The organism is Dyella sp. OK004, from assembly GCF_900114495.1.
Classification (GTDB): Bacteria; Pseudomonadota; Gammaproteobacteria; order Xanthomonadales; family Rhodanobacteraceae; genus Dyella_D.
This window is the reverse complement of sequence record NZ_FOZI01000001.1, coordinates 143469-201139: the sequence shown is the minus strand read 5'-3', so window position 1 is coordinate 201139 and position 57671 is coordinate 143469. Positions and strand designations below refer to the sequence as shown.

Here is a 57671-nt window from a genome sequence, read left to right as displayed (position 1 = left end):
GTCTGCGGAATATGGCCTAGCACGGCCATCACCATGCCGGCGGCGGTGCGGTACTCGTGTTCCTGCTCGCCTGGCAAATGGTCGACATGCAGCAATTCGCGCAGGTCGTCGGTGGAGATCGAGCCATCCACCAGCCAGCCGCCGCCCTCGCGCGCCACGATGGGGGAGGTCTCTTCGCGGTTCTGGCCACGTTGCGTGGCGCCAACTACGGCGGCCAACAGATCGTTGATCGTCACCAGCCCTTCGATATCGCCGTATTCGTCCACCACCAGGGCCAGCTGGGATTCGGCATCGCGGAACTCTTCCATCAGATCCAGTGCGCGAGCCGTGGCGGGTACGAACAATGGTTTGGCCATGCGCCCGAACAGATCGGGTGAGCCATCCCGGTAATTGCGCAGCAGGTTCTTTACCTCGACCACGCCGACCACGTCGCTCTCGTCGCCGCGGTAGACCGGGTAGCGGGAGTAGGGCGTGGCGCGCAGGATGTCGTCGTTTTCCTCATGGGTCGCCGTGACATCCAGCCAGGCAATGCGCGTGCGGGGGGTCATCACACTGTCCACCGAACGGTCGCCCAGGCGCAGCACGCGGTTGACCATGTTGTGCTCGTCGGCGTCCAGCACGCCCTGCTCAGCACTTTCGGCCACCAGCAGGCGGATTTCCTCTTCAGTCACCGCTTCACTGCTGCGCTTGCCGACGCGCAGCAGGCGCAACAGCAGGCTGCTGGAAAAATTGAGCAGCCACACAAAGGGGGCGGTGATGCGCGAAAGCACCAGCATCGGCATGGCGACGTAGCCAGAGACGCGTTCCGGCGCCGACAGCGCCAGCCGCTTGGGCACCAGCTCCCCAATCACGATCTGCACGAAGGAGATCAGCGCGAAGCCCAACACCAGGCCCAGCACCTTGGCGTAGGGCTCCAGCCAGGCCGCGCGGCCGCCATGGATGGCTTCGGCAATGTGATCGCCCAGGGCGTCGCCGGCCAGCGAGCCGGTAATCAGGATGACCACGGTCATGCCCACCTGCACGGTGGACAGGAAGTGCTCGGGGGCCTCCGCGTGGCGCAACGCAACACGGGCGCGGCGGCTGGTCTTGGCCATCTGCTTGAGGCGGCTCTTGCGCGACGCCACCAGCGCCATTTCCGACAGCGCGAAGAAGCCGTTGAGTAGGGCGAGCACAAGAACAATCGCGATCTCAGTCAACATCTTGTCAAGGGGATCGGTGGGGGAAAGGCACCCAGTGTAAGGCCTGGGCGGGGCTTCCCGGCGGGAAGGGCGCTTGGTGCGGTGCGGCGGGGCAGTCTTGTAACATAGCCGTCATTTCGTCCATTCTCAGGCACCCTGCGCATGTTTTCACTGCAAACCATCTTCGGCAAAGGCGACAAGTTCTATGGCCTGCTCGAGCAAAGTGCGGAGGCAGCCAAGGAAAGCACGCGGGCGCTGCATGAGCTGGTGACCCATACCGACCATGCCCCGGTGATGGCGGCCTTCGCCGCGGCCCGCGCTCGCGAGAAGGCACTCGCCGCGCAGATCAGCGAGGAGCTGGTGAACACCTTTGTTACCGCGCTGGACCGCGAAGACATCGAGGCACTGAACTCGGCACTGTACAAAATTCCCAAGACCGTCGAGAAATTCGCCGAGCGTTACGAGATCGTGGCTTCTCGCGTTACCGATGTGGATTTCGCTCAGCGCGCGCTGATACTCGAGCGCGCCACCGCGGTGGTGTCGGAGATGATCGGCGAGCTGCGCCGCGGTCTGCGCATCGACCCGGTGAAGAAATTGCAGGACCGTCTGCAGGCGCTGGAATCCGAAGGCGACCGCATGCTGCTGTCGCCCTACCGCACGCTCTATGTCGAAGGCAACGACGCCATGCGCGCGATGCTGGCCAAGGACCTGTTCGAGCTGATCGAGAAAGCCATAGACAAGTGCCGCGACGTCGGCAACATCGTCTATTCCATCGTGCTGAAAAACTCCTAAGGCCGCCGCGATGAGCATGGTTATCGCGGTGGTGCTGGTCGCACTCGTCTTCACCTACATCAACGGCTTCCACGACACCGCCAACTCCATCGCCACGGTGGTGGCGACCAAGGTGCTGACGCCAGGCCAGGCGGTGCTGCTGGCAGCGGTGACCAACCTGATCGGCGCGTTGTGGGGTACCGCGGTGGCTAAGACGATTGCCGCTGGCCTGCTCGACACCAACGTAGTGGCGGCCGGCCCGCAGCTGCTGATCTGCGCGCTGGGCGCCGCCACGGTGTGGAACCTGATCACCTGGTGGCTGGGGTTGCCTTCGAGCTCCAGCCATGCGCTGGTCGGCGCACTGGTCGGCGCGGCGATCGCTGCATCGGGCGATAACTTTCATTCGATCATCTGGATGCAGGGCGGCGAGCATTGGTGGCAGGGCAAGGGCGTGGTGCCCAAGGTGATCGTGCCGATGGTGGTGTCACCGTTGCTCGGCTTCATCATGGGTTTCCTGCTGATGGGTGCGCTGTACGCGCTGCTCAGCTGGCTGGCCAGTCGCAAGGGGTTCCTGCGCCGCTTCGGACGCACACCGTTCGTCAACAGCTTCTTCGGCAAGGCGCAGATTGTCTCTGCAAGCGCGATGGGGCTGGCTCACGGCATGAACGACGCGCAGAAAAGCATGGGCATCATTGCGCTGGCCCTGGCCGGAGCTACCGCGGCAGGCCAGTTCGATCAGCTGCCGCATTGGCTGAGCTTCCTGCGCATCGCGGGCTCCAATGACGGGGGCTTCAATGTGCCGGCGTGGGTAGCTGTCGTATGCGCGCTGACCATGGCAGCCGGTACCGCCGGCGGCGGCTGGCGCATCATCAAGACGCTGGGCCACAAGATGGTGAAGTTGCACCCCATCAATGGCTTCGCCGCCGAAGGCAGTTCTGCCGCGGTGATTCTCACTGCCTCAGCGTTTGGCGTGCCGGTATCCACCACGCACAACGTGTCCGCCTCGATCATGGGTGTGGGCGCGGCCAAGCGCTGGAACGCCATCCGTTGGTCGGTGGTGGAGCGCATGGTGTGGGCGTGGATTCTGACCCTGCCGGTCACCGCCTTGCTGGCTTATGGTGCGGTGCGCTTCGCTACGTTGTTGTTCTAACGATATCCAGAACTACAGGTCGTCGCCTCCGTGGGCGACGACGCGCTCCAGCTGATCGCCCAGCGTGCCCAGCTCGTGGATCAACCGCTTCAGTTCCGAGATGCTGAGCAGTTCGTAGGGGCGGTTCTCGCACAGATGCAGGTAGGGCGAACCGTCCAGGTCGGCCACGGCCAGAAAGCCGGTGCGCTGCTCCCAATTGAAACGCAGGCAGCGGCGGGCATCCGAACCCGCCAGCGGACCGATGGGCGTGGAGATGCGCAGATAGCGGCTCCCTGACTCGTCTTCCAGTTCCGTCAGGTAGATGCCCTGGTGGCGTCCGTGTGGCAGCTGCATGTCGAAGCTGATCAGGTACGGGTCGTTGTGGCGTAGCTGGTGCAGGCTGCCGATGTGAGAACGCACGGCTTCGAAATGACGCATGATGCGGGTCCGCGTTGGGGCCAAGTCCCTCCACTACTCTGCCACGATTGTGTGTTAATGCCGCGACATGAACGACGCTCAAGAACGCATTTACGCCGCTATTGCCGCCATTCCGCCGGGTCGGGTCGCCAGTTACGGCGCGATTGCCGCCCGTGCCGGTTTGCCGGGGAGGGCACGGCTGGTGGGGCGTTTGCTGGGTGAGGTGCCGGAGGGTATGACTTTGCCCTGGTTTCGTGTGTTGCGCGCCAGTGGCGAGGTGGCTTTGCCGCGTGGGAGTAGGGGGTTTCGCGAGCAATGCCGGTTGCTTAAGGCGGAGGGCGTTGAGGTGAAGAATGGGCGGGTGCCGCTCTCGCGGTTTGGGTTGGATGCGGATGTGGATCGGGCGTTGTGGGGGATGCCTGGTTTTTGATCTCGCTTTTCTCCCGCTCCCCCTTCGGGGTGAGGGGGTGGGCGCTCGGTTCACGGCTTCCTACTTTGTCACCCCGGCGTAGGCCGGGGTCCAGTGCCTTGTCGCCCGGTTTTAGCGTCTGCGTGCCCTGGCTCGCCTGCCGCGGGCTTTCGAACCGCTGCCGCGGTCCGAGTCACTTTCTCTTTGCTGGCCCAAAGAGAAAGTAACCAAAGAGAAATGGCCTGAGAGCAGGCGGTGTGCTTTGTAGCTGCGCCTTTTCCAGAGTCAGGCGTCGGGTTGGAGCTTTTTCGAACTAGCTTGCCCCATCGTCGCAAGAGCATTTGCTCCCTCTCCCCTTCGGGGAGAGGGCTGGGGTGAGGGATGGGTGCTCGGAATGCCGTCACCTATGGAATCTCCTGTCCGACAACCATCTGCGACATGTCGTACCGCTTGAATGGCTGTTTGCCTGCCATTCTTGCCAGATGCATTTGCTAGCATTCCGCAGATGCCTTCGACTCCTCTCGACATTCTCAATAGCGTCTTCGGTTACACCAGTTTCCGCGGTCAGCAGCAGGCCATCGTTGAGCGGGTGGCGGAGGGGGGCGATGCGTTGGTGTTGATGCCGACGGGTGGGGGCAAGTCGCTGTGTTATCAGATTCCTGCCTTGCTGCGGCAGGGTACGGGCATTGTGGTATCGCCGCTGATTGCGTTGATGCAGGATCAGGTCGATGCGCTGCGCGAAGCGGGGGTGGCGGCGGCCTATCTGAACTCCAGCCTGGGCGCCGAGGCGCAGCGCAAGGTTGAGAGTCAGTTGCTGGCGGGTGAATTGAACCTGCTCTATGTCGCGCCGGAGCGTCTGCTGACTGGTCGGTTTCTGAGTCTGCTTGAGCAGACGGAAGTGGCGTTGTTCGCCATCGACGAAGCGCATTGCGTATCGCAATGGGGGCACGATTTCCGCCCGGAGTATCGCGAGCTGGCAGTGCTGCATCAGCGCTTTCCGCAGGTGCCGCGCGTCGCGCTTACCGCGACGGCGGATCAGCGTACGCGCGAGGAAATCGTCGAGCGGCTGGCGTTGCAGGATGCGCGGCAGTTCGTGTCGAGTTTCGACCGCCCTAATATCCGTTATCGCGTTGGGCTACGGCATAACGCGCGGCGGCAGTTGATGGATTTTCTCGAGGCGCATCGCGGCGATGCCGGCATCGTGTATTGCCTCAGCCGCAAGAAGGTGGACGACACGGCGGCCTGGCTGGCAGAAGCCGGTATCGGGGCGTTGCCTTATCACGCGGGACTGGATGCGGCGACGCGTGCGGCGAATCAGCAACGTTTTCTGCGCGAGGACGGCGTGGTGATGGTGGCCACGGTGGCGTTCGGTATGGGTATCGACAAGCCGGATGTGCGCTTCGTGGCGCATCTGGATCTGCCGCGCAGCATGGAAGGTTATTACCAGGAAACCGGTCGTGGCGGCCGCGATGGTTTGCCGGCCGAGGCGTGGATGATCTACGGCCTCTCCGACGTGGTGACGATGAGCCAGATGATTGCGCAGTCGGAATCGGCGGATGAGCGCAAGCGCGTGGAGCGGCAAAAGCTGGAAGCGCTGCTCGCCTACGCTGAAGCCACGCGCTGCCGGCGCGAGTTGTTGCTGGGTGCCTTCGGCGAGAGTTATCAGGGTCCTTGCGGTCTTTGCGACAACTGCGTGGAACCACCAAAGACCTGGGATGCCACGGTGCCAGCGCAGAAAGCCCTGTCGGCGGTGTATCGCAGCGGGCAGCGTTTCGGTTCGGGCCATGTGATCGATGTCTTGCGAGGGATTGACGGTAATCGCATGAGCGAACTCGGCCATGATCGCCTCAGCACGTTTGGCATCGGCGCCGACATGGATGAAAAGCAGTGGCGCTCGGTGTTCCGCCAGTTGCTAGCCGCAGGTTTGCTCGAAGCGGATGCAGAAGGCTTCGGCACTATGCGGTTGACCAAGGCCAGTCGCGATGTGCTCGTCGGCAATCAATCGGTACGCCTGCGCGAAGATGTGCGTCCGGAGCGCCGCTCGCGCCGCCGTCGCGACAGTCAGGTAGTGACCGGCAGCAGTCTCGGTATCGAAGCCTACGAGCAGCCGATGTGGGATGCCTTGCGCGCCTTGCGCGCGCAATTGGCCAAACAGCATGGTGTGCCGGCGTATGTCATCTTCCATGACGCCACCTTGCTGGGGATGCTGCGCGCGTTGCCTGCCAATGAAGAGGAGATGGCCTCGATCAGTGGCGTAGGCGAAGCCAAGCTGAAACGCTATGGGCACGATTTCCTCGCGGTGATCAACGCGCAGGAATAGCGGTCCGGCGGTGCTTGTGCTGGCCGCCGAATGCCCTTACAACTGATGTGGTGCAAAGCCCTGCCAGCGTCGGATGACGGTAGCCACGCTGCGCCACGCGCCTTTGTCGGCGCACGGTTTCACGCCCCCCGTTGCCTAAGGAACGCCGCCATGCATGACGCCCCGCTTATCGCCACGATTGTCGGAGGCATCGTGCTGGCCTTCCTGTTCGCTGCCATTGCCCACCGTTTGAAGCTGCCGGTGCTGGCTGGCTATATGCTTGCCGGTGTGGTGGCGGGTCCCTTCACGCCGGGCTTTGTCGCCGATGGTCCGCTGGCCCATCAGTTGGCGGAACTGGGTGTGGTGCTGCTGATGTTCGGCGTAGGCCTGCATTTCTCGTTGAAGGATCTGCTGTCGGTCAAAAACATCGCCATCCCCGGTGCGATCGGCCAGATGGCGGTAGCGACCGTGCTCGGCATGCTGCTGGGCTGGGCGCTGGGCTGGCCGATGGCGCAGAGTTTTGTGTTCGGTCTAGCGTTGTCGGTAGCGAGCACGGTGGTGCTGCTGCGCGCGCTGGAAGAGCGTCGCCTGATGGAAACCGAGCGTGGCCGCATCGCCGTCGGCTGGCTGATCGTCGAAGACCTGGCGATGGTGCTGGCGCTGGTGTTGCTGCCCGCATTGGGTGCTTCGCTGTCGAGCGATGGCGGAGTGGCGCCTTCGTTCGGCGAGATTGCGACCACGGTCGGTATCACCGTGGGCAAGGTCGTGGCCTTTGTCGCGGTGATGCTGATTGTCGGCAAGCGCGTGATCCCATGGCTGCTCAAAGTAGTAGCGCATACCGGTTCGCGTGAATTGTTCCGGCTGGCGGTGCTGGCGATCGCGCTGGGCGTGGCTTTTGGTGCGGCTGGCCTGTTCGGTGTGTCGTTCGAACTCGGCGCATTCTTCGCCGGCATGATGATGGGCGAGTCCAAGCTGGCGCATGATGCTGCGGAAGAAACCCTGCCGTTGCGCGATGCCTTTGCGGTGCTGTTCTTTGTTTCCATCGGCATGTTATTCAACTACCACATCGTGCTTACCGAGCCGCTGGTGGTGTTGGCGGCGCTGCTGATCATCGTGGTGGGCAAATCGCTGGCCGCGCTGGGTATCGTGCTGGCTTTCCGCAAGCCGCTGAGTACGGCGCTGACCATCGCGACCAGCCTGTCGCAGATCGGCGAGTTCTCTTTCATCCTGATCGGCGTCGGCGTCGCGCAGAACCTGGTGTCGAAGGAAGCTCAGGATGTCTTGCTGGCGGCGGCGATCGTCTCGATCCTGATCAACCCGTTGCTGTTCAAGTTGATGGATCGCGTGAAGGCGCGAATGGATGCACGCGAGGCCGTTGTTGTGGAAACCCATCCTGAGATGGCGCCGGCCGGCGATGTAGTGGCTCTGCCGCTGAGTACTTTGCGCGATCACGTGGTGGTCGCCGGCTATGGCCGTCTGGGGCAACTGCTGGGTGAGGCCGTGCATGCGCGCGGCGATGCCCTGCTGGTGCTGGAGGAAGAAAAGGACCTTACCGAGTCACTGCGCCAGAGTGGCATCGAAACCATCGTTGGTAACGCCTCCCGCGACGACGTGCTGGAAGCTGCCAATCTGCCGCAGGCGCGAGCCTTGCTGGTGACGGTGCCCCAAGCTTTCGAGAGCGGCGAAGTCGTGCGTGCCGCGCGCCTGTTGAATCCGGCCTTGCAGATCATTGCGCGCGCCGATTCGGACGAATGCCGTGAGCATCTATTGAAGCAGGGCGCGGATCTGGTGGTGCTCAGCGAGCGCGAACTGGCCCGCACAATGATTGACGGTCTGCGCCCGGCTGTCGCGTAAGATTTGCCGCGATTTACCCGGCGAGCCGCCAGCGGATCACCGGCTCGCTCGATACGCGCGAATGTGCCAGTGCGAGTTCCGGCAGGTAACGCCAGTCAGTGAGCCGCGCCGGCAGACGCGCGTGCGGCCAGTTGCCGCGCAGCGCTTCCAGCGCAGATTCGGCGGTGTCGTGCCGGTCGATTTCCTGCATTTCCAGCATGCTGCGCCAGCGGCGCCCATGACGAACGATGCGGAACAAGCCTGCCTTGGCTGAGTAAACGTATTGGGCCAGCATGATGCGGTCTTCGGGGAACGGTGCCGGCACAGTCTGCACGTGGCAAATGACTGAACCATGATTCGTTGAAGACGGCTTTGTGGCGGCTGTGGATCGGGCGTAAGGGCAGCGTTAAACGTGCCTATCAAGCGATCGAAAGAAAAGGTGGCACATCCTTGTGCCGAAGATGCCCCGCACGGAAACGGGGCACCTTAGGGGGAGCGTTTATGCCGGGCGGCGCAGTGGTGCGCCGTTTGCCATGTAGTAAGAAGTAGTGGCGCGCGGCAGCGGTGTGCGGCCACGGATCGCATCGGCGATCTTCTCGGCGATCATGATCGTCGGCGCATTGAGATTGCCCGTAGTTACCTGCGGCATGATCGAAGCGTCCACCACACGCAGGCCCTGCATACCGTGCACGCGGCCCTGGCCGTCGACGACGCACATGTCGTCGTTGCCCATCTGGTTCGAGCAGGATGGGTGGTAGGCCGTTTCGGCGTGGGTACGCACGAAAGCATCGAACTGCGCATCCGTCTTCAGGTCGGCGCTGGGCGAGATCTCCTTGCCGCGATAGGGATCCATCGCCTTCTGCTGCATGATCTCGCGAGTGATGCGGATCGCCGAGCGGAACTCGCGCCAGTCCTGCTCGTGCGACATGTAGTTGAACAGGATGCTGGGATCTTCACGCGGGTCGCGCGAGCGCACATGGATGCGGCCACGGCTCGGCGAGCGCATCGAACCGACGTGCGCCTGGAAGCTGTGCGTCTTGATCGGATTGGAGCCGTTGTAATTGATGGCCACCGGCAGGAAGTGATACTGCAGGTTCGGCCATTCGAATGCTTCGTCGCTGCGAATGAAGCCGCCGGCCTCGAACTGGTTGCTGGCACCAATGCCGGTACCGAAGAACAGCCATTCCGCGCCGATCTTCGGCTGGTTGTACCAGTCGAGCGCGGGCGCCAGCGACACTGGCTGCTTGCACTCCCACTGCATGTACATCTCGAGATGGTCCTGCAGGTTGGCGCCGACGCCGGGTAGGTGATGCACCAACGGGATATCCAGGCCGCGCAGCAGATCGGCCGGGCCCACGCCAGAGCGCTGCAGGATTTGTGGCGAGGCGATCGCGCCACCGCATAGCAGCACTTCGCGGCGCACGTGCGCCTCTTGTTTCTGATCGCCCTGCATCCACGCTACGCCAGTCGCCTGCTTGCCGGTGAACAGGATGCGATCGGTTAGCGCGTGTGTGACGATGGTGAGATTCGGCCGCGTGCGCGCCTGGTCGAGATAGCCGCGCGCCGTGCTGGCGCGGCGGCCCTGCGGCGTCACCGTGCGGTCCATCGGGCCGAAGCCTTCTTGCTGGTAGCCGTTGAGGTCGTCGGTGCGCGGGTAGCCGGCTTGCACGCCGGCTTCGACCATCGCATGGAACAGCACGTTATTGCCGTTCTTCGGCGTGGTGACGCTGACCGGGCCATCGCCGCCGTGGTAATCGTTGGGACCGATGTCGCGCGTCTCGGCCTTGCGGAAGTAGGGCAGGCAATCGAGATAGGTCCAGTCCTCCAGGCCCGGGCGCTTGGCCCAGTGGTCATAGTCCATGGCGTTGCCGCGGATGTAGCACATGCCGTTGATCAGCGAGGAGCCGCCGAGACCCTTGCCGCGGCCGCATTCCATGCGACGGTTATTCATATGCGGCTCGGGATCAGTCAGATAAGCCCAGTTGTAGCGGCGGCCCTGCAGCGGATAAGCCAGCGCGGCCGGCATCTGCGTGCGGAAATCGAAACGGTAGTCGGGACCGCCTGCCTCGAGCAGCAATACCGTGACGCTCGCATCCTCGGTCAGGCGCGTGGCCAGCACGTTACCTGCCGAGCCGGCGCCGATGATGATGTAGTCGTAGGTCTTGATGTCGCTCATGGGAACTCCTTGCTTGAATACAGGCAGCGCCATCGCGGCGGCCGCCCGGCGGATCGCGGGTCAGAACACCGAGGCAAACGGCCCCAGTTCCACCTGCACCGACTTGATTCGTGTGTAATGGGCCAGCGTGCTGATGCCGTTCTCGCGGCCGACGCCAGATTGCTTGTAACCACCCACCGGCATTTCCGCCGGCGACTCGCCCCAGGTGTTGATCCAGCAGATGCCGGCCTGCAGCTGATGGATCACGCGATGCGCCTGCGAAAGATCAGGCGTCATCACGCCGGCGGCGAGGCCGAAATAGGTGTCGTTGGCGCGCGCGATCACTTCCTGTTCGTCGCGCCACGCGAGGATGCTCATCACCGGTCCGAAGATTTCTTCGCGCACGATGGTCATGTCGTCGCGGCAATCGGAGAACACCGTGGGCTGCACATAAGCGCCCTTGTCGTACGGCGCCTGCAGCACGCGCGCGCCGCCGATGAGCAGGCGCGCGCCTTCGCGCTTGCCGCTTTCGATCAGCGACAGCACCTTCTCCATGTGCGGGAAGCTGGTGAGCGGACCGAAATTGGTGGACGGGTTGGTCGGCTCGCCGAGACGGATGCGCGTCACGCGCTCCAGCACGGCAGCTTCGAACGCCGCTTTGATCGACTCGTGCACGAACACGCGGGTGCCGTTGGTGCAGACCTGGCCGGAGCTAAAGAAATTCGCCATCACCGCGATGTCGGCGGCGCGGGCGATATCGGCGTCCGGGAACACGATCAGCGGCGACTTGCCGCCGAGCTCCATGGTCACTTCCTTCAGCGACGAGGAGGCGGCGCTGGCCATCACCTTCTTGCCGGTCTCGACACCGCCGGTGAAGGAGATCTTCTCGATGCGCGGATGTTCGGTGAGCCACTGGCCGACTTCACGGCCGGCGCCGTTCAACACGTTGAACACGCCAGCCGGTACGCCGGCTTCGGTATAGATCTGCGCCAGCTTGAGTGCGGTCAGCGGGGTGACCTCACTCGGCTTGAAGATCATCGCGTTGCCCGCCGCCAGGGCCGGGGCGGACTTCCACAGTGCGATCTGTACCGGATAGTTCCACGCGCCGATGCCGGCGACCACGCCCAGCGGCTCGCGGCGCGTATAAAAGAAGCTCGACTCACGCAGCGGCACCTGCTCGCCTTCGATAGCGCAGGCCAGGCCAGCGTAGTACTCCAGCACGTCCGCGCCGGTAACGATATCCACCGTCGAGGTTTCGGCGTACGCCTTGCCGGTGTTCTCGGTTTCGAGCAGAGCCAGTTCGTCGTTGCGTTCGCGCAGGATGTCCACCGCGCGGCGCAGAATGCGCGAGCGCTGCACGGCGGTCATCGCAGCCCATACGCGCTGGCCTTCTTCAGCGCTTTCCACCGCGCGCTCCACGTCAGCCTTGGAGGCGCGCTGCACTTTGGCGAGCACTTCGCCATTGGCGGGGTTCACCACATCGAACGTCTCGCCGCTGGTGGCATCGACCAGTGCACCGTGGATGTAAAGCTTCTGCAGTTCGTACTTGCTCATGTTCGGCTTCCGTTCGTTCGGCCGTGGCGCTTTAGTGCGCGCGTGTCGGCAGGAGGTGATCGAGATAGTCGTAGGCGAGGCGTCGGGCCTGGCTCACGTCGAACTCGTTTCCGGTAAGGCTGCCGCGCAGCCACAGGCCATCGATCAGCGCGGCGAGGCCGCGCGCCGCCTGGCGCGCCATCGGCAGGGGCAGCGCGCGGCGGAACTGATGGCACAGATTGGAATAGAGGCGGCGGTCGTTGGCGCGCTGCAGCCGGCGCAATGCGGGCTGATGCATGCTCGCGGCCCAGAAGGTGAGCCAGACCCGCATCGCGGTGCCGCTGACCTGGGTGTCGTCGAAGTTGCCGTCGACGATGGCCTGCAGCTGCTCGCGCGGATCCGCCCCGGCCTCGGCGCGGCAGTGGGCTACGGCGTCGCGCAGCTGGCGCAGGATGTGGCGCATGGCCGCGTTGAGCAGGCCGTCCTTGTCGCCGAAGTAATGGCTGACGATGCCCGTGGACAGCCCAGCGCTACGCGCCACCTGGGCCATGGTGGTGTCCGCGAGTCCGATCCGGTCGATCGTCTCGAAAGTGGCGCGGATCAGCTGTTCGCGCCGGATGGGATGCATGCCGAGCTTGGGCATAGTGGCCACCGTGGGACAGGGGGTTAGCGGGCGCCGTGTCGGGGAACGCGGCGGGGTCAACTCCGGGAGCCTACGTTAAATTGATTGATCGTTCAATTAAAAATGACTAGGCTTGCCCGGATGGGGCCGGCGCGGTGGTTGGCGCAGGTGGCTCCGGGGCAGGTCCGGCATCGCGATCAGGTGTCGTCGCAGGCCTTCAATCCGTCAGCCGGGCCTCGGCTGGCGACATCATTAGGGCGACCCCAAGCCGATGCGAAGCACCCCGGTGCCCGATCGTTGGGTATCCGGAGATGCACCGATGGATCCAAGCACCCATTCGACGCACGCACGCGCGCGTCTGAACCCGGTGGTGTTCTACAGCTCGGCGGCGGCGATCCTGCTGCTGGGCACGCTCACTGTGGTTTATCCCCAGGCTTCGCAGGCTTGGCTGGCAACGGCGCAGGCCGCTGTCTCAAGGATGTTCGGCTGGTACTACATGCTGGTGATGGTGGCCTGCATGGTATTCGTGCTGTGGCTGGCAGCGTCGCGCTACGGCAGCATCCGGCTGGGCAGGGATGATGAACGTCCGGCTTTCGGCTATGCCTCGTGGACATCGATGCTGTTTTCCTCTGGCATCGGCATTGCGCTGCTTTACTACGGCGCCTATGAGCCGCTCGACCATTTCCTGTCGCCCCCGGTCGGTGCTGGCGGAACGGCGCATGCCGCGCGCGAAGCGATGGCCATCACCTTCCTGCACTGGGGCCTGCACGGCTGGGCGCTGTATGCGCTGATCGCCACGGCACTCGGTTACTTCTCCTATCGCCGCGGTCTGCCGCTGGCGCTGCGCTCCGCGCTGTATCCGCTGTTCGGCGAGCGCATCCATGGCTGGATCGGGCATCTGGTCGACGGCTTCGGCATCCTGGTCACGCTGGTGTCGATGGTGACCAACCTTGGCATCGGCGCGCTGCTGCTCAACTCGGGCTTGCACTATTTGTTCGGCACACCGGCGACGCCGCAGGTGCTGGTGGGGCTGGTGATCGTGATGATGGTTGTGGCCACCATTGCGGCAGTCACCGGTGTGGAGAAGGGCATCGCCATCCTCTCCAACCTCAATATCCGCCTGCTCTGTTTGTTGCTGTTGTTCGTGCTGGTGTGCGGCCCGACCCTGCACCTGTTCGATGGCATGGTGCAGAACGTTGGCGACTATCTCACGTCGTTTATAGGCCAGAGTTTCAACCTCTATCTGTATGACTCGGCAAGCAAGTGGCTGGGTGATTGGACGCTGTTCTACTGGGCGTGGTGGATCGCCTGGGCGCCGTTCGTGGGCATGTTCATCGCGCGCATCTCGCGCGGCCGCACCATTCGCGAGCTGGTGATCGGCGTGTTGCTGATCCCGCTGGGCTTCACCCTGGCGTGGCTGTCCATCTTCGGCAATACCGCGATCGATCTGGTGCTCAACCATGGCGCCGTGGAGTTGGGTCAGGTGGCGCAGGCCGATCCGCCGATGGCGCTGTTCAAGCTGTTCGAATATTTGCCGGGGACACGCATCGTTGCGGGCATCACGATCTTGATCGGCTTCGTGCTGTTCCTGACGCCGGTGGACTCGGGCACCTTGATGATCGCCAATCTCTCCACGCGCGGCGGCACCGGTGAAGAAGATGCGCCGATCTGGTTGCGTGTGTTCTGGGCGGTGGCAACGACGGTGGTGAGCATCGGCCTGCTGCTGGGCGGCAGCTTCAATGCGATGCAGACCGCCGTGGTGCTGTGCGGCCTGCCGTTCTCGGTCGTGTTGCTGCTTTATATGCAGAGCTTGCGCAAGGCGCTGGCGCTCGATCATCCGGTCGAACCCAAGCCATGAGGGCGGGGGCTCTGATGGGTGCGGCGCTGCTGCTCGGCGCCGCACCCTTGGCGCAGGCGCAGGACGCCGAAAAGCGCTGGAGTGGCAGCGTTACTGCCGCGTCGCAATACGTCTCGCGCGGATTCCGTCAGAGCTGGGGCCAGCCGGCCCTGCAAGGCGGTGTGGATTACGCCTCGCCGGATGGCTGGTTCGCCGGGAGCTGGGCTTCCACCGTCAGCCCTTACTTCGTCGAAGGCGGGCACGTAGAGTGGGATCTCTACACCGGTTACGCCAGCAGCCATGGTGAGCTCAACTATCGCGCTGGCCTGTACTACTACAACTATCCAGGCGCCAAAGTCAGCGCCACCGGCACGTCGTACAACTACGGCGAAGTGGTGCTTGGCGCGGATTGGCGTGGCTGGTCGCTGGCGTATTCGATCACGGCCACGCGCGATTACTTCGGCTTCAACAGTCAGACGCTTGGTGTCGGTGAGCGCTCGCATTCGCGCGGTTCAACCTATCTCGACCTGACCCGGCGTTTTGAGTTCAGCGATGGCTATACCTTGTTGCTGCATTACGGGTGGCAGCGGGTGAATCACTTCAGCGACTACAGCTGGACGGATGCCCGTGTCGCGCTGTCACGCAACATCAGCGGTTTCGACGTCGAATTGAGCTATGCGCGCGGCTGGAACGGCGCCGGTGTATACCGCCACTACAGCACCGGCGTAGCCGACAGCTTTGGGCGTGTGCGGGAATCGAACCCGATCGCGGGGACATGGTATTTCACGGTCGGTCACGCGTTCTGACTAACGTTCCAGCTCTCTCCCTTCAGGGGAGAGAGCTGGGGTGAGGCGCGGGTGCTCGGCGCACCGTTTCCGTTTAGAAGCTCAAGCCGAGTCTCAGGTCAGTCGTGCGACTGATCAGGAAAGCTTCCCCGCGTGGCAGCATCCTTGAGCGCATCAGGCAGGTGCCAGTGCAACAGTTCGCGACTACCCAGCGCCCATAGGTCGGAGCCGTTCCATGAGAAAGCCAGCGCATGCGGTTCGCCGCGCGCCGATGTGCTGAGCTGTACAGGCGTTTGCGCCTTGGCGACATCCCACAGCACGACCTTGGGGCCGCGTGGCTTGATGCCGTTGGAGCCAATGGCCAGCAGGCGCCCGTTGGCAGAACGTGCGGCGGCTCGCAAGGTGTCGGCACGGCCAAGCAAGGCGGACAGGTGCACACGACCGTCCTTCAGGTTGATCACGTGCATACCGACGAAACGATCGTTGCGGTTCGCGTCGCCGTCGAGCTTGGGCGGCATGCTGCCGTCGTCGGTCAGCATGAGTACGAAGCCACTGGCGATCCAGCCGGCCTCTGGCGAACCCAGCGGCGTGGGTACCCATGGCGCTACGCCACTGGCGTCGTTGCGGTCGGGCGTGCCGTCGCGCTGTGGTACAGGCAGCGCACGCAGCACGCGGCCGTTGGCAGCATCCAGTTCGGCGATACCGAGCTGGTCTTCGGTCCAGAACGTCTCGGCGCCGCGCCAGCGTACGGGCCAGATATAGGTGTTGCCCTTCATCCGCACATTCATCATGGACTGACGGACGGACGAGACCGAGAGCTTGAACGGCCAGGTACCGCCGGCTGCAGGTGGCGGTGTCGCCGGCCGCAGCACGATCAGTTGTTCGTCGCCAAGCTTGTTGGCGTTCGCCTTGTCGCGATCGAACAGTGATGCAGATTGATGATCGAAGATCGCGGGCAGTTGATCGTCGGCCAGCTCCCAGTGCCAGTCCCTGCCACTGGCGGTGTCGGGCAGATTCAGGGTGAAACTGGCGAGCCGGCGCGTTGCCACGTCGTAAGCGTGCATCTGCGCTGGATCGTCTTGCGCGGTGCTGCCGGAGAACCACACAGTGCGCCCGTCTGCACTGAGTGCAAGCTGGCGGGCGCCTTTGCCACCGCGCCAAACACTCTCCACTTTCCACTCGCCGTTGGCGTCGTGCAGCCGCCACACCCCTTGTGGCCGGCCGCTGTCGTCCGAAATTTCGGCACTCAGCATCAGATCGCCATCGGGCAGGGTGAGCAGGTCGTGTGGATAACGCTGGTCGCGCTCTGTACCGATGAGGGTATCCCAGCGGATTGTCTGCGCTTCCAATGCGGGTGCGTCGCTGCTTGGCGCGGTCAGTGCGAATGCCGGTACCTGCGCGGTCAGGTCGGCCGGTATCACCCAGGCCGTCGGTGTAGGCGCGATGCTCACCGCATGCCCATCGGCCGCCGCGACAAGAGCGCTGCGCACAGCTTCGAACACAGGCGCGGGCACCACGCCATCGCTCAATGTGGGTGATGGGCCTGTGCTCAGCACATTGAAGTCGCGCCAGCTCTTCAGCAGGCCGTACTTTGGGTTGGGATAGCTGTCTACGCGGCTGATGCGCACGCTGGTTGCCGGGTGTCCGAAGGCGGCCGAGACATCAAAAACGCGGATGGATAGCTTGCTGCTCCGTTTACCAGTCAGTCCGTAGCTGCGCTCCTGTTGCGCGTAGTAACTCGGATATTTGGTAGGGATCGCATCAATGGTGGTGCTGTCCTGCGGTAACGATTCGACCCTGGCGCTTGCTTGGGCGAGTCGTCGCGCCATCTCGTCAGCGGTGAGTGCGCCTTCCTTCACCGCCAATTGTAGACGAGGCTCCTCAAAACGAGTTGCAAGTGCATTGCGAATATCGGGCCGGCGCGACAGCAGTACCTCGGACCAGCCGTCGGACTGGTAGGCTGGCGTGTAGTTTCCGGTGTCAGAAGTGAATGCGCCAAACGTAGCCAGCGCCTTTTGCACGGCCGGCTGGATTTTGTCGTACGGCGCTTCGACGAGTAGATGCACCTCCGTGGCGACCTTCTCGCCATTCTTGGTGCTCCACACCAGGATCGGCTCCTTTGCCTTGGCGGCCGGCCCAAGGTCGTTTGGAAACAAGGCGGCGGATTCGATCTTCCAACTCATGCCCTCGACGGCGGTGCTCTGCGCATGGGCGGTTTGGCCGAGGCTCGTGATGACCATGAGACCGGTGGCGATCCTTGCAAGACTTGCATTCATGATGGCTTCCATTCGATGACGATGTCCGGATGCGAACCGGCCCGCGCGAGGCGGGCCGGTCTGCGAAGGGGCAGAGCAGCCCGCTCTTTATTTGCGTTCGGATGCACTCGCATCGCGAGCGGCACGGAACTCCGAGTCCTTGCTCCAGTCCGGCCAGCGATCCGAGTTGGCGAGGTCGCCGCCGAGTGTGTAGAGGATTTGCAGGTCGCGCGCCATGCCGGTGAACGACCAGCCAGCCTCCCACTCATCCGACGGCTGGTGGTAATGCTTGTCGGTGTACTCGTCTTCGGCTTTCTTGCCAGCGGCTAGGCCGCCATCCACCCAGTCGTTGCCTGAGCCGAAGGAGATGGCCGGCACGCCGCGCTTGGCGAAGGAGAAGTGGTCAGAGCGGAAGAAGTGGCCGGCTTCCGGCTTCGGATCGGGCGAATAGACCAGGTCCCATTTCTTCGCGGTGGCGATCAGCTCATCGAGCAGGTCGAGTTTGGCGCTGCCGGAGATGGTGAAGTTGCGCGCCGGACCGTGCGGGTCGAGTGCATCAAGGTTGATCACGCCCACGGTCTTGCCAAGCGGGTACAGCGGGTTCGCGGCGTAGTACTCCGAGCCTAGCAGGCCCTTTTCCTCTGCCGTGACGTTGAGAAACACGATGGAGCGTTCGGGCTTGGGTGCCTTCTTGAAAGCGCGCGCCAGCTCGATCAGCGCGGCGGTGCCGGTGCCGTTATCCACGGCACCGTTGTAGATGCGGTCTCCCTTCGCGTCCGGCGCGCCGACGCCAAGGTGATCCCAGTGCGCGCTATAGATCACGGTCTCGTCGGGCCGCTTGCTGCCGTCGATGCGACCAACCACGTTGTGCGAGGTGATCACCTTGCTGTCCACCTTGTAGTTGGCTGAGAAGGTTTCGCCTTTCAGTACGATCGGCTTGAACTCGCGCGTCTGCGCCTGCTTCTTCAGCGCCTCGAAATCCAGGCCGGCATGCTTGAACAGATCGACGGCGAAGTCGCGCTGGATCCACGCCTCGACTTGCGGATGCACCGACGACGGCTTGTCGCGCACGATGTCGAACATCGCATTGGTGTTGGAGTTCTTCACCGTGTTCCAGCCGTAGGAGGCCGGCTCGGTCTCGTGCACGATCAGCACGCCCGCGGCGCCCTGGCGCGCGGCCTCCTCATACTTATAGGTCCAGCGGCCGTAGTAGGTCATGGCCTTGCCGCCGAAGTCGCCCACGCCGGTTTCGAAGTCAGGGTCGTTGATCAGTACCACGGCGATCTTGCCGTGCAGGTCCACGCCCTTGAAGTCGTCCCAGTTGCGCTCTGGTGCCTTCACGCCGTAGCCAACGAACACCAGCGGCGCATCGGCGATCGACACGGACTTGGAGCCATCCATCGGGGCGCGCACGGCGATCTGTTCGCCCTGGGTCAGCGTCTGCGACTTGCCGTCCAGTTTTACCGACAGCGACGGCGTACCGGTGATTTCCGCACGCAGCAGCGGCACCGCCTGGGTCCAGGCGCGCTTGCCGTTCTTCAGGTCGCCGCCCGGCTGCAGCCCGGCCGCCTTGTACTGCGCGATCAGGTAATCGATGGTCTTGGTCTCGCCGGCGGTCGCCGGGCCGCGGCCCTCGAAGGCATCGGAGGAGAGCGTCTTGACGTCGGTGGAAAGGCGGTGCGGGTCGAACGTCGGGGCATCGATGGCCATCACGGCGGAGGCGATGGACAGGGCGAGCACGGAAAGGGCGAGTCGTTTCACTGGCGTTACCTGTGGGGAAGTTCGCCGCCGATAGTAGATAGCTGGTGGTGCGCGGGTCCACTTTCTTGCGAATCGGAAGCCGGGTGGAGCAGGGGTCCGGACTGCTGCATGGCAGCGGAAGGCCAGCGGAACTGCATCACAAAATGCATGCATGCCGGTTCCTACCATGCCCTCCGGGAGGCTGCGTTCGACCTCCCACGGCGTGTCGGCAGGGGTTACGGGATGTGACGGCTCGACATAACGCACATGGTTGTGCGCGCCGCCTCCGCTTTCTCTTGACCTCACGGCACGGTTCTTTTCCTAAGACCTGTCAAAGAGGTAAGCCATGGAAAACGCAGATCGCATTGCCCAGCTCCGCAACGAGGCTGATGAGCACAACCCGGCTGGCCCGCTGTTCACGGGTGGTCAGTTCGCTGAGGCCGAGATCATCAGCGAAGCGAGTTCGCTGACGACCTTCGGTGGATGCGGCACGGCCTGTACGGGCTCACACACCCGCTACTGCTGCTGACGCGTGGCGTCCGTCACGGACGCCGGCTATTTCGACGCTTCACTGGGTTGCCTGTATTCGTCCGAGCTGGACGGACTGGCAACCCAGCTAGCGGAAATCGCCGGCCTGCATGCAAGCGAGCGCGAGGTCATTCTGGCTGGCACGCGCGAGGTTCTGCTCGCCATCCTGCATGCCAAGCTCACCCGCGTACTGCTGGTAGAGCTGCATGCCGCGCGCACCGAAGGAGTGTTGCATGGTGAGAATGCGGCACAGCGGTGGACGCATTTCATCGCGCTGTCCTCGCATCCGGATTTCTGGACCGGCCTCGCCGCGCATTACCCACGATTGCTGGTGCGGGTTAGCAGTATCGTGCGCAATCGCTGCCACGCCGCGCTGCGTTTCGCGCAGCATTGGGCGCACGATCGCGACAGCCTGAACATGTTATGCGGTGGCGAAGCAGGCCGCCTGTTGAAACTGAGCTTCGGTGCGGGCGATAGTCATCGCCGCGGCCAGACCGTTGCCCTGTTGCATTGCGAAGGCGGGCGGGTCGTCTACAAGCCGCGCTCGATGGCGACGGATCGTGAGCTCGCCCATTTCATCGAAACGCTTGCCGGCGATCACGACGAAGCTTTGACCATCCGCGTGCCGCGGGTAGTGACGCGCACGGAATATGGCTGGGCCGAATTCGTTGGCCATCGCTATGCCGCCGACGATAACGAGCTGTGTGATTTCTATCGTGGCATCGGCCATTGGCTGGCGATCATGAGTTTGCTCGGCGGTAGCGATCTGCATGCGGAAAATCTGATCGCTCACGGTGGCAGCCCAGTGGTGATCGACTGCGAAACGCTGTTCACGCCGAAGCTGCCGCGCAAACCATCCGGCTATGGCCAGGCGGCCGACGGTGCCGCCGATCTGGTGGCGGGCACCGTGCTAAGTATCGGCATGCTGCCGGGACGCGGACTTGGACTAGGCTGGCGTGGCGTGGATACGTCAGCCGTGGGTTCATTGCCCGGACAACAGCCGATGCTGGAGCAGCCAAGCATCATCCACGCCGGCACGGACGAAGCGCGCCTGGGCACGATCAAGATCGCTGCACCGATAGCGCAGAACCACCCCAGCGCGAAGCCGGTGCTGTCGCGATTCTGGCCCGATGTACTGGATGCGTTCGACAGTATGACGGCGACCTTGCGTCGCCTCGACGACAACGGTGCGCTGCGTGGACGCCTGGAGCGCTTCGCTGATTGCCGTATCCGCGTCGTGCCGCGCGCGACTGAGGTTTATGCCGAGCTGGCGCGCATGCTGTGGCATCCGGTCTCGCTGCATAACGAAGCCAATGCGACCGCACGTGCGCGCGAACTGATGACGCGCATGGCGGCCAATGTCGCGGTGGCTCCGGGCGATCCGGAAGTGATCGAAGCCGAGATCAGCGATCTGCTCGAAGGCGACATTCCCTTCTTCTCAACCACGGCACGACAGGGGCGGCTGGACGGTCCGCGCGACACGCAGTGGCTGCCGCCGTTGAATCTGGTGGATGCCGCACTGGATCACTGGCGCAGCATCGATCCGCAGCTGGAGCGCAGCGTGATCAAAGCGACGCTGATCAGCGCGTACATCAATCAGGGCTGGATGCCGGGTGACGAATCGCTTTGGCCGACGCAGGCGCGACTGGGCGACGTCGATGCGCGTCGTCGCGCGCAGGCCGCGAAAATCATGCTAGATCTGGTAGCTACCGCCATCCGCGGTGACGATGGCAGCGTGGCGTGGATCGCACCGGTGTTCGACCCTGTCACGGGATGGTCGGTGCAGCCGTTGACGCAGGATCTGTACGCCGGCACGTCCGGGGTCGCCTTGTTGATCGGCGCTTATCTGCGCGAAGCCGGGGCAGGGCGCGCCGATGTCGTGGAAGGACTCGACGAACTGCTGACCGCAACCCTGTTCTCGCTCGAACTGCTCGCTGAGAAGGCAGAGCGCCAGCGCCACGACACGCTCAAGGTGCGGCCGTTGCCGCTCGGTGGTTATTCCGGCTTGGGTTCGTTGATCTGGATGTGGCTGACCCTGGCGCACTGGGGCATGGATCGCGACGGCGGTATTGCGCATGCCTGCACGCTCGCCGAAGCGATGCCGGAGGCGATAAAAGCTAGCGATATGGTGGACGTGCTCTCCGGTGCCGCGGGAGCCATTCCTCCGCTGTTGATGCTGGCGCGCCGCACCGGCGATGCGCGTTATCTGCAGATGGCGCGCGATCTCGGCGACGGTTTGTGCGCACGGGCCGTCCGCGACGGCGACAAAGCCTGTTGGACACAAGAGCAGTGGCCCGATGGCGTCGGCGGCTTCGCTCACGGCGTCACCGGCATCGCCTGGGCATTGATCCAGCTAGCGCGTGCAACGGGTGAGCAGCGATATAGCGACATGGCTACGGCAGCTTTCGCTTTTGAAGAAGCGCTGTACGACCACAGCGAACGCAACTGGCTTGACCTGCGCATGCTGCCCGGTGCCAGGACCGCCGCGGCTTGGTGCCACGGCGCCGTCGGCATCGGCCTCGCACACCTTGATCTCGATCCCTCACTAGAACATGCGCAAACACGTACCCAGCTTCAGCGCGCCGCAGCGGCGGCATGGCGTCAGGGCCTGGGCTGGAATCACTCGGCCTGTCACGGCGACGCTTCAGCGTGGGAGCTGCTGGATGCTGCGATAACGGCGGGCGAGGCGCCTGCCGGACTGTCCCACGAAGTGCTGCTGGCACACTGGCTGACCAGTATCGAAGATCACGGCCCGATCTGCGGCATGGTTCGCGATACCTTCTCTCCGGGCCTGATGCCGGGCGTGGGCGGCATCGCCTATCAGCTGCTTCGCGCACATCCCGAAAGCACGCTGCCTTCGATCCTCACACTGGGTCGGCAGGAGTGATGCGAATGCATGCCCGGAGGCGGAATGCCCCCGGGCTTCACGTTGTCAGTTGGTGCCGATCACGCGGCCGGTCTCGGGATCGATCTGTAATTTCACGTCGGCGCCGGCTGGGTTCTCGGCCTTCGCCCTCCACATGCCATCCTTGTACGCCACGTCATGCACGTGGGTGTAGCCCCCGGTCGAAAGGGCTGCGCGCACATCGCGCTCACTGAGGCGCGAGACCTGTTCGTCAGGATAAGCCTGTCCGGTCTTGGCGTCGATTTTTACTGCGACACGCGCGCCATCCGCGCTCTTGGCGCGTGCTCGCCACATGCCGTCAGTGAATTTCAGATCGTGGATCTTGGTGTAACCCTGCTGCTCGAGCTGCGTATGCACCTGACGCTCGGTGAGCGCTTCCTGCGCCATGGCGGTGGAGGCTCCCAGAGCGAGAGCGATGGTCAATGAAGCGATACTTTTCTTCATGGACAGTTCCTCGTGGTTGGCGGGGAACTGCGAGTCTCGCCAGCAAAACTCCAACCTGCGGTGAATACGGGGGCGCGCGAGAGGCGAGATTCAGCGCCAGGTAAAGGCGCGAAGTCAGCTGTCTATCACTTAACGGCTAGCGCATGCATGCGAGAGGTATGCCAAGATTCCTCACTATGGCGTCACGATCCCGACGCCATCATCCCGGCCTGAACCACGAACCTTGGAAGGGGGAGTCATTGGTATGAAAATGCGTCATGCATTGTTTGGCGTTTTGTTGCTCGTCGGTTCTCTGTTCGGAACTGCGGGTGCCACCGCTCTGGAGCAACAGGGTATGGGTGCGGCAAGGCCAGCAACGAAGGATGTGTCGCAAAGTCCGCGCTGGCACGTCTACCGCTTTATTCGTGACGGCATCAACTACGTCCAGGTCAACGATCTCGGCAATCAGGTCCGCATGGGTGTGGCTACGGCGAATGGCCTTTATCTGGCACTGCCGATGGGCAGCGATGCGGGCAGCGTATCCACGCCGGATGTGCCCATGCGTAGTGGTCCGTTGAGTCATGCCGAAGTGGTTTACAGCGATGGTGTTACGCAGGTTGCCGTGGCTGTGAATGGCAAGGGTCAGTATGTATGGAGCGTTATGCCGGCAGCAGGCTGCGATCCCAACGACTGCCCGGTTACCCGTATCCAGGCGGCGCCAGCAGCGGCGTTATGTGATCCCAACGACTGCCCAGTCAGTCGAGCTCAGTAATGAACTCCTGTTGGAGGCTCACGTGGACCTGTTTGCCGTCGATGGCCACGTCACCATTGAAGAGCTGTGCGCGGATGCGCAGCTCTTCCAATCCGAGATCGTAAGTACCCAACTCTTGCATGATCCTGTTTCGGGCAGGAGACGAAATGATTTGCCCGGCGCTTTGCACCGTAAGCGCGATCGTCATGACGTTGTCTTCGATGACAGTCTGTGTCGATAGGACAATGCGATCAGTCGGATGCTCCTTCAGAAGGTACGCCACCGCCTCGCATGAGAGGCGGTAGAGCAGGGCCAGTGTACTTTTCGACAGCAGGCTGAGCTGTCCGTGGAGATTGACTTGGTAGTCGATGCCAAGTTTGCCCAGCAACTCCGATACAGGCCCCTCAGTAAACGCATGCGGATGCCCAGAGCCCATCGGCGGCGCCAGCGAGTTGGCAAGCTCAGTCAACCGCCGTGTGGTTTTCGTCAGGTGGTGTTTCTGCGTTTCCACTTCGCCCCGGTTATGCGTATGGCCGAGCTGGATCAGCAGATGCCGGTGGGCGCGCGCCAGCTCTACATTGACGAACGAGAGTTCAAAGGAGCTGCGTTGAAGTCTCAGCTCTGAGAGGTGCTGCTCGAGTCGGGCCTTCTTCAAGTGGTTGTCTTTGGCCTTATCCGCCTGTTTGAGCTTGGCGGTCTGTTGACCAAGTACGATGAAAGCGGTCAGCGACAATGCCATCATCGTCTGCGTCATCAACGTGGCAAGATCGAACTTGGCCGGCATCAGGGCCACGATGCCGAAGCTCGACAGTGCGCCCACCGCCGCCGCACCCTTCCAGTCCCAGCGCATCAAGAAATAAGCCGCCGGCACCAACAAGATGGCCTGGCCAGCAAAGCGCAACGTGGCGTTGTCGGAGTATGAGAAGGCAAAGACTTCTACGCTCATCGCGATCAGGGCGAACGCGGTGGCTTGGAGCAACGCCTTGTTGTTTATCCAGATAGCTGTAAGCGATCGGCGCTTGTGCCACTCAAGCGCCGCTGTCAGGACCAGTGGCGTGACGGCCAGGATGCCGGTATAGATACCCAGCAGGTAATCCGCCGCCAGAACCGGCAGCGGTTTTCTTCCTACGCCGATCGGGTCAAGAATCAGTGAGGCTGAAATCAGGCTGTCGGCCAGCAGCGCCAGGCTCGAAATAAGTGTGCAGATGAGCAGGCTGCTGAGTCTGAAGTGCGGAAGCGTAAGTCCCGGCAGCCTGGCGCGGCATGCCGCCACGATGACCATAAGCAGTGCGATCGGCGGAACGATGGAGAAGAGATAGAACGCCCACCCGAAGCTCGCGATGCAGCTCTCGAGGGTATAAGCGAGAACCGACATTTCACTGATCAACAGCGCGGGCCAATAACGTCGCGGTGTTAGCAACAGCACGCTCAGCTTGAAGCCGCTGACCGGCACGAAATGCGCGAAGCTCATGCTTCGCAGCAGCTCATACACGAGTCCATACGCTACTGCCACTGCGACCTGCCGGCCGAGCCAACCCAGCTTTTGATCCATGTCCGCGCCGATCCCCATTATGTCCCCAGCCCATTTTTCAACATAGAGACAACGATGTGAAATACCTGAGAAAGCAGGTGTGATCCACTGCCGGAATCGGGTGCAGTATTTGCCGACATGACGGCGCCGCTACGGATAGTCGATGTCGGCCACTTTGTTTTTTGTGGTCGGGTTCTTGTTTTGGATTCACGGCATGGTGTTGTCTATGCATCGCGCGCTCCAGGTAGGGTTCGGCGCGTTGAGGGCGCGGACGCTTATCAGGCGGAGCAGCCACGGCAAAAACGAAAACGGCCCGCATCGCTGCGAGCCGTTCGAATTCGGTGGTGGCCGGGGACGGAATCGAACCGCCGACACGGGGATTTTCAATCCCCTGCTCTACCAACTGAGCTACCCGGCCAAGGGTGGACGACCGCTACGGTCATCGATACTGCGTGGAGCCGCGTATTAAACCGGATGTCGGGATGGGCGTCAAGATTCGCTGCCCGGCGCGACATAGCCCTCGGGCGGCTTCACCTCGCCGCCAAACAGGAATTTCTCCATCTCTCCGCTCAGGAACTGGCGGGCCTTGGGGTCGAGCGGATTGAGGCGATATTCGTTGATCAGCATGGTCTGGTGGGCCAGCCATTGCTGCCAGGCGGGTTTGGAGATTTCGGCGTAGATACGCTGGCCGAGCTGGCCGGGCCAGGGGGCGAAATCCAGGCCCTCGGCGTCTATGTCGAGCTTGGCGCAGTGAACAGTGCGACTCATTGCATGGTTCCTTGAAGACTTTGTAGCAGGCTGCGCACGGGGGCAGGGAGGCCGAGGGCGGCAATCTCGCCGATGTTGCACCAGCGCAGCGACGGATTATCGGCGATGGCACGGTGCGCTGTCGCGTCGTCGAACAACAGTGGTTCGACTTGCAGGCGGTAGTGGCTGAAAACGTGGGTGAACGGCGTAAGCGCCTGCGCGTCGTCGATGCGAGCGAGCTGCTGCGCCGCGCGCCAGGCGTCGTCGTGATCGGTAGCTTCGGGCAGGCTCCATAGGCCAGACCACACGCCTTGCGGTCCGCGCCGCTCAAGCAGCACGCGCTTGTTCGCATCGCGCAGCACCAGCATCACGGTGGAGCGGGTGGGAATGGTTTTGCTCGGTTTGGCGCTGGGTAGCTGCGCGGTGAGTCCATCGCGATGCGCCACGCAGCCCGATACCAGCGGGCAGCCGCCGCACAATGGACGCGAGCGCACACAAAGCGTTGCACCCAGATCCATGATGGCCTGGGTGTAGTCGGCGACGCGTTCGCCCGGCGTGTGCGCATCAGCGTGCTGCCACAGCACTTTCTCCACCGCACTCTGGCCGGGGTGGCCATGGATGCCGTGATAGCGCGTGAGCACGCGCTTGACGTTGCCGTCCAGGATGGGAAAACGCAGCCCATGCGCTTGCGCCAGGATCGCGCCCGCGGTGGAGCGGCCGATGCCGGGCAGGGCGGTCAGCGCGTCGAAGTCGCGCGGCAGTTCGCCTTGATGCTGTTCCACGCAAATCTGCGCGGCGCGATGCAGGAAGCGCGCGCGCCGGTAGTAACCCAGGCCCGACCACTGCGCGAGTACGGTGTCTTCATCGGCAGCCGCGAGATCGCGCAGCGTCGGCAGCGCGCCCACGAAGCGCAGGAAATACGGAATCACCGTTGTCACCTGCGTCTGCTGCAACATCACTTCCGACAGCCACACGCGATAAGCGTCGCGCGGGTGCTGCCACGGCAGATCATGACGGCCATGGCGATCGAACCACGCCAGCAAGTCGGTGGCGAAGGTGTTCTTGTTGTCGACGATCATGGCTTCTTGCGCGCAGGCGCGGGCTTGCCGGTGCTCTTGGTCGGCGCAGGCGGGGGCGGCGGTTCGACGCCGGCCTTGATGCTCAGGCCTTCCACCACGATGCCGCCGGTTTCGAGCTTCGCGATATCCGCAGTGCCGGTGCCCGGCGGCACACCGAGTCGTGGCCCCTGCGGATGGCTGAGCTGTGACCACCAGTCGGCCAATGCCAGCGGCGGCAGGCGCAGATCAGCATGGTTGTCGGGGCCGTCCAGTTTCACTGCGAGCAGCAAGGGGTCGATCTCGTTCGCGGGTGTCAGCACCAGCGAAGTGTCATACACACCGGCATCGGCATGGTCGAGCTTGCCATTGAGCTTGAGCGACGCATCGGCGGCACCATGCCAGCGCGCCTCGCCAGTCAACTGCAGAGTGAGTGTGTTGTCCTGGGCGAGATGCAGGTCGATGCCTTCCAGCCGTAACGCCTCGCCCTTGACGCGCGGCGTCGCGGAAAGCCGCAACTGCAGCGGCGTACCGTCCGCGCTGCGGGCTGAAATAGTCAGCGGAAAGGGTTGGCCCGGCACTAGGCTGCCGGCGTCCACCGCCACGTCGCTCAATAGCATTTCGTTGCCACGCACCAGGCTGCCGCGTGTGATGCGCACGCCGGCTTCGATGCGCGGAATTTCCGGCGGCGTGCTTTCCTCTCGCGGCGGCAAGCCGGCGAGCCAAGCTTGCAACGCGTCGAGGTCGACACGGGGCGAATCGATCTCCAGCCGCGAGATCGCCGTTTCACTGCCCAGCAGCGCACGCCACGGCAATTGCAGGCGGCCACGGGCGGCAAGCAGTATCGGCATGCTCGCGCCCTTCGCACTCAAGGTAAGTCCCTGCAGTTCGAGCGCGGGGCGCGGGAACAGGGTGGGGCTGGCCGGGCTGGCAAGGTTGAGGTCCAGCCCCGCCTGGCCGGCCTGCGATTGCAGCATCGCGGTGAAGCGGCTGGGTTGCAGCAACAGATAAAGCGAGATCACCACCGTGACCAGCGCCACCAGCGCGACGCCGCCGAAACTCCACAGGCTGATGCGTAGCCAGCGCGGCATGGTCTAGCTCCGCAGCCGCTGCAGGGTCTGCTCAGCCATGGCCGATATTGGCTGGCAGCAAGCCATCGACATAAGCCTCGGCATCGAACACGCGCAGATCGGTGGCAGTTTCGCCCAGGCCCACATAGCGGATCGGCAGGCCGAATTCGCGCGCCAGCGCGAACACCACACCGCCCTTGGCAGTACCGTCGAGCTTGGTCACCACCAGGCCAGAGACGCCGACGATCTGGCGGAACTGGCGCACCTGACTCACTGCGTTCTGGCCGGTGGTGCCGTCGATCACCATTAGCACTTCGTGCGGTGCGTCGGCATCGATTTTCTTCATCACGCGCGCGATCTTGCCGAGCTCATCCATCAGGCCGCCCTGCGTGTGCAGGCGGCCGGCGGTATCGGCGATCAGCACATCGGCATTGCGCGAACGCGCTGCCTGCAGCGCATCGAAGATCACGCTGGCGGCATCGGCATCCTGGCCCTGCGAAATCACTGGAACGTTGTTGCGTGCACCCCAGGTTTTGAGCTGCTCCACCGCGGCGGCGCGGAAGGTGTCGCCTGCGGCCAGCATCACGTTGTGGCCATCGTCGCGATAACGCCGTGCAAGCTTGCCGATGGTGGTGGTCTTGCCGACGCCGTTGATGCCGACGGTGAGCACCACGAACGGTGCGCGACCGCTCACGTCCAGCGGCTTTTGCACTGGCACCAGCAAGGTGACGAGTGCCTGCCGCAGCGCGGCGAGCAGCGCTGCGGCATCGGCGAACTCACGCTTGTGCATACGCTTGCGCAGGTCTTCCACCAGCGAGGTGCTGGCTTCGACACCTACGTCTGCAGTAATCAGCGTGGTTTCCAGCTCATCCAGCAGCTCGTCATCGAGCTTGGGATGACGTACGAACAGCGTAGTAAGTCCGCGCGCGAATGCGCTGCCGGCGAGCCGGTCGCGCCAGCTGCGCTTGGCCGGTGCGGCCTCTTCGCCTGGCACTTGAAAAGGCACCTCCTCACCGGGTGCTTCGGCCGGGGGCGAGGCTTCCGCCAACGCTTCGCCCAGCACCGCGACGGCATTGTCCAGCGAGGTGGCATCGGTGTCGTGCGGAAGCGCCGCTGCCGGGGCGGTTTCCGCGCTGGCCGGGGCGGCGGCGGGCTGACCCGGAGTCGTGTCGGCGGGTTTCTTCTTCCAGAACTTGAGCATTGCGGCAGCGATTCAAAGACAATAGCGCGCATGCTAACACCCCCACCTGCACTGGCCGCTGAGCCATGGCGGCGCGCATGAGCGCTGGCTCCGGCCGCATCCGCATCATCGGCGGCAGCCTGCGTAATTCCCGCCTCAACGTGCCCGAGCTGCCCGGTCTGCGCCCCACCGCGGAGCGGGTGCGCGAAACCCTGTTCAACTGGCTGGCGCCGGTCATTGCTGGCGAGAACTGTCTGGATCTGTGCGCCGGGACCGGCGCGCTCGGTATTGAGGCCCTGTCGCGTGGCGCGGCGAAGGTGCAATTCGTAGAGCGCGACGCGCGTGCGGCCCAGGCGCTGCGCGACAACCTTGTCCGGCTCAAGATAGCGAACGGCCAGGTAAGCACGACCGATGCGGGCGTCTATCTGCAAGGCGCCGCCCAGCCCTATGGCCTCGTCTTCCTTGACCCGCCGTTCGCCTTGAACCTGTGGTCGGCGCTGGCGCGGCGGCTGGAAGAGGGCGGCTGGCTGTCGTCCGCCGCCTGGATCTATGTGGAATCGCCGCGCGGCACCGTGCCGGCCTTGCCGGAAAGCTGGCTGCTGCATCGGGAAGGGCATGCGGGCGAGGTGCGTTACGCGCTCTATCGCCGAGCCAACGAGCTTCGCTAAGCTAGCGGCCCTTCCGTAGCCAGACGCCACACGCCTCGTGAACAAGCCGCCGGTCAATACGCGCCTTGCTGTCTACCCGGGTACTTTCGATCCCATCACCAACGGGCATGCCGATCTGGTCGCGCGCGCCGCGCCGCTGTTCGAGCGCATCGTGGTGGCGGTGGCCGATAGTCCGAACAAGGGCAGAGGGCCTGGTTTCAGTCTCAACGAACGCATCGCGTTGGCGCGGCTGGCGCTGGCCGACCTGCGTAATGTGGAAGTGCGCGGCTTCGATTGCCTGCTGGCGGATTTCGTCAGCGAGATCGGTGCCGGCGTGATCATCCGCGGCCTGCGCGCCGTTTCAGATTTCGAATACGAATTCCAGCTGGCCAGCATGAACCGTCATCTGATTCCGCAGGTGGAAACGCTGTTTCTCACGCCGGCGGAGCAGTACAGCTTCATCTCCTCCTCGCTGGTGCGCGAGATCGGCCGCCTCGGCGGCGACATCTCCGGCTTCGTGCATCCGGCCGTGCAGCAGGCGATGCGCCAGCGCCGCCAGTAAGCGCACCCGGCTCCATGCATTTCCCCGCCAGTGTGCAGCTGTGGTTGGGGACCCGGGCGCTCGTGTATGCTCGCCGCCATCCTGCGGACAGGCTCTTGGAGGGTCCCGTCTTCCGGGGGATCCATGTCCAGACTCCACCACTTCAGGGTGATCACCATGTACAAGTACGCACTTATCGCCGCCCTTGCGCTCACCGGCTCGCTGGCCCTTACCGGCTGCGGCAACAACGGCGACGACAGCGCCAAGCAGACTACCGAGCAGACCGCCCAGCTCTCCAAGCCCACCGATCCGAACGACGGCAAGGCGTGGAATGCCTTCCTCGGCCAGATCGTGCAGAAGAACATGCAGGGCATGACGGCCGACCGTCCGTACCCGTACCTAGTGAACGCCGGCGACGGTGAAGAGGACCAGGCCAAGCGCCAGCGCCAGCTCGAGACCGTGCAGGACACCGTGGCCCGCGGCGTGCTGCCGGGCAACATGCTGGTGTTCGCCGGCCCGGATTCCGCCAAGACCGGCGACCTGGTCATTGCCGCCTTCAAGGACGCCAAGCCGGGTTCCTTCAAGGACGTGATCGTGCTCTTCATCGGCGACAAGGCCGACCAGGAGCGCGTCACCACCGCGTTGCAGCCGACCGGCGCGAACGTGCGCTTCGTGGCGATGTAAGCCACACGCACAGCGAAGTAATGAAAGCCCGCGGCGCGCAAGCGTCGCGGGCTTTTTCGTTCAAGGCTTGCGTGTAGGAACCCACCCTGTGGGCGACCATGGTTGCATGGCGGTCGCCCACAGGGTGGGCTCCTACAAACCATGTTTCCCGATACTCGTGCCTTCTTGTGCGCCGCAGCATCCGGCGCTACCGTGTAAACTCGTCTGATGTCTCTGAAAATCCTCGACACCTGCGTCAACTGCGACGTTTGCGAACCGGTTTGTCCGAACAAGGCCATCTCGCTCGGCGAGGAGTACTACGTGATCGACCCGGCGTTGTGCACGGAGTGCATTGGGCATCATGACGATCCGCAGTGCATCGAGGTGTGTCCGGTCGAATGCATCATCGTCGACCCCGAACACACCGAGACGCACGATCAACTCGAACTCAAATACCGCCAGTTGATGAAAGAGGGGCAGGCATGAGGTTTCCGTTGAAGCGGCCGGCATTGAACTTCCGCGTTCTCTTGCTCGGCCTGCTGCTGACCAGCAGCGCTGTCTACGCCGACAATCCCCGCACCACCCAAACCGCTGCGCACAAGGGTCCAACCGCCCTGCGCGGGCCGGGTCGTGCCGCGATCGCCAGCGCCAATTTCCACGCCACCGAGGCCGGCCTCGAAGTGCTCGCGAAGGGCGGTAACGCTTTCGACGCCGCCGTGGCGGTCGCTTCCACCCTGTCGGTGGTCGAGCCGGAAAGCTCCGGCATCGGCGGCGGCTTCATGGCGGTGATCCATCGTGCCTGGGACGGCAAGAACTTCTTCATCGACGCGCGCGAAACCGCGCCAGCGGCGGTGAACGTCAAGGACTACCTCAACAAGGACGGCACGCCCAATCGCGACACCGCCCTCAACGGTCCACTCTCGGCCGGCATCCCCGGCGAGCCGGCGGGTCTGGTGTGGTTGTCCAAGCACTACGGCAAGCTACCGCTGAAGGATGCGCTGGCGCCGGCGGTCCGTACCGCCCGCGACGGCTTCGAGCCGGATAGCCGTCTGATCAACGCCATCACCGAACGCCAGAAAGACATCAACCGCTGGCCGGCCTCCGCTGCCAAATTCCTGTCGGGCGGCAATCCGCCGGCAGCAGGTGCGACCTGGCGCGATCCGGATCAGGCGCGCACGCTGGAACTGCTCGGCGAAAAAGGTCTCGACGGTTTCTATCGCGGGGAAATCGCGCAGAAGCTGGTCTCGTCCGTACGCGCCGCAGGCGGCAACTGGACCGCGAAAGACCTGGAAAGCTACCAGGTGAAAGAGCGCGAGCCGATCACGGTGAACTACCGCGGCTACCGCATCGTCACCGCGCCGCCGCCGTCCTCCGGTGGTGTAGCCGTGGCGGAGATCCTCAACATCCTCTCCGGTTTCGACCTGAGCAAGATGGACACCGCGCACCGCATGCATCTCGTCGTCGAAGCCATGCGTCGCGCCTTCCGCGATCACAACGACTACCTCGGTGATCCCGACTTCGTGAAGATGCCGCTGGACATGCTGTTGTCGCCTTACTACGCCGACGGCCTGCGCCAGACCATCCTGATGGACAAGGCCACGCCATCGTCGATGCTGCCATCCAGCGCCGGCGCCGAACCCGGCATGCACACCACGCATTTCTCCATCATCGACGGCGAAGGCAACATCGCCTCGATCACGCTGACGGTGAATTACACACTGGGCTCTGCCTTCGTGGCGCAAGGCACTGGCGTGTTGCTCAACGACGAAATGGACGACTTCGCGCTGGTGCCGAACAAGCCCAACGTCTACGGCCTGCTTGGCAGCAAAGCCAACGCGCCGGAGCCGGGCAAGCGCATGCTGTCGTCAATGACGCCGAGCATCGTGTTCGGCGCCGACCGCATCGGCGTGATCGGCTCGCCCGGCGGCTCCACCATCATCACCCAGGTGCTGGAAGGCATCATGGCCTTTATCGATGGCAAGAACGCCCTGGGCATCGCTGGCCAGAAACGCTTCCATCATCAGTTCATGCCTGATCGCGTGGACATGGAAGACGGCGTGTTTGATAAAGCCACCGCCGACGAACTCACCCGCATGGGTCACACCTTGAGACAGCGTGAGCCGTGGGGCTATATGAATGTGGTGACCTGGGACCTGAAGAGCGGCGCCCTGGACGCGGCCAGCGATCCGCGCCGTCCGTCGGGTCTGGGCAAAGTGCAATAAAGAGGTCCGGCATGCAGCTGTGGTCGATCACCGGTAACTCCCAGCAACTCGACGGTGGCGCGATGTTCGGCAATGCGCCGAAAGCGCTGTGGTCGCGTTGGATCGCACCGGACGCGCAGAACCGCATCCCGCTCGCCTGCCGCTGCCTATTGGTGAAGGATCTGGACGGCCGTAATGTGCTGTTCGAAACCGGCATCGGCGCCTTCTTCGAACCCACGCTGCGCGAACGCTATGGCGTGGTGGAAGACCGCCACGTACTGCTCGACTCGCTCGCCGCGGCCGGCGTCTCGCATGAAGACATCGACGTGGTGGTGCTATCGCATCTGCACTTCGATCATGCCGGCGGTTTGCTTGCCGCATGGCAGGAAGGCCAGCCGCCGCGCCTGCTGTTTCCCAAGGCCACCTATGTGGTCGGTGCCGAGCATTGGCGTCGTGCCGAACATCCGCACCCGCGCGACCGTGCTTCCTTCATTCCCGAGTTGCAACAGCTGCTGCTGGATAGTGGGCGGCTGGAGCTGGTCGAAGGCGAGCATTCGAAATCGCTTGGCGACGCGGTGCGCTTCAGCTATTCGGACGGCCATACGCCCGGCTTGATGCTGGCCGAAGTCGGCGGTGTGGTGTTTTGCGCCGACCTGATTCCCGGCCGCTTCTGGGTGCATCTGCCGATCACAATGGGTTACGACCGTTGGCCGGAAAAGCTGATCGACGAGAAGCGCGTCTTCCTCGACGACAAGCTGACCCGCGACGTGCGCCTGTTCTTCACCCACGACCACGACTGCGCGATGGCCCGCGTCACCCGCGACGAGCGCGGCCGCTATGGCACCGCCGACGAACAGCGTGAACTCGCCGGACTGGTGCACGCATGAACATGAATCTGCGTCAGCTCGCTTTCGGCGTTGCCGGCTCGTTGCTGTTGCTGGCCGGCATCGGCTTGGTCGCCACGACCGAGCAGGGCGTCATCCAGCATCGCGTCGCTGCGGAAAGGCATGGCGGCCAGGTGCTGGACCTCGATCCAGGCAGTTCGCCGCAGGCCGGGCAGCACGGTTACATGTTGCGCGTGAGCAGTCCCGTCGATGTGGTTGAGGAACCCTTCGATGCCGACTTCAATCTGCGCGTAAAAACGCCGGTGCTGATCCGCCATGTGGAGATGTTCCAGTGGCGCGAAGTGCGTGTTGGCGACGACGTGCATTACGAGCAGGACTGGGTGGATCGCCCGGTCGACGCCAGCCGTTTCGCACGCCCCGCCGGCCACGCCAATCCCGGTCCGTTCCCGATCCAGGGCAAGCAGTTCGACGCCGGTCTCGCCAAGGTCGGCGGTTTTGCGCTGTCGCCCGTGCTGATGCATGCGTTGCCCGGTGGCGAGCTGATCGAGCCACAGATCAAGACGCTGCCATCCAACCTTGCCGCCAGCTTCTCGCCGCACGGCAACTACCTGACCACCAGCGCCAGTCCCGAGCATCCGCGTCTGGGCGATCTGCGCGTGAGCTGGGAGGCATTGCCGGTGCAGCAGGTCACGGTGTTCGCGCGTCTGGATGGCCAGCAGCTGGTGCCGGCGAGCGACGCTGCGGATGGCAAGGGTTATGACGTGCAGGTGGGTGATCGCCGTCTGGTCGATGTGCTGCCGGATGTGCCTGAGCCTCCGATGCTTGCGACGCCAAGGCGCGTACTGGCGGTGTTGCTGGCGGTGATGGGCGCGTTGTTGCTGTTGCGGGATCGTATGGCGGGGCGGCGTGTTGCGCTGATTGCGCTTGGTGCCGGGTTGTTGCTTATCGGTGCGGTGGGTGGGGGGATGTGGGTGGGGGAGGATTTGCAGGTTGCTGCGTTTTGGTTTGTGTTCGCGGTATTGGGACTTGCGCTTGTTGTGTGGCGGTTGCACGCGCGCGCTGACTGATTTCTTTCTCTCCCTTCGGGAGAGGGCTGGGGTGAAGGTTCGGCTCTTCCCTTGTGACACCGTCTCTACTTCGTCATTCCGGCGAAGGCCGGAATCCAGTGGCGTTATCGCCTGGTTGTCGCGACTGCGTGCCCTGGTTCGCCTGCCGCGGGCTTCCGAACCGCTGCCGCGGCTCGGGTCACTTTCTCTTTGCTGGCCCAAAGAGAAAGTAACCAAAGAGAAATGGCCTGAGAGCAGGCGGTGTGCTTCGTAGCTGCGCCTTCTCCAGTGTCAGGCGTCCGGATGGTTCTCTTCGCCCTGATCGTCCAATCCTTACCGCTGCACCGTGCTCTTGCTCCCTCCCCTGCTTGCAGGGGAGGGTTGGGGAGGGGTGTGGGTGCTCGGGATCGCGCTTCTACAGCGGCATTGAATGCGTGCAAAGCCAAGACAGTACGTGCCAGTCGCACTGCCATCCCGACTTCAATGCGGCCGCTGCTCCGCAAACGAATGCACATGGTCAGCCCAGCGAATCGCTTCCAGATACGCCGTCGCCATGCGTCGAATATGTTGCGGTTGTGTCTCGCCGCCGCGCAGTTCGCCGGCTTCCCAGCGCTGCACTTGTTCGAGCATGGGGGCGAAGGGGCCTTGTTGTTCGAGCAGGGCGCCGCGGATTTCGGGGGCGAGGGGGAGGTGTTGGAGCAGTAGCTCCATCGGTGCGCACATCAGGCTTTCGAGCAGGGAGAAGAGGCCGGTGGTGAAGGCCATTTCGCGTTGCTCGCGTGGAAGTTGCTGAGCGAGCTGTTCGCACATGTGGGCGCGGATCAGGGCAGCGCGCAAAAGTTCGGGCGGGCGGTCGTCCATGCCGCTGAGGGCCATGGTGCTGATCCAGTTGCGCATGCGGGTGAGGCCGAAAAAGATCGCGGCCTGTTCCACCGACTTTAGTTGGCGCGGCAAGGCAAAGTAGGCCGAGTTTACGCAGCCGAGCAATTTGTAGCTGAGGATCACGTCGTTGCGGATGATCTGACCGAGTTCCACCGGGCCGGTGCCGTCTTCTTCCAGCGCGCGCAGCAGGCGCAGCACGCTGATGCGGTTGGCGGTGAGTACGGGGACGTCGACTTTCTCGGGGCGCAGCAGATAGGCGCCTTGCACCGCGGCAAACGGCAGAGACATGCAGTGGCCGCAGGTTTCGTGATCGTTGACGTGGCCGGCGATCACATGCAGGCCGCGCGCGTGCAGGGTCTCGCAACGCTCGCGCAGTGCATCGGGTTTGAGCCGGCTGGCATCCAGGCGCACATAGCGCACCAGGTCCAGCACGCGCAGCACTTCGTTGCTTTCCAGCGTGCCGACATCGTCAAGATCGAGCAGCAGGGCGCAGCCGCGCGCGGAGATCTGGCGCAGGCGTTCCATCAGCAAGTCGTCGTGGATCGCGTCGGGTTGCACCACCAGGCCGATGCGCGGATGACGCAACACCTGGTCGGCCTGTTCCAGCACCAGATCGCGCGGCAGGCTCAGAAACACGCGGTTGCCGCGCGCCCATTGCGTCACCGAGCCGTCGATGATGATCGACAGCATGCGGTGGGCAAGCGCGGACTCTTCTTCCTCACCGTGCTGCAACAGCAACTCGTAGGCCATCAGCTGGCGGTCGCGGTCCAGCATCGGCACGCGTAGCAGAGGCAGCGGTGCGCTGACGACGGAGGCCGCGGCATTGGCGGCGGCACGGGCGGCTTCAACAGCGGTATCGGTCATGGATACTTCATCGGGCCAGGGAGGGCGTACGAGGTGCCGCTCGAATAGATCACCTGACGCCGCAGAGCGACAGGGCCGGTGTTGCTGCATGGCTTGCCTGTAGGAGCCCACCCTGTGGGCGAAAGCCCTGCATAGCAGGGCCGTTTTTGACCCGTGGCCTTTTAGAGCGCGGCCCTTGCGGGCCGTTTCGCCCACAGGGTGGGCTCCTACAGTGATGTCTTTAAGCTTCTGCCAGCGATTGCTGGCGATGATCGGTATGCAGCGTGCCGGCCGGGCCGTATAGGGTCGACTCGCTGCCGCCGGTCAGCACGGACAAGGCCTGGCGCACCTGACGCAGGCGCTGCCCGACGACCTGTCCGTTGTATTGATTCGCGCGCTGGCAATCGGCCAGCGCCGCGACCACTTCGCTCCAGGCCGCGCCTTGCGCGGGCGCCGGGGCGGCGATGGCGCGCAGCAGTTGCACGCGCTCGCCATCGAGTTGTTCCAGCCGTTCCATCTGCGCCTGTTTGGCCGTGCCGGCAAGATGCAGCGCCTCCGCGTCCGCCTGCTCCAGCGCGCTGCGTTCCGCGGCAAGCGCGGCAGCGAGCTGGGTGACGGCTTCGCGCATGTCGCCGATCACGGCGGTCAGGGCGCTTTCCATCTCGGCGTGCAGGCCGTAGTTCATGGCTTGCCGCTGATCTGGCCTTCGAGCGAGAGCAGGCCATCGGCGATACGGCCGGCGTCGATCTTGTAGCTGCCGTTGGCCAGCGCCTGGCGCACCTGCTCGACGCGCTTGGTGTCGATGCCGGAATCCGCGCCAGTCTTGGCTGCTTCGTGCAGGGCGCGCGCAGAATCGGTGAGCTTGATGCTGTCATCCGCCGCGGCTGCCGGAGCAGCTTCGGTAGTGCCCGTGGCCGGCTGTGCCGCCGTGCCCTGATTGCCCTTGGGCTGCGGCAGTACCGGCAATCCGTTCGAGGTGATGGTGGTGTTCATAAGTGGATGTCCCAGTGGGTTTTTGGCCCCTCAGCCAGCTTATCGGCGACGGGTGGCGAAACTTTAGAAGAAGATGATGAGGCATCCGTCAGGGCAGCGCCTCCACCACCCCCGCGTCGCGCACTGTGGCGTCGATGGTGCGGCCGGAGCTGTCGTTGCGCACGCGCAGGCGGGCGCCGGTATCGCCGCCGCCCAGGGCCACGCCGCTGGCGCGCACCTCGATGCCGTCCAGCCGCGCGATCAGCTGAACCCGGTCGCCGGCGCGCACGGCCTGCCGGCCGCCCAGTGCGCCGGGGGTCAGCACACTGCCGGCGCCCAGCGGGCGCGACAGCAGGCGGCCAGATACCTGGTCAAGCTGATCGATATACCCATAACCGAGTCGCGTGATGTCGCGCTCCTCCGCATGCACGTCCGTGGCGGTCACGCCATCGCCGCGCTGCAATGGGCGGGTCGTGACCAGCACGTTGCGAAATAACTGCAGGCGCACCGGTATCTGCATGCGCGAGCCGGTCGATGGGCAGCGCAGTTCCACACTTAATCGCGGCGCGGGGCGTGCGTTATCGGGCAGGCTGACCTGCCAGGGTTGCGGGCAGGCCGGCGGCTGCACGCGTTCGCTCAAAGCGTCGGCCTGCACCACTACGCGATTGCCGGCCTGCTCGAAATGCTGGCGCAGCCAGCTCTCCGCGGTGTGGCGGAGCAGGTCGGTGGATTCGGCATGCGCGGTAGCGGCCGCGAACAGCGGCAGCATCCACAGCCGGATCAGCCAGCCTCGCCTCACGCCTCGGCCTGTGCCAGCAACTGACCGAGCTGGTGATGGATCGCCTCGCGCTCGCGCTCCACCCGGTCGGGCAGCTGCGCGGCCTGTTCCAGCTGACCTTCGCTAAGCAGTCGCACAAAGGTGTCGGTGTGATCGCCCAATCGCTTGCCGGCCTCCAACAAGGTCGCTACCGCGGGATGCGCGGCATGTTGTTCGCCGAGATGAGCGAGCGCGTGATGAAACGCGCTGGTATCGAACCAGCGGCGGTCGAGCGCGGCCGGTTCATGCAGCGCCAGCTCCATCGCCTGGCGCAGGCCCTGGATGGATTCGCGCAAGCTCAAGCTCAGGCTGGCGGTGGAAGGTGTATCGGCATGATCGAGCCAGCCCAGGCACAGCCGATGCGACAGCACCGCCGCACGGTCCAGCGATTCGGACTGGCGTATCGCCTCGCCACTGCGCCGCTGCAAAGCGCCGAGCATGGCCTGCGCCGCGGTAATGCGCGCACTCTGCGCATCACAACCCTGCTGCACCGCCTTCACGCGCGCGGCGATGCCACGCAGCGCCTCGTCGCCCTGGCCCAGCGTGGCCACGGTGTGATCGATACGGTTCTGCGCGCGCTCCAGACGCTGCACGCCTTGGCGCACATCGCCGTCGAGCTGCTGCGAGAAATCGCCGATCGAGCTGGTCACAGCCTCGATCTCGTCAGTGGCTTGGGTGGTCTTTTCGGCCAGCTGCTTCACTTCGTCCGCGACGATGGAGAAGCCGCGCCCCGCCTCGCCAGCACGCGCCGCTTCAATCGCCGCGTTCAAGGCCACCAGGTTGGTCTGGTGCGCGATGTCCTGCACGGTCGAGGTGAGCTTGCGGATCTGCGCCACCTGTTCCGCCAGCTTGCTCTGGTTGCGGTTCATCGCCGACAGCGCGCTGCGCAGCAGGCGCAGCTGGCCGTCGAGCTCATTCACCGTGTCCGCGCCACGCCGCGTGTGTTCGCACGCCTGCGTCACCTCGCCCGAGGCCTGCTGCAGGGCCGTCGAGATCCCGGCGCCATGCTCCGTCAAGCGACCGACGCTATCGCGGGCCTCGATGGTGGCCTTGTTCAATGCCTCTTGCGCGCGCAACAGCGTTTGCGCAGTGCCCATCATCAGGCTCTGCTGCTCCACTGCCTGCAGCGCGATGGCTGCCGGTTCGCGCGGCGCCAGCTTGGCAAATAGCGGGGCAAGTGCCTGAGCCAGGCGTGGATGTTCCCGCGAAAGACGCGCGACCTGATCGGCATCGCCGTCGGCGGCGGCTTGCGCCAGCGCGGCGAGGTGTTTGCTTTGGATCAGGGGCATGGGGGTGGCGGTCCTTTTTTTGTTTGGGTCCCGGGGGTGATCGTCGGGATGCTGCGAAACTTGAGGAAGCAAGGCGCATGCCAGCTATTTTTTTCCTCTCCTTAGCGGAGTGCTTTAGCTCCCTCTCCCCTCCGGGGAGAGGGTTGGGGTGAGGGGCGGGTGCTCGGCACACCGCTCCCTACTTCGTCATTCCGGCGAAGGCCGGAATCCAGTGGCGTTGTCGCTCGGTTGTCGCGTTATCGCGACCTGGCCGCTTATGCAGCGGGCATTCCGCCTCGCTGCCGCGAGCCGGGTCACTTTCTCTTTGCTGGCCCAAAGAGAAAGTAACCAAAGAGAAATGGCCTGAAGAGCAGGCGGTGTGCTCTGTAGCTACGCCTTTTCCAGTGTCAGACGTCTGGAGGACTTCTCTTCTTGCGCTCTCTCCTCTGGATCTGATTAGCGTCGAGTTAGAGCCACGCGTGCTTTTCTCCTCCCCCTGCTCGCAGGGGGAGGCCGGGAGGGGGTAAGCCCTTGTGAAAACCTCTCCCGATACGCTTTCTCAAGTACTCACCCCTCCCCAACCCTCCCCTGCGAGCAGGGGAGGGGGCAAGAGCAAACCCCGACGTCTGACACTGGAAGATGCGTAGCTACAAAGCACGCCGCGCTCTTTAGACCATTTCTCTTTGGTTACTTTCTCTTTGGGTCGGCAAAGAGAAAGTGACTCGGGCGCCGGCAGGCGTCCGAAATGCCCGCTGCATAAGCGGCCAGGTCGCGACAGCCCAACGATTGACGCAGATCTGATTTCCGCGCGTCGGAATTCCGTCTCCTGTAGTGACAACGCGCTCCGCCGACGCTTCAGCGAACCCCGCAAACCCAGTCACTACAACGCTTCGCACCCCACTGGCATGCAATTTGCCACATCGCACCTGCGGCCCTTGCCGTGTGGAGTTTGCGATGAGTCAGATCAACGACAACTTGTTTGGTATGCACACGCAGGCGCTTGGCCTTTGGCAGAAGCGGGCGGAGGTGTTGGCCAGCAATCTGGCGAATGCGGATACGCCGGGGTATCTCGCGCGCGATGTGGATTTCCGCAAGGCGCTGGCGGATGCAAGCGGTGCAAGCGAGAAGTTGGCGATGACGGCGACGGCACCGGGGCATGTCGATGCGTCGACGCAGGCAGCGGACCAGTTGGCGTATCGGGTGCCGCTGCAGCCGACGATGGATGGCAACACGGTGGATACGCAGGTGGAGCAGTCGAGCTTTGCCGCGAACAGCGTGCACTACCAGGCCAGCCTTTCTTTCATTACCGCGCAGATCCGCATGTTGCGTACGGCGATCACCGGAGGGCAGGGCTGATGTCGTTGTTCAAGATTTTCGATGTGGCCGGGTCGGGCATGGCGGCGCAGTCGCTGCGGCTCAACACGGTCGCCAGCAATCTCGCCAACGCGGACAGCGTGGCCGGTTCGGCGGATGCGGCGTATCGCGCGAAGGAGCCGTTGTTCGCCTCGGTGCAGCGCGGTCTCGCGGCGAAGGGCGAGGAAGGCACCCAGGGCGTGCAGGTACTCGGTGTCACCGAGAGCCAGGCGGCGGTGGACAGTCGCTACGAACCGGGCAATCCGCTCGCCGACGGCGATGGCTATGTGTACGCCAGCAACGTCAATCCGGTGGATGAGCTGGTCAACATGATTTCTGCTTCGCGTTCGTATCAGAACAACGTCGAAGTAATGAACAGCACGCGCCAGCTGATGCAGAAGACGCTGGATCTGGGCAAGTAAGGAATCGCCATGGCCGACATATCGATCAACAACACCGGCTCCGCTGCGTCGCAGGCGACGCAGAAGAGCAAGAGCAATTCATTGAGTCAGGCGGATTTTCTCAGCCTGCTGATCCAGCAGATGCGCAATCAGGATCCGACCCAGCCGATGGACTCATCGCAGATGGTCAGCCAGCTCGCGCAGATCAGTCAGGTCTCGGCGACGCAGGCGCTGCAGACCTCGTTCAACAGTCTGAGCACGGCGATGCAGGGCAATCAGCTGTTGCAGGCGAGCAACCTGGTGGGGCGCGAGGTCACGGTGCCATCGAGCGCGGCCAAGCTGGAAAACAGCGCCGGGCTGGATGGTGCGATCAATGTGGCCGACGCGGGTCAGACCGCATCGGTGCAGATCGTCGACAGCGCCGGCAAGGTGGTGCGCACCATCGGTCTTGGCACGCCGGACGTGGGCCTGGCGGATTTCCATTGGGACGGTCTGGGCGACGACGGCCAGCCGTTGCCGCTGGGTACGTATGGCCTGAAGGCGCAGGTAGGCACCACCGCGGTGCAGACCTATGTCACCGGCAAGGTCGGCAGCGTGGGCATGGCGGGCACCGATCAAGGCGCCTATCTGCAAGTGAACGGTTTTGGTGGCGTCCTGCTCGCACAGGTCGCGCGCGTCAACTAAGCGTCTCGTAGAGACAGGGGAACACCATGGCATTCAACATCGCATTGAGCGGCCTCAAGGCGGCTTCTTCGGATCTCGAAGTCACCGCCAACAACATCGCCAATACTTCCACCACCGGCTTCAAGGGTTCGCGCGCCGAGTTCGCGGAGCTGTACAGCGTGGCCGGCAAGAACCTCAGCGCCACCCAGATAGGTAGCGGCGTGCGCCTCACCAACGTGGCGCAGCAGTTCACCGCCGGCAATATCGAGAACACCAACAACAGCCTCGACTTCGCCATCAGCGGCGACGGCTTTTTCACGCTGAAGGATGGCAAGGGTTTGTCGTACACCCGCGCCGGTGCATTCCGCCAGGACGCCAACGGCTATGTGGTGAACAGCGCCGGGCAGAACCTGCAGGTGTTTCCGCCGAACGCCTCGGGCGGTTTCGACAACAGCACGCTGGCCGACCTGCGCCTGATCACCTCGCAGAACGCGGCCAAGGCCACCAACAACGTGCAGCTCGCGCTGAACCTGCCGTCCAACGCCACGCCGCCGGCCAACGCATTCAGTCCCACTGACGCCACCAGCTTCAACCAGTCCACGCCGTTCACCGCGTACGACTCGCTCGGCGCGACGCACAGCGGCACGGTGTACTTCGTGCGTAACGCGGCAGCCAATACCTGGGACGCGCATCTTTATATCGACGGCAACGACACCGGCGCCGTGCAGCAGTTGAGCTTCAACAGCAGCGGCGCGTTGGCGACACCGGCCGGCGGCAAGCTGACCTTTCCGGCGATCACCGCCAACCCCGGCTCCAACCCGTTGCAGATCAACCTGGACGTGACCAAGGCCACGCAGTTCGGCAACAACTACGCGGTGACCTCGATCAACCAGGACGGTTACCCCACCGGCACGCTGTCCAGCATCGACGTCTCCAGCGACGGCGTCGTGCAGGCCAAGTATTCCAACGGCCAGTCGCAGGCGCTGGGCCAGCTCGCGCTCGCCAACTTCGCCAATCAGCAGGGCATGCGCCAGCTCGACAACACCAACTGGGCCGCGTCGTACGACTCCGGCACGGCGGTGATGGGCACCGGCGGCAACGGCACCTTCGGCAATGTGCAGTCCGGTGCGCTGGAGGCCTCCAACACCTCCGACCTCACCGCGCAGCTGGTGAACATGATCAAGGCGCAACGCAACTACCAGGCGAACGCGCAGGTGATCTCCACCGACGACAAGCTCACCCAGACCATCATCAATATTCGTAATTGACGCTTCCGTACTGAGGTAGCCCATGGACCGCTCGATCTATGTAGCCATGACCGGTGCCACGCAGATGATGCGTGCGCAAACCGAAGTGGCGCACAACCTCGCCAACGCCGACACCGTCGGCTTCAAGGCGCAGATGTCGGCGTTCCAGCCGCTGCAGGTGCAGGGCGCAGGCCTGGCGTCGCGCATCAATGGCGTCGCCCAGGGCACCGGCTGGGATCTGCGCAGCGGTGCACAGGTCGACACCGGGCGTCCGCTCGACGTGGCGGTGCAGGGCAATGGCTGGCTGGCGGTGCAGTCGGCGGATGGCAGCGAGGGCTACACACGCGCCGGCCAGCTGCAGCTCACCGCCGACGGCCTGCTCACCGACGCGCGCGGCAATCCGGTGATGGGCGACGGCGGTCAGCTCACCATTCCGCAGAGTTCGCAAATCAATATTGGCGCCGACGGCACCGTGTCGGTGGTGCCGATGGGGCAGGGGCCGGCCACCTTGTCGGTGGTCGGCAAACTCAAGCTGGTAAATCCGGCGTCGGATCAGCTGCAGCTCGGCAACGACGGCCTGATGCATCTCGATGGCGGCGGCGTTGCGCAGGCGGATGCCGCGGTCACGATCAAGTCCGGCGCACTGGAATCGAGCAACGTGAATCCGTCGCAGACCCTGGTGCAGATGATCCAGCTATCGCGCCAGTACGAGTTGCAGGTGCGTTCGATCCGCACCGCCGACGACAACGCGCAGTCGGCTTCGCGCCTGCTGCAAGTGGGCTGATCCATCCAATCATTGCGGCCTGCGCCAAGCGCATGGCCTAGTGGAGAACACGCATGTTTTCATCCCTGTGGGTTGCCAAGACCGGTCTCGATGCGCAGCAGACGCGTATGGACGTGGTCTCCAACAATCTCGCCAACGCCAACACCACCGGCTTCAAGAGTTCGCGTGCATCGTTCCAGGATCTGATCTACCAGAACGTGCGCCAGCCCGGCGGCCAAACCACCGAACAGACGCAGGCGCCCTCGGGCTTGATGCTCGGCACCGGTGTGCGTGTGGTCGGCAGCGAGAAGCTGTTCACTCAGGGCAATATCCAGCAGACCGGCAACTCGCTCGATCTCGCCCTGCAGGGCCGTGGCTTCCTGCAAGTGACCATGCCCGATGGCACCATCGCCTATACGCGCGACGGTTCGCTGCATCTCGATCAGAACGGCCAGATGGTGACGGCGGCGGGCTATGCGCTTGACCCAGCCATCGTGATTCCGCAGAACGCGCAGAGCGTCACCATCGGCACTGACGGCACGGTCAGCGCGACGCTGCCGGGTCAGGCCGCGCCGCAGCAGATCGGCACCGTGCAGCTGGCCGACTTCATCAACCCCGCCGGCCTGCAGCCGAACGGCGACAACCTGTATCTGGAAACCGCCTCCAGCGGTGCGCCGCAGATCGGTCAGCCCGGCCTCAACGGCCTCGGCACCGTAGCGCAGGGTTCGCTGGAAAGCTCGAACGTCAACGTGGTCGAGCAGATGGTGGACATGATCGAAACGCAGCGTACCTACGAGATGAATTCCAAGGCGATCTCCGCTGCGGATTCGATGCTGCAGTTCCTCACCAACAAGACTTGAGCACCGCCATGTCGATGTCCCTCCGCTTGCGCTTGTCATGCGCCCTGCTGGTCCTGGCGAACCTGGCCGGCTGCGCCGCAATGGTGCCGCAGCGCGACGACGGCGCCTTCGCCGCCACACCGCCGCAGGAGCCGGAATCCGCACCACCGGCCGACGGCGCGATCTATCACGAAGCGCAGGGCATGGAGCTGTTCAACGACCCACGCGCGCATCGCGTAGGCGACATCCTCACCATCGCGCTGGTGGAAAGCACCCAGGCCAGCAAGAAGGCCACCACCAGCACCAGCAAGAAAGACAAGACCGACATCGGCGCACCGACCTTGCTCGGCCAGTCCGTCACCCTCAACGGCAAGCCCGTCACCATCGGTACTAACGGCGATCGCAGCTTCGACGGCAGCGGCAACAGCAGCCAGAGCAACCAGCTCACCGGCCAGATCACCGTCACCGTCGCGCGCCGTCTCTCCAACGGCAATCTGCTGGTGCGCGGCGAGAAGTGGCTGACTATCAACCAGGGGCAGGAGCTGGTGCGTATCTCCGGCATCGTGCGGCCGCAGGATATTGGGCAGGACAACAGTGTGTCGTCGACGCGGGTGGCGGATGCGCGGATTGCGTATACGGGGCGGGGGTCGTTGGCGGATGCGAATACGCAGGGGTGGTTGTCGCGGTTTTTTAGTTCCAAGTGGATGCCGTACTGATGGGCGGGGGTTATGCAACTTTGAGTTGCACTTCTCTCTCCTCTCTTGGGAGAGCGTGCTGGGATGAGGAGCGGGCGCTCGGCTCAACATCCCCTACTTCGTCATCCCTGCGTAGGCAGGGATCCAGTAGTGATGCGCTCCGATTTTCGCGTCTGCGTGCCCTGGCTCGCCCGCCGCGGGCTTCCGAACCGCTGCCGCGGCTCGGGTCACTTTCTCTTTGCTGGCCCAACCCCCCAAGGGGGCCTAGAGAGAAAGTAACCAAAGAGAAATGGCCTGAAAGCAGGCGGCGTGCTTCGGGCCTGCGTCGTTTCCAGTGTCAGGCGTCGGGATGGTTTTCTTTTGAGGCTGATCGTCCGGTTCTGGTTGCCTCTTACAAATTTATGCATCGGGTACGCACTATGCGACTCAACGCTATATCTGTCGTAGCTGTGTTCTTTGCGGCTGCCGGTCTTATCGCTACGCCCGCCCACGCCGACAAAATCCGCGATCTCGCGCAGGTCGCTGGTGTGCGCACGAATCAGCTCATCGGCTACGGCCTGGTGGTTGGTCTCGACGGCAGTGGCGATCAGACGACGCAGGCACCGTTCACTACGCAAAGTTTGGAGAACATGCTCCAACAGTTCGGCATTACGGTGCCAGCGAATGCGCGGCCGCAGTTGAAGAATGCCGCTGCGGTAACCGTGACGGCGGACCTTCCGCCATTCGCCAAGCCGGGGCAGGCGATTGATGTGACGGTGGCGTCGATCGGTAATGCCAAGAGTATCCGTGGCGGGCAGTTGTTGATGACGCCGCTGAAGGGTGCGGATGGCAATGTCTATGCGATGGCGCAGGGTAGTGTGGTGGTGGGCGGTATCAGTGCGCAGGGCAAGAGCGGGTCGAGTGTGCAGGTGAATATCTCGGCCAGCGGACGTGTGCCGAATGGTGCGACGGTGGAACGCAGTGTGCCTTCGTCGTTCGATCGCGGCGGCGACCTGGTGCTTAACCTCAATACGCCGGATTTCACCACGGCTGCGCGCGTTGCCGATGCGGTGAACCGCGCTTATGGCGTGGGCACGGCGCAGGCAGTGGACGGCGGTTCGGTGGCGGTGCGCGGTCCGGTGGATCCGTCGCAGCGGGTGTCGTGGCTGGGTGCGATCCAGGGTCTGGATGTCACGCCGGGCGATGCACCGGCCCGCGTGGTAGTGAATTCGCGCACGGGCACGGTGGTGATCGGGTCGGAGGTGAAGGTCAGCGCGGCCGCGGTGGCGCACGGCTCGATCCAGGTGACGATTACTGAGCAGCCGCAGGTGAGCCAGCCGGCGCCGTTCAGTCGCGGCGGCCAGACAGCGGTGGTGCCGAACAGTACGGTGCAGATCAGCGAGGACGGCGCGCATATGTTCAAGTTCGGTCCGGGCGTGAGCCTGGATGCGATCGTGCGCGCGGTGAATCAGGTGGGTGCGTCGCCAACCGATTTGATTTCGATTCTTCAGGCATTGAAACAGGCCGGCGCGTTACATGCCGAACTGGTGGTGATCTGACATGGCTGTCGGCGATACCTCCGCCACCGGCTCACTGGGTACCTGGACCGAGCTGTCCGGGTTCCAGCAGTTGCGCGCGCAGGCGCAGGGCGACGGTGGCAAGGCGGCGCTGCCGGCGGTGGCGCGCCAGTTCGAGTCGATCTTTACGCAGATGATGCTGAAGTCGATGCGCGACGCGAGTCCGGGCGACGGCATGGGCGATAGCGAGCAGGGCAATGCGTATCGCGATCTGTTCGATCATCAGTTGTCGTTGAGCCTGTCCAACAGCGGGCATGGCATCGGCATTGCGCAGATGCTGATGCGCCAATTGGGCGGGAAGGACAGCAGTGCGGCGGCCGGTGTCGATGCCAGCAGCCCGTCGGCCTGGCGCGACACGCTGGAGCAGCTGTCGCGCAGTGCGGCCAGTGCCGCGAGCAAGGTCAGCCAGTTTGTGCCGGGCAGCGGCGACGCGGTGAGTTTCGTACAGGCGCTGGCGCCACACGCGCAGGCGGCGGCGGAAAAGCTCGGCGTATCCGTGCGTGCGCTGCTGGCTCAGGCCGCGCTGGAAACCGGCTGGGGCAAGCATCTGCCTAGCCACGGCGACGGCAGCACCAGCAACAATCTGTTCGGCATGAAGGCCGGCAGCAGCTGGGATGGCGACAAGGTCAGCGTGCCGACGCTCGAGTACGAGAATGGTGTGGCAGTGCGCAAGCGCGACCAATTTCGTGCCTACCAATCACCCGGCGACTCCTTCCAGGACTACGCCCAGGTGATCGCCAATAACCCGCGCTACTCGTCGGCGCTCGGGCGCGGCGAGGATATCCGCGGTTTCGCGCATGCCCTTGCGCGCGGCGGTTACGCCACCGATCCGGGCTACGCCAAAAAACTGGAATCGATCGCCAACAGTCCGGAAATGAAGCAGGCACTCGCCTCGCTCAAGTCCGTCGATGCACTGCCGTCACAGTTGCCATGACGCGCCCCGCACTGAACATGACCGCCTTCGCTTCAAGGATCGTTTGCCATGGCTGACCTGCTTTCCACTGGTGTCTCCGGCCTGCTCGCCTCGCAGATCGGACTCAGCACCGTCAGCCACAACGTGGCCAACGTCAACACCGACGGCTATAGCCGCCAGCTGGTGCAGTTCAACGCGCGGCCGGCGCAGGGACTGGGCAATTTCTATGTCGGCACCGGCGTCAATACGGCGGCGGTGCAGCGTGCTTATAGCCAGTACCTCAACACGGCTTTGTGGACGGCTGCCTCGGACCAGGGGCGCGCCGCGGCGTATCAGAGCCTCACCGGGCAGTTGAATAACCAGCTTTCCGGCAGCACCAATCTGCAGACCTCTTTGGATGCGTTCTACGGAGCCTTGAACGATGTCTCCAATACGCCGTCCGACGCTTCTTCGCGCGGTGTGTTGCTGGCACGCGCCAATGCGCTGAGCAGCACCTTCCAGTCGTTGTCGGGCCAGTTCAATCAGCTCGGTGCGCAGGTGCAGCGGCAGCTCGGCGATACGGTGGATTCGATCAACAGCGACAGTCAGTCGATCGCCAAGCTCAACGACCAGATCCGCACCGCCTATGCCAGCGGCAAGGGCGAGCCGTCCGATCTTCTCGATCAGCGCGATGCGCTGGTGAAGAAAATATCCAGCGAAGTCGGCGTCACCGTGGTGCCGCAGAACGATCACACCGTCAGCGTGTTCGTCGGCAACGGCCAGGCACTGGTCAATGGCGCGAACGCGTATGCGCTGAGCACGGCACCGAACGCTTACGACCCCAGCAAGCTGGAAGTCGTCGCCAAGGACAGCGGCATGGTGCTCACCGGCCAGATCGGCGGCGGCACGCTCGGTGCCTTGCTCGACTTCCGCAGCAACGTGCTCGATCCCGCGCAGAACCAACTCGGCCGCGCGGCGGTGGCGATGGCGAGCGCCTTCAATGCGCAGCATGCGCAGGGCATGGACCTCAACGGAGCCATGGGCGGCACCTTCTTCAACGTGGGCGCGCCGCAGGTGCTGGGTAACTCGGCCAACCAGGGCGGCGGTACGGTCAATGCCAGCATCACCGACGTGGGTGCGCTGACCACCAAGGACTATGTGATGAAGTACGACGGTAGCGCGTGGAGTCTGCGCGATACCGCCGGCAACAGCGTCGCTATGACCGGCACCGGCACTGCTGCCGATCCGTTTAAGGCAGATGGCATGAGTTTCGTGGTCGGTGGTGCGGCCAGCGCGGGCGACAGCTTCCGCATCCAGCCGACCAGCGCGGCCGCCGCGGGCTTCAGTACCGCGATCACCGATCCGAACAAGATCGCCGCCGCCGCACCGCTGGTCGCCGCGAAGGCATCCGGCAACACCGGCAGCGGCGTGGTCAATGGCATCAGCGTCACCGATCCCGCCAACGCGGGGCTGCTCGGCAGCACCAACATCGTGTTCACCTCGCCGACCACCTACACCATCAACGGCGGCGCGGCGCAGACCTATACGCCGGGCCAGCCGATCAGCGCCAACGGCTGGAGCCTCAACCTCAGCGGCACGCCGGCGGCGAATGACAGCTTCACCGTCAAGGCCAACAGCAACGCGCGCGGCGACAACGGCAACGCACTGGGCCTGGCCAAGGTGGCGAACCTCGGCGTGCTCGACAACGGCAACACCAGCGTCGGCCGCGCCTATGGCCAGCTCACCAGCCAGGTCGGCAGCGCGGGCTCGCTGGCGAAAGACGCGCTAACCACGCAGAACTCGGTGTATCAGCAGGCGCTGCAAACCCAGCAGGGAGTGTCCGGCGTGAACATCGACGAAGAGGCGGCCAGCCTAGTGCGCTATCAACAGGCCTATCAGGCCTCGGCCCAGGTGATTTCTACCGCCAACCAGATTTTCAGCGCGCTGCTCAGCGCGGTGCACGGCTGAGGAGCGTAGCGATGAGAGTTTCTACCAGCTGGATGGCCCAGCAGTCAGTCAACAGCATGATGGACGGGCAGTCGAGCCTTGCCGATCTGCAGAATCGCCTCAACAGTGGCAAGCGCATCAATCAGCCTTCGGACGATCCGGTGGGTGCCGCTCGCGCGCTGGAGCTGAGTCACATGACGGCCGACGTCGCGCAGTATCAGCGCAACATCAGCAGCGCGAACGCGCGCCTTGGCATCGAGGATCAGGCGCTATCCACCTCCACCGATGCGCTGAACCGCGTGCGCACGCTGGTGCTGCAGGGCATTACCGGTTCGCAGACCGACCAGACGCGTGGTGATATCGCCGCCGAGCTGACCCAGATCCGCCAGCAGTTGATGGGGCTGGCCAATGGCAAGGACGGCAATGGCGACTATCTGTTCGCCGGCAACCAGACCGGTGCGCAGCCGTTCTCCATGCAGGGTGGGGCGGTGAACTACCAGGGCGACAACGGTCAGCGCATGGTCGCGGCCGGTCCCGGCATGCAGGTGGCGACGGGTGACCCGGGCAGCGCGGTGTTCATGAACATCCCGACCGGCAACGGCACCTTCCAGGTCTCCGCCGCAGCGGGCAATACCGGTAGCGGCGTGAGCGGCAGCATCAGCGTGACTGATCGCACGCAATGGGATAACGGTACCTACAGCATCAAGTTCACCGCGCCCAATGCGTATGAAGTGCGCGACGCCGGCAACAATGTGGTGAGCACCGGCAGCTATGCCAGCGACGGCAATTCGGTCGTCGCGTTCCGCGGCGTGCAGATCGGTATCACCGGTACGCCGGCGGCGGGCGATAGTTTCAGCGTGGCGCCGTCCGGCCAGCAGGACATCTTCACCACGCTGGGCAACATCATCAGTGCGCTGCAGACCACCGGCGGTGGCACGGCGATGCAGAACACGCTCAACCAGCAGTTCTCCAACCTTGACCAGGCGATGGGCACCATCACGCAGACACGTGCCGCCATCGGCGGCCGCATGAATGCGCTGGACCAGCAGCAGTCGCTCAACGGTGATCTCTCGTTGCAATACCAGAGCTCGCTATCCGATGTGCAGGACCTGGATTACTACGACGCCATCAGCAAATTGAATTTGCAGAACACCGCGTTGCAGGCTGCGCAGATGACGTACACGAAGGTGCAGAGTTCCACGCTGTTTGATTACTTGCGGTAAAGCCTTTCGCTCGTCATCCCGGCGAAAGCCGGGATCCAGCGCCTTGTTAAGGCGTTAAAGGCACTGGATCCCGGCTTTCGCCGGGATGACGAACGGGGAAGCCTTTACTGGATCGTTATGCGCATGACATCACTAAAACATTTAATCAAGGGCATTCAAGTTTCCGCATGAAGGGTCGAAACAGTCACTGAGGCGGCGATGTTCCAGCAGGAATTCCCGCTGACATCCACCGCCGGCCAATGTCGGCTTCGAGATCCGAAACGGAGTAAATCCCATGGTCATGAGCGTCACCACCAACATCAGCTCGCTGAACGCACAGAACAACCTGTCGAAGACGCAGGGCAGTCTGGCTACGGCTATTGCGCGTCTGTCCTCCGGTATGCGCATCAACAGCGCGAAGGACGATGCGGCTGGCCTCGCTATCTCCACCCGCTTCACCACCCAGATCAACGGCCTGAACCAGGCAGTGCGCAACGCCAACGACGGCATCTCGATGGCGCAGACCACCGAATCCGCGCTGGACGAGGTCACCAACAACCTGCAGCGCATCCGCGAACTGGCCGTGCAGTCGGCCACCGGCTCCAACTCCACCACCGACCGCGGTGCGCTGGACAAGGAAGTGCAGCAGCGTCTGGCTGAAGTGACCCGTATCGCCCAGCAGACCAACTTCAACGGCACCAAGGTGCTGGATGGCAGCGCCGGTTCGGTGGCTTTTCAGGTCGGCGCCAATGTCGGCGAGACCATCAGCGTCAACTTCAGCGTCGGCATGAAGACGAACCAGGTCGGCCAGGTTGATACCGCCGCGGTCTCCGCCAGCGGTGCAGCCCCGACCTACCCGCTGACCCTCGCTGCCGACCAGACCGTGAAGATCGGCACCTCCGACATCACGCTGAAGAGCGGCACGGTGTTCAACACCGCCAGTGACGTGACGAATGCGTTGAACGCCGGCTTCAAGGATCAGGGCGTGGATGCGCAGGCCTCCGCCGACGCCACTGGCAAGATCTCCATCCAAGCCTTCGGTGCCGACGTGGACGCTTCTGGTGCCACGGCTCTCGGCTTCGCCGCGACTGACAAGGCCACCCATGCTCTCGACGCCAAGCACCTGTCGGACGCTTCGGTCACCTCGGTGGCTGGCGCCAACGATGCTATCCGCCGCGTCGACTCCGCCCTGCAGGCGGTGAGCGACCTGCGTTCGAACCTGGGTGCTGTGCAGAACCGCTTCCAGTCCACCATCTCCAACCTGCAGACCATTTCGCAGAACCTCGACTCGTCGCGCAGCCAGATCCAGGACGCCGACTTCGCCGCGGAGACCGCGAACATGTCCAAGGCGAACATCCTGCAGCAGGCCGGCGTGTCGGTACTGGCCCAGGCCAACTCCAGCCAGCAGAGCGTGCTCAAGCTCCTGCAGTAACTCCCCGCGAACGGCCGCGCCTAGTGCGCGGCCGTTCCTTTACCAAGGATTCTTTTGACCATGGCGATCACCACTTCCTCGACATCTTCCACAGGCGGCCCGCTCACCGCGGCTGGCGTCGGATCGGGATTGGACGTGAACGGCCTGGTCAGCCAGCTGGTGGCGGCCAAGAAGAAACCGCTGCAGTCCCAGATCGATACCCAGACCACCACGGCCAAGTCGCAGATTTCCGCGCTGGGCCAGGTCAGTTCGGCGCTCTCCGCGCTGCAGACGGCGCTTTCCAGCCTGAGCGATGGCTCCGCATTCGCTACCCGTCGGGCCGCAACCAGCGATGCCAGCGTATTCAGCGTCAGCACCACCTCGGCGGCGGTCAACGGCACCTACAATCTCAATGTCACTCAGCTCGCGACGGCGCAGAAGCTGTCCTCCGGCGCTTTCGCCAGCAGCACCAGCACGGTCGGCACCGGCACGCTCACCATCTCGGTGGGCAGCAAGCAGATGCAGCTGAATCTGGACAGCACTGATTCCTCGCTCGCGGGTATCCGCGATGCGATCAACAAATCCAGCAGCAACCCAGGTGTTACGGCGACCATTGTCACCGGCACCGATGGCGCGCACCTGGTACTCAGCAGCAACGCCACCGGTGTTGCCAACGCGTTCAAAGTCACCAGCAGCGGTGGCGATGGTGGCCTGGCCGCGCTCAACTACGATCCTGCGTCCACCACCAATGGCCTGAAGGTGACCACCGCCGCGCAGGATGCCAAGTTCACCATCGACGGTATGGCTGCGAGCAGTCCCACCAATTCGGTCAACAATGCTATTGACGGCATCACGCTGAATCTGTGGAAGCAGGGCAGCGCCACGCTGACGGTGAACAGCGATACCTCCACCGCCAATGCGGCGGTGACCGGCCTGGTGACGGCCTATAACAATTTCGTCAGCACCTATCAGGCCCTGACCAAGTACGACAGCAGCGGTGCCAGCACCGGTCCGCTGATTGGCGATGCGACCCTTAATAGCATCAAGGGCACACTGTCCTCGATCATGAGTGGGCCGGGCGGTAACGGCGCGATGCTGAGCTCGGTCGGCATCACTTTGCAGGTCGACGGAACGCTGAAGCTCGACAGCGGCCAGCTCACCAGCTCGCTCAGCGACGGCGGCAGTCAGTTGAATGCGATTTTCGCCGGCACCAGCGGCATGGCGACCAAGCTCACCAGCCCGCTCAACGATTGGATCGGCAGCACCGGCATTCTTTCCACGCGTACCAACAACCTCAACCAGCAGTTGAAGGACCTCGGTGTGCGGCAGGATGCGCTGAACAGCGACATGAGCGATCTCACCACGCGCTACACCAAACAGTTCACCGCGCTGGACACCATGCTCACCAAGCTCAACAGCACCAGCAGTTACCTGACGCAGCAGTTCGACGCGCTGAACAACAGCAAGAAGTAAGCGAGGGAATACGCAATGGCATTCGGATACGGCGCTGGCGCGTACCAGCAGGTGCGGTCGCACGGTTCAGTGGAAACAGCCGATGCGCATGGCCTGATCACCATGCTGATGGACGGCGCCATCGAGCGCCTGGTCAAGGCGCGCGGCCACATGGTGCGCGGCGAAGTGGCCGCCAAGGGCGAGCTGATCTCCCGCTGCATCGATATCATCGGCGAGCTCCAGGGCAGCCTCGACCCCAAGGTCGAGACCCCGCTGGTGCCCCAGCTCAACGCACTCTACGACTACATGGGCCGCCGCCTGCTGCACGCTAGCCTGCATAACGACCCCCGTGTGCTCGACGAAGTCACCGGCCTGCTACAGCAACTGCGCAACAGCTGGGCCATGATCCCGCTCGATGCGCGCCGGCCGCAGCCGGCGCAGGACGCTACATGACCGCGACGCCGCTCGAACGCGCTGTCTCGCTCAGCCAGTCCATGCTGGAAACGGCCGCTAGGGCGGACTGGGACGATTTCGCACAGCTGGAGCAGCAACGCGAGGATCTGCTGGCACAAGCCTTCCAGTCCGGCGAACGCGACGAAGCCACGCTGCGCACCCTGATCGACTGCAATCGCGAGTTGTGCGAGGAAGTAGCGCGCGCACGCGATAAAGTGGCGCTGGAGTGGCAACAGGCGAAGGGGCGGTCACAGGCGATCGCGGCTTACTCGCATAACTGAGTCGTTCGCAAGAGCAACCCCCTCCCAACCTCCCCCTGCGAGCAGGGGGAGGAGAATGGTTACTCCCTCCTCTGCGTGCAGCAGGGGAGGGTTGGGGTGGGGTCAAGCCCCACAAGAAATGCGAGGTCGGGGGCGGCAACACATATGAACATCAACGTTTGGGACGAATTCCAACAACTGCTGGCCTGCGAAGGCGACTGGCTGGCCGAGGCCGAGCCGCTGGTGCTGCCGCTGGACGAGCGCACCGCCACCGGCTATGCCGAGCGCAACCTCTCCGCGCTGACCATGATGGCGGTGTTGGAAGAGCGCCGCGCCGAGCCCCCCGACGACGACAGCCCGCTGATGCAGGAAGTGGCGCGAATGGACGCCAAGCTCACCGCGCTGATCCACATCATCAACCACGTGCTGGTACCAGACGCGCTGGTACGGCCGCGCCACGCCCTGCGTTTCAACGCCATGGGCGCCGTGCTGCCGCCCGCGCTGGCGGTGGCCGGTGACGCTTTATTGCTGCGCCTCCGTTTTGACGCCTGCCCCAGCCTGCCGCTGGAATTGCCGGCGCGCGTACAGCGCCGTTTTGATGACGGCAGCCAGTTCGTTTTATTCGAAACCATCGCCGACGCCCTGCGCGAAGGGCTGGAACGTATGGTTTTTCGTCAACACCGACGCAGAGTGGCAGTCACCCGTCAGGGGCACACTTCGTAGGCGTGATTGGCGTCGTTTTTCGAATGTGACCGTCCTCACAAAACGGGACGCCAGTTCGTTTGGTTTTTGACGCAGCCGACAGTTGTCCTGTGCACTGGCACAGATCTGGCGCTCGTCAGCTCTGGTTCATTTAACCCCCGTCGCTCAAGAGCTTGCGGCAGCCTGTCGACGTCGAATGCACGCTTTTCGTCGACGCGAGGGGACGGAAAACCGACCCTGCCCCCCGGTACTGTCGTTTCGTCGACACCTCATTGGCCTCGATCTTGCGTTACGCCACACGACGTCAGCGACGAAGCGTTGACGCGATACGCGAGAGTGACCCGGTAGGGAAATCCGGGCACACGCCATAGCAGGGGGTTGTTGTGCATAACGAAGTCCAAGACATCGACGTACTGGTCATCGAAGCGGATGCCGTCCGGGCGGAAACCGTCAAATCGGCACTGCAGTTTCTGGGTTATCGGCCGCATCAGGACGGGCACGTGGCGCCCGCCGACAGCGGCAAGCGTGACTGGTGCGCGGTCTATATCGGTGACGTGGTGGACCTCGACGATTTCCAGCGTCAGCTCGACACGCTAGGCGAGCAAGCCTTGCATCTGCCGCTGCTGGTCGCGGCTGACTCGCCGCTCGCCGCGCAGTTGCCCGGCGCGCTGCCCGGTTCGCGTTCGCGCCCGGTGGAGTTAATCAGTTTTCCGCTGCGCTACGAGCCGTTGATGGATGCGCTGCGCCGCTTCGCCGCGCCGTCGCGTGCGGCTGCCAGCAAGAGCGCTGCCGGACCGTCCGCGCTGCATCGCCTCGTGGGCGCTTCCGCGGCGCTGGGTCGGGTGAATGCCCTGATCCGTCAGGTCGCGCCGTTCGATTCCAACGTGCTGGTGCTCGGCGAATCCGGCACCGGCAAGGAAATGGTGGCGCGCGCCATCCATGAAAATTCGCAGCGTCGCGACAAACCGTTTATCGCGATCAACTGCGGCGCGATTCCCGCCGAGTTGCTGGAAAGCGAACTGTTCGGCCACGAGAAAGGCGCCTTCACCGGCGCGATCAGCTCGCGCAAAGGCCGCTTCGAACTGGCCGAAGGCGGCACGCTGTTCCTCGACGAAATCGGCGACATGAGCCTGCCGATGCAGGTCAAGCTGCTGCGTGTGCTGCAAGAGCGCGTGTTCGAGCGCGTCGGCGGCAACCGCACCCAGCGCTGCGACGTGCGCATCATCGCTGCCACGCATCGCAATCTGGAACAGGCCATCGCCGATGGCGGCTTCCGCGAAGACCTGTACTACCGACTCAGCGTGTTCCCGCTGGAGATGCCGCCGCTGCGCGAGCACCTCGAAGACATGCCCGAGCTGATCGGCGAATTCAACCAGCGCCTGTTGCGCCGCGGCTTGAGCGGCGTGCGTTTCAGCGCCAGCGCGATGAACGCACTGCGTAGCCACACGTGGCCGGGCAATGTGCGCGAGCTGTGCAACTTGGTCGAGCGCATGGCGATTCTCTATCCCTCCTGCGAAGTGCGCGCCAGCGATCTGCCGGAAAAATATCGCGGCATTCCTGCCGGCGAAGAAGTGACGGGTGCGGCGCTGCTCGCCTTGATGGAAGGGCGTTCGCCGGTGGTTGCGCCGGCGATGGCGAGCGAAGCTACTGCGATCTTGCCGGAGGGTGGGTTGGATCTTAAGGATCACCTTTCGGATATCGAGGTGGGGTTGATCCGTCAGGCGCTCGACGCGACCGGTGGTGTGGTGGCGCATGCGGCGAAGTTGCTGCGGATGCAGCGGACGACGTTGGTGGAGAAGTTGCGGAAGTATGGGTTGCAGACGGGGTTGCAGGTGCCCTGACGTTTTTCTCCCTCTCCCCTTCGGGGAGAGGGTTGGGGTGAGGGGCGGGTGCTCGGCACACCGCTCCCTACTTCGTCATTCCGGCGAAGGCCGGAATCCAGTGGCGTTGTCGCTCG

At 63.8% G+C, this 57671-nt stretch carries 53 protein-coding genes and 1 tRNA gene (1 of these 54 only partly in view); 34 read left to right on the top strand and 20 right to left on the bottom strand.

Annotated elements, in window-relative coordinates; genetic code table 11:
- Positions 1–1199, bottom strand: partial view of a hemolysin family protein gene (locus BM338_RS01010; RefSeq protein ID WP_090448926.1) — the 5' portion only. The gene continues 121 nt to the left of window position 1, outside the view; 1199 of the gene's 1320 nt are visible here — the first part of the coding sequence; it begins with the start codon at positions 1197–1199; its stop codon lies off the left edge, out of view.
- 141 nt (positions 1200–1340) lie between these two features.
- On the opposite strand from BM338_RS01010, the gene BM338_RS01005 reads away from it, so the two are divergent.
- Complete coding sequence (locus BM338_RS01005; protein ID WP_090448925.1) at positions 1341–1970, top strand: DUF47 domain-containing protein; 630 nt, start codon at positions 1341–1343, stop codon at positions 1968–1970.
- A gap of 10 nt (positions 1971–1980) precedes the next feature.
- Complete coding sequence (locus tag BM338_RS01000; RefSeq protein WP_090448924.1) at positions 1981–3099, top strand: inorganic phosphate transporter; 1119 nt, start codon at positions 1981–1983, stop codon at positions 3097–3099.
- Between the two features lie 12 nt (positions 3100–3111).
- Here BM338_RS01000 and BM338_RS00995 read toward each other — a convergent pair whose 3' ends face one another.
- The gene (locus BM338_RS00995) at positions 3112–3516 is read right to left on the bottom strand and encodes a hypothetical protein (RefSeq protein WP_090448923.1); all 405 of its coding nucleotides are present in this window, start codon (positions 3514–3516) and stop codon (positions 3112–3114) included.
- A 67-nt stretch (positions 3517–3583) separates the two neighbouring features.
- Between BM338_RS00995 and BM338_RS00990 the strand changes: the two genes are divergently transcribed.
- From BM338_RS00990 to ybaL, 3 genes are all read left to right on the top strand, one after another.
- The gene (locus BM338_RS00990; RefSeq protein ID WP_090448922.1) at positions 3584–3925 is read left to right on the top strand and encodes an MGMT family protein; all 342 of its coding nucleotides are present in this window, start codon (positions 3584–3586) and stop codon (positions 3923–3925) included.
- Positions 3926–4409: 484 nt separating this feature from the next.
- Entirely contained in the window at positions 4410–6224 is a 1815-nt protein-coding gene (recQ, locus tag BM338_RS00985; RefSeq protein WP_090448921.1) for a DNA helicase RecQ, read from the top strand.
- A gap of 150 nt (positions 6225–6374) precedes the next feature.
- A complete protein-coding gene (gene ybaL, locus BM338_RS00980) occupies positions 6375–8057 on the top strand; it encodes a cation:proton antiporter domain-containing protein (protein WP_090448920.1) in 1683 nt (560 codons plus the stop codon).
- Positions 8058–8070: 13 nt separating this feature from the next.
- On the opposite strand, the gene BM338_RS00975 is transcribed toward ybaL, so the two are convergent.
- The 4 genes from BM338_RS00975 to betI form a co-directional block, all read right to left on the bottom strand.
- A complete protein-coding gene (locus BM338_RS00975; RefSeq protein WP_255367149.1) occupies positions 8071–8370 on the bottom strand; it encodes a hypothetical protein in 300 nt (99 codons plus the stop codon).
- Positions 8371–8535: 165 nt separating this feature from the next.
- On the bottom strand, positions 8536–10212 hold the full coding sequence (betA, locus tag BM338_RS00970) for a choline dehydrogenase (RefSeq protein ID WP_090448919.1): 1677 nt from the start codon (positions 10210–10212) through the stop codon (positions 8536–8538).
- Between the two features lie 60 nt (positions 10213–10272).
- On the bottom strand, positions 10273–11745 hold the full coding sequence (gene betB, locus BM338_RS00965; protein ID WP_090448918.1) for a betaine-aldehyde dehydrogenase: 1473 nt from the start codon (positions 11743–11745) through the stop codon (positions 10273–10275).
- A 31-nt stretch (positions 11746–11776) separates the two neighbouring features.
- Positions 11777–12367 carry a transcriptional regulator BetI gene (gene betI, locus BM338_RS00960; RefSeq protein ID WP_090448917.1) on the bottom strand — a complete coding sequence of 197 codons (591 nt, stop codon included), beginning with the start codon at positions 12365–12367 and terminating at the stop codon, positions 11777–11779.
- Positions 12368–12665: 298 nt separating this feature from the next.
- Between betI and BM338_RS00955 the strand changes: the two genes are divergently transcribed.
- Entirely contained in the window at positions 12666–14204 is a 1539-nt protein-coding gene (locus tag BM338_RS00955; protein ID WP_090448916.1) for a BCCT family transporter, read from the top strand.
- On the top strand, positions 14201–14989 hold the full coding sequence (locus BM338_RS00950; RefSeq protein ID WP_090448915.1) for a TorF family putative porin: 789 nt from the start codon (positions 14201–14203) through the stop codon (positions 14987–14989). Before BM338_RS00955 ends, BM338_RS00950 begins: the two co-directional genes overlap by 4 nt.
- 98 nt (positions 14990–15087) lie before the next feature.
- Here BM338_RS00950 and BM338_RS00945 read toward each other — a convergent pair whose 3' ends face one another.
- On the bottom strand, positions 15088–17244 hold the full coding sequence (locus BM338_RS00945) for a hypothetical protein (RefSeq protein WP_090448914.1): 2157 nt from the start codon (positions 17242–17244) through the stop codon (positions 15088–15090).
- Between the two features lie 87 nt (positions 17245–17331).
- Positions 17332–18984: a M28 family metallopeptidase gene (locus BM338_RS00940; protein ID WP_090448913.1), complete on the bottom strand. Its 1653-nt coding sequence runs from the start codon at positions 18982–18984 to the stop codon at positions 17332–17334.
- Positions 18985–19309: 325 nt separating this feature from the next.
- On the opposite strand from BM338_RS00940, the gene BM338_RS00935 reads away from it, so the two are divergent.
- Together BM338_RS00935 and BM338_RS00930 are read left to right on the top strand one after the other, a co-directional pair.
- Entirely contained in the window at positions 19310–19492 is a 183-nt protein-coding gene (locus BM338_RS00935; RefSeq protein ID WP_090448912.1) for a DUF6229 family protein, read from the top strand.
- A 3-nt stretch (positions 19493–19495) separates the two neighbouring features.
- Positions 19496–22378 (top strand): type 2 lanthipeptide synthetase LanM family protein, encoded by a 2883-nt coding sequence (locus BM338_RS00930; protein ID WP_090448911.1) that lies wholly within the window; start codon positions 19496–19498, stop codon positions 22376–22378.
- 45 nt (positions 22379–22423) lie between these two features.
- Here BM338_RS00930 and BM338_RS00925 read toward each other — a convergent pair whose 3' ends face one another.
- On the bottom strand, positions 22424–22840 hold the full coding sequence (locus tag BM338_RS00925; RefSeq protein WP_090448910.1) for a PepSY domain-containing protein: 417 nt from the start codon (positions 22838–22840) through the stop codon (positions 22424–22426).
- Positions 22841–23084: 244 nt separating this feature from the next.
- On the opposite strand from BM338_RS00925, the gene BM338_RS00920 reads away from it, so the two are divergent.
- Positions 23085–23591: a hypothetical protein gene (locus BM338_RS00920; RefSeq protein ID WP_090448909.1), complete on the top strand. Its 507-nt coding sequence runs from the start codon at positions 23085–23087 to the stop codon at positions 23589–23591.
- On the opposite strand, the gene BM338_RS00915 is transcribed toward BM338_RS00920, so the two are convergent.
- The 6 genes from BM338_RS00915 to ftsY all read right to left on the bottom strand — a co-directional run bounded on the left by BM338_RS00915 (position 23575) and on the right by ftsY (position 29174).
- The gene (locus BM338_RS00915; RefSeq protein WP_143109223.1) at positions 23575–25122 is read right to left on the bottom strand and encodes a hypothetical protein; all 1548 of its coding nucleotides are present in this window, start codon (positions 25120–25122) and stop codon (positions 23575–23577) included. The two genes, BM338_RS00920 and BM338_RS00915, sit on opposite strands and share 17 nt — an antisense overlap.
- A 321-nt stretch (positions 25123–25443) precedes the next feature.
- Positions 25444–25519 (bottom strand) — tRNA-Phe (locus BM338_RS00910).
- A gap of 71 nt (positions 25520–25590) precedes the next feature.
- Complete coding sequence (locus BM338_RS00905; protein WP_090448907.1) at positions 25591–25869, bottom strand: oxidative damage protection protein; 279 nt, start codon at positions 25867–25869, stop codon at positions 25591–25593.
- Positions 25866–26927, bottom strand: coding sequence for an A/G-specific adenine glycosylase (gene mutY, locus BM338_RS00900; protein ID WP_090448906.1), 1062 nt, complete (start codon positions 26925–26927; stop codon positions 25866–25868). The genes BM338_RS00905 and mutY overlap by 4 nt, the downstream gene beginning before the upstream one ends.
- Positions 26924–27994, bottom strand: a complete 1071-nt coding sequence (locus BM338_RS00895) for an AsmA family protein (RefSeq protein WP_090448905.1) — start codon at positions 27992–27994, stop codon at positions 26924–26926. The genes mutY and BM338_RS00895 overlap by 4 nt, the downstream gene beginning before the upstream one ends.
- Before the next feature lie 31 nt (positions 27995–28025).
- A complete protein-coding gene (gene ftsY, locus BM338_RS00890; protein ID WP_090448904.1) occupies positions 28026–29174 on the bottom strand; it encodes a signal recognition particle-docking protein FtsY in 1149 nt (382 codons plus the stop codon).
- Positions 29175–29251: 77 nt separating this feature from the next.
- On the opposite strand from ftsY, the gene rsmD reads away from it, so the two are divergent.
- The 7 genes from rsmD to BM338_RS00855 all read left to right on the top strand — a co-directional run bounded on the left by rsmD (position 29252) and on the right by BM338_RS00855 (position 35117).
- On the top strand, positions 29252–29821 hold the full coding sequence (gene rsmD, locus BM338_RS00885; RefSeq protein WP_090448903.1) for a 16S rRNA (guanine(966)-N(2))-methyltransferase RsmD: 570 nt from the start codon (positions 29252–29254) through the stop codon (positions 29819–29821).
- 37 nt (positions 29822–29858) lie between these two features.
- Positions 29859–30362: a pantetheine-phosphate adenylyltransferase gene (coaD, locus tag BM338_RS00880; RefSeq protein WP_090448902.1), complete on the top strand. Its 504-nt coding sequence runs from the start codon at positions 29859–29861 to the stop codon at positions 30360–30362.
- Between the two features lie 156 nt (positions 30363–30518).
- Positions 30519–31025: a hypothetical protein gene (locus tag BM338_RS00875; protein ID WP_090450038.1), complete on the top strand. Its 507-nt coding sequence runs from the start codon at positions 30519–30521 to the stop codon at positions 31023–31025.
- A 207-nt stretch (positions 31026–31232) separates the two neighbouring features.
- A complete protein-coding gene (locus BM338_RS00870; RefSeq protein ID WP_090448901.1) occupies positions 31233–31490 on the top strand; it encodes a YfhL family 4Fe-4S dicluster ferredoxin in 258 nt (85 codons plus the stop codon).
- Complete coding sequence (ggt, locus tag BM338_RS00865) at positions 31487–33226, top strand: gamma-glutamyltransferase (protein ID WP_090448900.1); 1740 nt, start codon at positions 31487–31489, stop codon at positions 33224–33226. Before BM338_RS00870 ends, ggt begins: the two co-directional genes overlap by 4 nt.
- An 11-nt stretch (positions 33227–33237) precedes the next feature.
- Positions 33238–34092: an MBL fold metallo-hydrolase gene (locus BM338_RS00860; RefSeq protein ID WP_090448899.1), complete on the top strand. Its 855-nt coding sequence runs from the start codon at positions 33238–33240 to the stop codon at positions 34090–34092.
- On the top strand, positions 34089–35117 hold the full coding sequence (locus BM338_RS00855) for a TMEM43 family protein (RefSeq protein ID WP_090448898.1): 1029 nt from the start codon (positions 34089–34091) through the stop codon (positions 35115–35117). The genes BM338_RS00860 and BM338_RS00855 overlap by 4 nt, the downstream gene beginning before the upstream one ends.
- A gap of 459 nt (positions 35118–35576) precedes the next feature.
- On the opposite strand, the gene BM338_RS00850 is transcribed toward BM338_RS00855, so the two are convergent.
- The 5 genes from BM338_RS00850 to BM338_RS00830 form a co-directional block, all read right to left on the bottom strand.
- Positions 35577–36842 carry an EAL and HDOD domain-containing protein gene (locus BM338_RS00850; RefSeq protein WP_255367148.1) on the bottom strand — a complete coding sequence of 422 codons (1266 nt, stop codon included), beginning with the start codon at positions 36840–36842 and terminating at the stop codon, positions 35577–35579.
- Positions 36843–37062: 220 nt separating this feature from the next.
- A complete protein-coding gene (gene flgN / locus BM338_RS00845) occupies positions 37063–37506 on the bottom strand; it encodes a flagella synthesis protein FlgN (RefSeq protein ID WP_090448897.1) in 444 nt (147 codons plus the stop codon).
- Positions 37503–37814 carry a flagellar biosynthesis anti-sigma factor FlgM gene (gene flgM, locus BM338_RS00840; protein WP_090448896.1) on the bottom strand — a complete coding sequence of 104 codons (312 nt, stop codon included), beginning with the start codon at positions 37812–37814 and terminating at the stop codon, positions 37503–37505. Before flgM ends, flgN begins: the two co-directional genes overlap by 4 nt.
- Positions 37815–37902: 88 nt before the next feature.
- On the bottom strand, positions 37903–38592 hold the full coding sequence (flgA, locus tag BM338_RS00835; protein ID WP_255367147.1) for a flagellar basal body P-ring formation chaperone FlgA: 690 nt from the start codon (positions 38590–38592) through the stop codon (positions 37903–37905).
- Complete coding sequence (locus BM338_RS00830; RefSeq protein WP_090448894.1) at positions 38589–39899, bottom strand: methyl-accepting chemotaxis protein; 1311 nt, start codon at positions 39897–39899, stop codon at positions 38589–38591. Before BM338_RS00830 ends, flgA begins: the two co-directional genes overlap by 4 nt.
- Positions 39900–40832: 933 nt before the next feature.
- On the opposite strand from BM338_RS00830, the gene flgB reads away from it, so the two are divergent.
- The 17 genes from flgB to BM338_RS00745 all read left to right on the top strand — a co-directional run bounded on the left by flgB (position 40833) and on the right by BM338_RS00745 (position 57555).
- Positions 40833–41234, top strand: coding sequence for a flagellar basal body rod protein FlgB (gene flgB / locus BM338_RS00825; RefSeq protein WP_090448893.1), 402 nt, complete (start codon positions 40833–40835; stop codon positions 41232–41234).
- Positions 41234–41653, top strand: coding sequence for a flagellar basal body rod protein FlgC (flgC, locus tag BM338_RS00820; RefSeq protein WP_090448892.1), 420 nt, complete (start codon positions 41234–41236; stop codon positions 41651–41653). The genes flgB and flgC overlap by 1 nt, the downstream gene beginning before the upstream one ends.
- Before the next feature lie 9 nt (positions 41654–41662).
- Complete coding sequence (locus BM338_RS00815; RefSeq protein WP_090448891.1) at positions 41663–42316, top strand: flagellar hook assembly protein FlgD; 654 nt, start codon at positions 41663–41665, stop codon at positions 42314–42316.
- A 26-nt stretch (positions 42317–42342) separates the two neighbouring features.
- The gene (flgE, locus tag BM338_RS00810; protein WP_090448890.1) at positions 42343–43563 is read left to right on the top strand and encodes a flagellar hook protein FlgE; all 1221 of its coding nucleotides are present in this window, start codon (positions 42343–42345) and stop codon (positions 43561–43563) included.
- Positions 43564–43585: 22 nt separating this feature from the next.
- Positions 43586–44326, top strand: a complete 741-nt coding sequence (gene flgF / locus BM338_RS00805; RefSeq protein WP_090448889.1) for a flagellar basal-body rod protein FlgF — start codon at positions 43586–43588, stop codon at positions 44324–44326.
- A 53-nt stretch (positions 44327–44379) separates the two neighbouring features.
- The gene (flgG, locus tag BM338_RS00800; RefSeq protein ID WP_090448888.1) at positions 44380–45165 is read left to right on the top strand and encodes a flagellar basal-body rod protein FlgG; all 786 of its coding nucleotides are present in this window, start codon (positions 44380–44382) and stop codon (positions 45163–45165) included.
- On the top strand, positions 45162–45860 hold the full coding sequence (gene flgH, locus BM338_RS00795) for a flagellar basal body L-ring protein FlgH (protein WP_218156280.1): 699 nt from the start codon (positions 45162–45164) through the stop codon (positions 45858–45860). The genes flgG and flgH overlap by 4 nt, the downstream gene beginning before the upstream one ends.
- 398 nt (positions 45861–46258) lie before the next feature.
- The gene (locus BM338_RS00790; protein WP_090448887.1) at positions 46259–47377 is read left to right on the top strand and encodes a flagellar basal body P-ring protein FlgI; all 1119 of its coding nucleotides are present in this window, start codon (positions 46259–46261) and stop codon (positions 47375–47377) included.
- 1 nt (position 47378) lies between these two features.
- Positions 47379–48329, top strand: a complete 951-nt coding sequence (gene flgJ / locus BM338_RS00785; RefSeq protein ID WP_090448886.1) for a flagellar assembly peptidoglycan hydrolase FlgJ — start codon at positions 47379–47381, stop codon at positions 48327–48329.
- 48 nt (positions 48330–48377) lie between these two features.
- Positions 48378–50255: a flagellar hook-associated protein FlgK gene (gene flgK / locus BM338_RS00780; protein WP_090448885.1), complete on the top strand. Its 1878-nt coding sequence runs from the start codon at positions 48378–48380 to the stop codon at positions 50253–50255.
- A gap of 11 nt (positions 50256–50266) precedes the next feature.
- A complete protein-coding gene (gene flgL, locus BM338_RS00775; protein ID WP_090448884.1) occupies positions 50267–51457 on the top strand; it encodes a flagellar hook-associated protein FlgL in 1191 nt (396 codons plus the stop codon).
- A 274-nt stretch (positions 51458–51731) separates the two neighbouring features.
- The gene (locus tag BM338_RS00770; protein WP_090448883.1) at positions 51732–52868 is read left to right on the top strand and encodes a flagellin; all 1137 of its coding nucleotides are present in this window, start codon (positions 51732–51734) and stop codon (positions 52866–52868) included.
- Between the two features lie 60 nt (positions 52869–52928).
- Positions 52929–54320: a flagellar filament capping protein FliD gene (gene fliD, locus BM338_RS00765; protein WP_090448882.1), complete on the top strand. Its 1392-nt coding sequence runs from the start codon at positions 52929–52931 to the stop codon at positions 54318–54320.
- A gap of 15 nt (positions 54321–54335) precedes the next feature.
- Positions 54336–54752 carry a flagellar export chaperone FliS gene (gene fliS, locus BM338_RS00760; RefSeq protein ID WP_090448881.1) on the top strand — a complete coding sequence of 139 codons (417 nt, stop codon included), beginning with the start codon at positions 54336–54338 and terminating at the stop codon, positions 54750–54752.
- Positions 54749–55033, top strand: a complete 285-nt coding sequence (fliT, locus tag BM338_RS00755) for a flagellar protein FliT (RefSeq protein ID WP_090448880.1) — start codon at positions 54749–54751, stop codon at positions 55031–55033. The genes fliS and fliT overlap by 4 nt, the downstream gene beginning before the upstream one ends.
- Before the next feature lie 144 nt (positions 55034–55177).
- Entirely contained in the window at positions 55178–55735 is a 558-nt protein-coding gene (locus BM338_RS00750; protein ID WP_090448879.1) for a PilZ domain-containing protein, read from the top strand.
- A gap of 362 nt (positions 55736–56097) precedes the next feature.
- Complete coding sequence (locus BM338_RS00745) at positions 56098–57555, top strand: sigma-54 dependent transcriptional regulator (protein ID WP_090448878.1); 1458 nt, start codon at positions 56098–56100, stop codon at positions 57553–57555.
- Positions 57556–57671: the final 116 nt, after the last annotated feature.

Coding starts and splice junctions, on each gene's coding strand:
- BM338_RS01005 (WP_090448925.1), top strand. CDS start 1,341: ATGTTTTCACTGCAAACCATCTTCGGCAAAGGCGACAAGTTCTATGGC.
- BM338_RS01000 (WP_090448924.1), top strand. CDS start 1,981: ATGAGCATGGTTATCGCGGTGGTGCTGGTCGCACTCGTCTTCACCTAC.
- BM338_RS00995 (WP_090448923.1), bottom strand. CDS start 3,516: ATGCGTCATTTCGAAGCCGTGCGTTCTCACATCGGCAGCCTGCACCAG.
- BM338_RS00990 (WP_090448922.1), top strand. CDS start 3,584: ATGAACGACGCTCAAGAACGCATTTACGCCGCTATTGCCGCCATTCCG.
- recQ (WP_090448921.1), top strand. CDS start 4,410: ATGCCTTCGACTCCTCTCGACATTCTCAATAGCGTCTTCGGTTACACC.
- ybaL (WP_090448920.1), top strand. CDS start 6,375: ATGCATGACGCCCCGCTTATCGCCACGATTGTCGGAGGCATCGTGCTG.
- betA (WP_090448919.1), bottom strand. CDS start 10,212: ATGAGCGACATCAAGACCTACGACTACATCATCATCGGCGCCGGCTCG.
- betB (WP_090448918.1), bottom strand. CDS start 11,745: ATGAGCAAGTACGAACTGCAGAAGCTTTACATCCACGGTGCACTGGTC.
- betI (WP_090448917.1), bottom strand. CDS start 12,367: ATGCCCAAGCTCGGCATGCATCCCATCCGGCGCGAACAGCTGATCCGC.
- BM338_RS00955 (WP_090448916.1), top strand. CDS start 12,666: ATGGATCCAAGCACCCATTCGACGCACGCACGCGCGCGTCTGAACCCG.
- BM338_RS00950 (WP_090448915.1), top strand. CDS start 14,201: ATGAGGGCGGGGGCTCTGATGGGTGCGGCGCTGCTGCTCGGCGCCGCA.
- BM338_RS00945 (WP_090448914.1), bottom strand. CDS start 17,244: ATGAATGCAAGTCTTGCAAGGATCGCCACCGGTCTCATGGTCATCACG.
- BM338_RS00935 (WP_090448912.1), top strand. CDS start 19,310: ATGGAAAACGCAGATCGCATTGCCCAGCTCCGCAACGAGGCTGATGAG.
- BM338_RS00925 (WP_090448910.1), bottom strand. CDS start 22,840: ATGAAGAAAAGTATCGCTTCATTGACCATCGCTCTCGCTCTGGGAGCC.
- BM338_RS00920 (WP_090448909.1), top strand. CDS start 23,085: ATGAAAATGCGTCATGCATTGTTTGGCGTTTTGTTGCTCGTCGGTTCT.
- BM338_RS00915 (WP_143109223.1), bottom strand. CDS start 25,122: ATGGATCAAAAGCTGGGTTGGCTCGGCCGGCAGGTCGCAGTGGCAGTA.
- BM338_RS00905 (WP_090448907.1), bottom strand. CDS start 25,869: ATGAGTCGCACTGTTCACTGCGCCAAGCTCGACATAGACGCCGAGGGC.
- mutY (WP_090448906.1), bottom strand. CDS start 26,927: ATGATCGTCGACAACAAGAACACCTTCGCCACCGACTTGCTGGCGTGG.
- BM338_RS00895 (WP_090448905.1), bottom strand. CDS start 27,994: ATGCCGCGCTGGCTACGCATCAGCCTGTGGAGTTTCGGCGGCGTCGCG.
- ftsY (WP_090448904.1), bottom strand. CDS start 29,174: ATGCTCAAGTTCTGGAAGAAGAAACCCGCCGACACGACTCCGGGTCAG.
- rsmD (WP_090448903.1), top strand. CDS start 29,252: ATGAGCGCTGGCTCCGGCCGCATCCGCATCATCGGCGGCAGCCTGCGT.
- BM338_RS00875 (WP_090450038.1), top strand. CDS start 30,519: ATGTACAAGTACGCACTTATCGCCGCCCTTGCGCTCACCGGCTCGCTG.
- BM338_RS00870 (WP_090448901.1), top strand. CDS start 31,233: ATGTCTCTGAAAATCCTCGACACCTGCGTCAACTGCGACGTTTGCGAA.
- ggt (WP_090448900.1), top strand. CDS start 31,487: ATGAGGTTTCCGTTGAAGCGGCCGGCATTGAACTTCCGCGTTCTCTTG.
- BM338_RS00860 (WP_090448899.1), top strand. CDS start 33,238: ATGCAGCTGTGGTCGATCACCGGTAACTCCCAGCAACTCGACGGTGGC.
- BM338_RS00855 (WP_090448898.1), top strand. CDS start 34,089: ATGAACATGAATCTGCGTCAGCTCGCTTTCGGCGTTGCCGGCTCGTTG.
- BM338_RS00850 (WP_255367148.1), bottom strand. CDS start 36,842: ATGACCGATACCGCTGTTGAAGCCGCCCGTGCCGCCGCCAATGCCGCG.
- flgN (WP_090448897.1), bottom strand. CDS start 37,506: ATGAACTACGGCCTGCACGCCGAGATGGAAAGCGCCCTGACCGCCGTG.
- flgM (WP_090448896.1), bottom strand. CDS start 37,814: ATGAACACCACCATCACCTCGAACGGATTGCCGGTACTGCCGCAGCCC.
- BM338_RS00830 (WP_090448894.1), bottom strand. CDS start 39,899: ATGCCCCTGATCCAAAGCAAACACCTCGCCGCGCTGGCGCAAGCCGCC.
- flgB (WP_090448893.1), top strand. CDS start 40,833: ATGAGTCAGATCAACGACAACTTGTTTGGTATGCACACGCAGGCGCTT.
- flgC (WP_090448892.1), top strand. CDS start 41,234: ATGTCGTTGTTCAAGATTTTCGATGTGGCCGGGTCGGGCATGGCGGCG.
- BM338_RS00815 (WP_090448891.1), top strand. CDS start 41,663: ATGGCCGACATATCGATCAACAACACCGGCTCCGCTGCGTCGCAGGCG.
- flgE (WP_090448890.1), top strand. CDS start 42,343: ATGGCATTCAACATCGCATTGAGCGGCCTCAAGGCGGCTTCTTCGGAT.
- flgF (WP_090448889.1), top strand. CDS start 43,586: ATGGACCGCTCGATCTATGTAGCCATGACCGGTGCCACGCAGATGATG.
- flgG (WP_090448888.1), top strand. CDS start 44,380: ATGTTTTCATCCCTGTGGGTTGCCAAGACCGGTCTCGATGCGCAGCAG.
- BM338_RS00790 (WP_090448887.1), top strand. CDS start 46,259: ATGCGACTCAACGCTATATCTGTCGTAGCTGTGTTCTTTGCGGCTGCC.
- flgJ (WP_090448886.1), top strand. CDS start 47,379: ATGGCTGTCGGCGATACCTCCGCCACCGGCTCACTGGGTACCTGGACC.
- flgK (WP_090448885.1), top strand. CDS start 48,378: ATGGCTGACCTGCTTTCCACTGGTGTCTCCGGCCTGCTCGCCTCGCAG.
- flgL (WP_090448884.1), top strand. CDS start 50,267: ATGAGAGTTTCTACCAGCTGGATGGCCCAGCAGTCAGTCAACAGCATG.
- BM338_RS00770 (WP_090448883.1), top strand. CDS start 51,732: ATGGTCATGAGCGTCACCACCAACATCAGCTCGCTGAACGCACAGAAC.
- fliD (WP_090448882.1), top strand. CDS start 52,929: ATGGCGATCACCACTTCCTCGACATCTTCCACAGGCGGCCCGCTCACC.
- fliS (WP_090448881.1), top strand. CDS start 54,336: ATGGCATTCGGATACGGCGCTGGCGCGTACCAGCAGGTGCGGTCGCAC.
- fliT (WP_090448880.1), top strand. CDS start 54,749: ATGACCGCGACGCCGCTCGAACGCGCTGTCTCGCTCAGCCAGTCCATG.
- BM338_RS00750 (WP_090448879.1), top strand. CDS start 55,178: ATGAACATCAACGTTTGGGACGAATTCCAACAACTGCTGGCCTGCGAA.